Source organism: Rickettsia endosymbiont of Oedothorax gibbosus (genome assembly GCF_936269705.1).
In the GTDB taxonomy this organism is placed as follows: Bacteria; Pseudomonadota; Alphaproteobacteria; order Rickettsiales; family Rickettsiaceae; genus Tisiphia.
Map to the genome: position 1 here is coordinate 1,382,099 of NZ_OW370493.1, position 57,671 is coordinate 1,439,769.

Genomic DNA, 57,671 nt, shown 5'->3' on the forward strand with positions numbered 1-57,671 from the left:
CCTTTTATCTGGGAAAGTCTAGGAATGGTAGAATAATACCTAAGTTAAAGAGCAGTGGAAAAAGGATAAGCACCAAGTTAAAGAAAGTTAATGATTGGTGTAAAGGCATTAGAAACAAATACAAACTACCTATCATATGGACAATCTTTTGCAGTAAGCTTAGAGGACATATCCAATATTATGGAGTGTCGCACAATTGCGATGCCGTAAATGGTTTCATATGGAAGGCGGTTAAAATAATGTTCAAATGGCTAAATAGACGCAGTCAGAAGAAATCATTTAACTGGGAACAATTTAGACTTTTTATTACACGCCATCCTTTGCCAAAGGTAAAAGTATATCATGTCATGTTTCAGTGAGCATACCGTGTAAATGATGATATCTTGAGCCCATTGCCTTAATAGGGCACGATGCGGTTCTAACGAGGGGCGTAATAGGTGACTATTACGTCTACTCCCCCCATATGCAAACACACAGGCAATGAATAAATTCTTAGAAGAGCTTTCTCGCAGTATTCAAGGCAACCGACATATAGCTTTACTAACGGATAATGCAGGTTGGCACACAGCCAAAAAACTAACTGTGCCAAGCAATATCACTTTGATACCGCTTCCGCCCTATGCACCGGAACTTAATGCAATGGAACAAGTTTGGGAATGGATCAAAAATCATTTCTTGTCTAACCAATGTTATGGTGTATATGAAGATATCGTCACTATGGCTTGTTACGCTTGGAATCAATTTGCTCATAATGTAGATTTAGTAAAATCAATTATGTATAGAGACTGGATAAACACACCGTGTTAATTATTGCAATTGGTATGATATCCCTTTATGGTCGCGGTATGACAGTCAGCGAGATCCGAGGGCATTTAGAAGAAATATATCAAACTGATGTATCTGGTGACTTGATATCCACCATAACAGATGGGGTGATAGAAGAAGTAACTAGGTGGCAAAATCGTTGTTTAGATAGGGTGTATCCAATATTATACTTGGACTGTATCTATGTAAAATCTAGAGACAATCACATAGTAATAAATAAAGCAGTATATTTAGCACTTGCTGTAAATATAGAAGGGAAAAAGGAGTTACTTGGCATTTGGATAGGCAAAAATGAAGGTGCTAAATTTTGGATGCAAGTAGTTACTGAGTTAAAGAATCGAGGAATTGAACAAATTTATGTTGCTTGTGTGGGGTTTAAAGGGCTTTCCAGAAGCTATAAGCAGTGTATTCCCGAGTACTATAGTACAATTATGTATTGTACATATGGTTCGCAATTCAGTAAAGTATGTGTCATATAAAGATTTAAAAGAGGTCACATCAGATCTAAAACAAATTTATACAGCTAATAATGACGAAATGGCACGTTTAAAACTTCAGCAATTTGGTGTAAAATGGGATAAAAAATATCCGGTAATTTCTGATATTTGGCAACGTAATTGGTCTGGGATAATACCGTTTTTTGCCTTTCCTGAAGAGAACAGAAAGGTAATTTATACTACTAACACTATAGAATCTGTAAATCGTCAAATTAGAAAAATTATCAAAAATAAGGGGGTGTTTCCAGATGATAAGTCAATTCAAAAAATAATATTTTTATCCCTACAAAATGCAGCCAAAAAATGGACCATGCCTATTAAAGATTGGTCTTTAGCTTTAAATCAATTTGAAATACTTTGTGGAGATTTTAAATATGATTTATTGGAAAATAAAAAATGAACTTACACAAATTAAATGATTGACTCGCAAAAATGGTTTTCAATATTTAAAAACTTTATACAATAGGCTTGTTAATAATTTTAAACCTAAGAAAGTTGCGATAGTTGCTTGTATGCGTAAGCTACTTGAAGTTTGCCATAAACTTATTCAACAAAAACGTTGTTTTATTATTTAGATAAATATTTTTTTGAAAATTTAGATAAAAGATAATTGCTATGGACTGAGAGTCACTAATCTCCGCTGAGAATAAGCAACAGGAGGTATTAATGACTCTCAATCACTATACCAAATATTATACATATTTTTAGATTGGCACCCAGCACGAATTAAAACATTTGCAGAATTAATTTGTGCAGTAGTAAAAGCTAAAACTGTGAGAATCAAAGAATTAGCACTGTATGTCGCTTCTAAAGGCAATTTGCATGCCAAGATTGTTAAAGTTGAGCGTTTGCTTTTAGAACAAAATATGTGCTTTATAAGTTTAGGAAAAATTATTGTTAAATTGCTCTGTCTAACAGGTAAAATTAGCCTTGCCATAGATAGAACCAGCTGGCAATTTGGTATTAAAAATTTGAATTTTTTTGTTGCAACCATTGTATATGGTAATATTTCAATTCCTATAGCATGGTTGTTACTTGATAAAAAAGGCAACTCTTCTACTAATGAAAGAAAGAAATTGATTGAGCAAATTTTAACAATTATACCTAAGGAAATGATAGAGCTTATCCTTGCCGATCGGGAATTTGTTGGAGAAGAATGGTTGCAATATATGGTTGGAATCCAAAAATTACCTTTTGCTATTAGGCTAAGAAAAAGCGAGAAAGTCAAGCATTTCAACGGTGGCAAGATAAAGTTGAATAAATGTTTTGCCGATATGCAAATAGGTAACACTAAAACTATAGAAAGCAAAATTTACAATGGTATGGCAATTAAAATAACTTGTTTGCAATTAGAAAGAGAGCAACTATTTATTGCTAGTAATGTCCTTATTGGTGAATGTGCTTTGCTAGCATATAAGCAAAGGTGGAGCATTGAGCGATCTTTTCTGTCTCTCAAATCATCTGGATTTAATATTGAAGATACCCACATTACAGATCAAAAAAAGCTAGAAAAACTATTTGCAATAGTATCTTTATCCTTAGCTATTTGCGTGCTTGCTGGTGACATTAAGAACAAAATTTATCCTATAAAGATCAAAAAACATGGTCGTAAATTATACTCATTATTTACTTATGGATTTGATTGGATAAAAGATTATTTTTATAACTCGTTAAGTGATACCCCTGCTATGTTGTTTTCATTACTACGAAAACACATTATGATTGCTTTTCAACTTCAACAATAACTGTGGGGTACTATGATCACGTATATATTCTACTAATGTATAGGCAAGGCTTGACAAAATTAGTCTGAGTTGATTAGCCCACCATTTATGGCATGAAGTGCGATCGGCAAATATGAGCCTTTCTAATTAAGTGTGTAAATTTTTCATAGGGCTTAAATTCTACCTTCAAATTTTATCAAAAAGTGAGCCATAGCTGCGTTCCAGTTCGGAATCGGCATAACCCATTTCTTGGTCATATAATCAATTGCCAAATATAAGGTCTTAAAAACGGCATTATCATTTGGAAAAACCCGTTTATTCTTAGTAACCTTACGTAATTGGCTATTGACAGATTCTATACTATTAGTTGTGTATATTACTTTCCTTATCGCCTCAGGGTATTCTAGAAAAACCATTAAATTTTCCCAATGAACATACCAAGATTTAGCAATTTGTGGATACTGTTTACTCCATTTAGCTTCAAAAGATTCTAAAGCAAGATGTGCTTCTTCCTCTGTGCTAGCAGTATATATAGGCTTTAAATCAGCCGCTAATTCTTTTCGGTCTTTATATGATACATATTTTAAACTATTTCTAATCTGATGTACAATACATAATTGATGTTCGGTTTTCGGAAAAACTGCTTCTATTGCCTCAGACATACCGGTTAAATTATCACTGCAAGCAATAAGCATGTCTTGCATACCTCTGTTCTTCATCTCAGTAAAATTACCAAGCCAAAATTTAGCTCCTTCATTTTCACTGTTCCACAATCCTAAAATATCCTTCCTTCCAGATAAATCAATACCTAATGCTACATATACAGACTTATTGATAATTCGTTTATCTTGACGTACTTTTACTACTAAACAGTCAAAAAATACTATAGCATATACTCGATCCAATGGTCGGCTTTGCCATATCTTGACATCCTCAATTACATCATCAGTAATTTGACTTATCAAACTTTCGCTAACGTCAGCTCCATACAATTCTTGCATTTGAATCTTAATATCAGATAAGCTCATTCCTTTAGCGTATAACGATATTATTTTATCATCAAATCCTTCAATACGTCTTTGACGCTTCGGAATTAATGCAGGTTCAAATGTACTACTTCTATCCCTTGGAACCTCAATCTCTACAACTCCATTATTTGTTACTAGATTCTTTACTTTACTACCATTACGAACATTATTGCTATCAGTATGACAATATTTATCATATCCTAAGTGATTATTCATCTCTGACTGCAATGCCTTCTCTACAAGCCTTTTGGTTAATTGTTTTAATAAACCATCCTCTTTAAATAAAGTTGATATATCTGTATCATTATTTATTAATAAATCTATTGCTTGATTCATTGCTTCATTTTGTTTGTGACGCATTATAATTTCTCCTTTTGTTATATTATATTTTTATATAACCTTTGAAAAATTTACACACTTATTTGTACAGAGCCGCAAATAGCTCTAACTGTTGCTCTTTTATACGATTTTCCATATCTCCACGTGCACAGTAAATTTTATCATATAAATCTTCTGGCTTACCTGCTAAATTAGTTACTATATATCTTGGATTCTCACCAAGGCTAATTACTTCTGCTTTACCAACTATCTTACGATGACGACTCCAGCTATCAGCTTTATATTTAAATTCACTAAAAAAGCGTTGCTTCTCTTTGCTAATTGTGAAGGCTTCGTTAGATTGTTGCATCAATGGCTCAAGCAGCTTGTTGAGTCTAGTATTTTGGGCTATTCCGACTATATATTTTACATTATTTTCATCACACCAATCCAGCATCTGATGACGACAAAATCCACCATCACCACGAAAAATAATCTCTACTTCAGGCCACGATTGATGAAAACGCTTGACTAATAGAGATAATATTGCCCAGCTATGCTTTGCTTGTTCTAGCTTTGAGCTGCGAAGATTGCTTACTAACAGCTTTTTTCCACAAAAAACATATAAAGGTAGAAAGCAATTATGACGATAATATCCATGATAAAACTTCCCCTCTTGATTGCCATAAATTTCATCATCAGTGGCATCAAAATCAAGTATTAATTGTTTCGGCACGGTTTTATGAGATTCGACAAACTTGTCAATCATCACCTTATGAGCTTTAAGAGCAAATCCACGATCTGCTTTATTTTCTAAACGGCATAAAGTAGAGCTACTAGCCATATCGTCCAGTGTGTCTATACTTGTTTGCAAAGCTGGACATTTTCTTAAATTATCGTGATCATTTAAATCTTCATAACCAAGAGCAATACCATAAATACGCTGTTTGAGCATTGTTAAAATAGTATGAGTAATTTTATCAGAATCTCGCTTATCAGGAAAAATCTTAGCCAGTTCATTAGTTAGACCAAGTCTTTTATCTGCTTCTCTTAGCAATAATACACCTCCATCGCTACTAATATTACCTCCTGTGAAATTTATTTCTATTTGACGATTTTTTACTTTCGATTGGTAAATTAATCCTGTACAATTTGTCATGGCAAAACCCTCTATGTAATCTTCTTTTAACACTGATATTATATAGTATTACAAGGGTTTTGTCTCTATTCTTTCATGCAATATTCAGGTTAAGGTTTTCTTAAACATCGTATAAAGAATTTCATCTTGTTAATGAAGAGTGCAGAGTATTATAGTGACGATTTATTTATTGATCATAATGAAGCTGAAAAATATGGCATTTATCTTAAAAAGAATCATGTAAAAGACCTAGTGATAGCCTACTTAAAAGCATTTCCAAGGCTAATAACTAAGAATTTTATTAGTTTTATACTAATATTTGTTTATTTAGCAGCTATTTTAACAAATAAACAATCTAATAATCCTGAGAAGGTTATTTTAACTTATATTGTTGCGATAGGTCTTGTTTTTTCGGTAGTATTATTTTTTGCTACTATGGCATGTGATTACCGTTACTACTATGTCATAAGAGTGTTAACATTATTTAGCCTGCCAATTTATCTGAAATTTAGATATTGCAAAACATCACAAAAATAATGAAAACAGCTATTAGTGGAGCATAAAAATCTGTTATATTATAGATATAACTAGATTTTACACTTTTTAATAAGGTTACCCTACATGTCAATAGCACTAGAATCTAAATGTTCAGTAAATGGCAAAATTTGGCAGCAGCGATTAGTCAACGAGGATGCTGTTCTAGAGCTTTGTCGTTCTGTAGGAATTAGTGATTTTTTAGCTAGGGTTCTATTTCCTCGCCTGGAGAACTTAGCACAAGCGGCTGACTTTTTATCACCTAAACTTAAGAACCTACTGCCATATCCTTTTCATTTACTTGATATGCACAAGGCAGTAGATAGAGCTATAGAAGCCATTATAAATAAACAAAAAATCTGCATATTTGCTGATTATGATGTTGATGGGGCTACTTCTTCATCATTGCTTAAGAATCTATTTAGGGATTTGGGGCAGAATGTTGATATTTATGTTCCAGACCGAATTGCTGAAGGATATGGACCAACCCCAGCTGCTATGCAAAAAATTAAGGATAATGGAACTAAGCTGCTTATTACTGTAGATTGCGGAGCAATGGCACATGAGGCTCTGAAACATGCAGCACTAGTAGGGCTTGATGTGATAGTGATCGATCATCACATTAGTAGCGATATATTACCTGAGGCTGTTGCCGTTGTTAATCCAAATCGTATTGATGAAACCAGCGATTATAAGTATCTGGCTGCTGTAGGAGTATCATTTTTATTTGCTACTGCCTTATTATCTGATTTAAAAAAACAAAATTTCTTTGCCAATCATCATGACATTAGTGGTAGGGATGATATTACTATACCTAACTTAATGCAGTATTTAGATTTAGTTGCCCTTGGTACGGTATGCGATGTAATGAAGCTTGTTCACTTAAATCGTGCTTTTGTTACTCAAGGATTAAAAATCCTTCAGCAAAGAAAAAATTTAGGTATGACAACCTTATGCGATATTGCTGGCTTAAATGAAAAACCAAACTGTTATCATTTGGGATTTGTCTTGGGGCCTAGGATTAATGCTGGGGGAAGAGTTGGTAAATCATCATTAGGGGCTAATCTTTTATCTACCGAATGTCCAATAGAAGCAAATAGATTAGCACAGGAGTTGGAGAAACATAATAATGAGCGGAAAGTAATAGAACTGATGATGATAGAGGAAGCTACTCAAATAGCTTTAACTCAGGAAAATGATAGCTCATTATTTATAATTGGTAAAGGATGGCATCCGGGTGTGATTGGTATTGTCGCTGGAAGATTAAAAGAAAAATTTAATAAACCGGTGTCAGTTATAGCTTTAAATGATGGAATAGGTAAGGCTTCTTGTCGTTCTATCAAAAATGTTGATTTTGGTAGTAAAATTATCAACGCCAAGACTAAAGAGTTAATTGTAGTTGGCGGGGGGCATTCAATGGCTGCTGGATTTACAGTATTAGAAGAAAAATTACTAGAGTTGCAAGAATTCTTAAATCACGCCTTTAAGAGTGATATGAATAATCAGAATGACCTTACAGGCGAAGAATATGATGCTGAGCTCACTACTAGTAGTGTAAATTTGCTATTAATGGATGAGCTAATTAAACTTGAGCCATTTGGTCAGGGAAATCCTGAACCAATATTTAAATTCTCTAATCTTTTTGTTTTGAAAGCTGACATAGTTGGTGGTAAACATATAAAATGTTTGCTAGCCCCTTCTAAGGAAGCGTTTGGCTCTAAAGCCCTTGCTGCTATTGCTTTTAATGCCGTGTCTAGTCCGATAGAGAATATATTGCTTAATGTTAAGTCTTATAATATTTCCGTGATTGGATCATTAAAAGTTAATAGCTGGCAAGAACGTCATACTATACAATTACAAATAAAGGACTTGATAATATGATTTTTTCTACTAATATGAGTTTGTACATCTCCTATCTTGAAAGTCGTTGCGAGGAGCCACTTTGGTGGCGACGAAGCAATCCAAAATGATGAAAAAACATAAGAATGGATTGCTTCGTCGACCTTATGGTCTCCTCGCAATGACGTTTAGATAAGGAGCATAATTAACCATTATATATAAGTTTTCTATGGCAACTAAGCAACTAAAAACACGGACTAATTCTTCTATCGAAGCAACAAACGATCTTGCTGTAGTTCAAGAACATTATCAAGATTACCCTTATCCTTATAGAGATCCTGAGGATGAAACAAAAAGATTACTGGCTATTACTGGTGAATTTTTGGGGGAATTAAATCATTACTTATATCGAGGTAAAAAAGATTTTAACTCAGGTTTTCGGGTATTAATTGCTGGCGGTGGTACTGGTGATTCTGCTATATACATGGCAGAGCAGCTAAAAAATAAAAATGCCGAAGTGGTATATTTAGATTTTAGTAAGCCAAGTATGGAGATTGCCCAAAAACGTGCCGAGAAACGCGGTCTTACCAATATTAAATGGGTATATGATTCTATCTTAAATATCCCAAAGCTTAATTTAGGCAAGTTTGATTATATTAATTGCTCAGGAGTATTACACCATTTAAAAAGCCCTCCCGATGGTTTAAAAATTTTACAGGAGTCTTTAACTTCCAATGGAGCAGTTGGAGTAATGGTCTATGCTAAATATGGTCGTACTGGACTATATCAGGTGCAAGATATTATGAAAATGGTAAATCAGGGTGTTAATAATAGGGTAGAGGAAATAATGAATGCCAAGGCTGTTATGGCTGGCTTCCCTGCAACTAATTGGTATATACGTGGGCAAGAACTATTAAGAGACCATGTTTTTTTTGCGATGTAGGATTATATGATATGTTCTTACATAAACAAGATAGGGCTTATTCCATTCCCGAGTTATACGAATTTATCCATAATGCAGGTTTGAATTTTGTTGAATTTTCTGATGTTAGCGAAAAATTAGCTCTAAGAATTGAGAATTATATTAGCGATTTCTCTCTTTTGCAAAAAATTAAGAGGATGGATATAATAACTCAGCAAGCAATTTGTGAATTAATGGTTGGCAATATCATTAAACATAGTTTTTTTGCTTCTAATGCAAAAGATACCATTGCTACTCTTGATGATTTGGATAATGTACCATATTTTTATGGTATTGCGGGTATTGCTAAACAAATTTATGATCACATGGAAGCTAGTGCTTTGATAGCTGGCAACGTCATTAATTTTACGTTAAATAATTCATTGTTAAAAGATGTCAAGATTACTATACCAGTTTCTAACTATACCAAATATGTTTTTAAACAAATGATAGATGGTGGTAAAAGTTTATAATGGTTCCAATATTTTGGACAGAAAAATAAGAAAAATGAGATAGAATTCTTTAGCAAACAAGGAGAGCTAGAGATGAAAAAACAAGTAAGGCAATATAGTGCTGAGGAGAAAGCCAAAATTGTCATAGAAGCAATTAAGGGAGAGCTAACAATAGCCCAGATAACCAGTAAGTATGGTGTTCATGCAACACAGATAAGTAACTGGAAAAAACAAGGTCTTGAGTTGTTAGTACAAGGTTTTAAGAATAAAACACAGAGTGCTGATCCAAATCAGCAGGGGTTAATCAAGAATCTATATGAGCAAATTGGTCAGTTAAGCGTTGAGTGTGACTGGCTCAAAAAAAAATCTGCATTGTTTAGAATTAAAGGTTAGGTGTAATATGATAGAGCCTAATCATAATAAGTTAACAATTGTACAACAGTGTAAGTTATTGGATATTAGCAGGTCAACCTATTACTATCAACCTACTGGTATTAGTGAACAAGATATCAAGATTATGGCAATAATTGATGAGACCTATACTATGCATCCATATTATGGTATGCGGCGGATGGCTAAATATTTACAAGCCCAAGGTTTTTCGGTAGGTCGTAAAGCTGTTAGACGTTACTACAAGATAATGGGTCTTGAAGCTGTTTATCCTAAAATAAATTTAAGCAAGAGGAATCAAGTGCATAAAATATATCCTTATTTACTAAAAGGATTAGAAATAGTATTGCCAAACCAGGTTTGGAGTGCAGATATAACGTATATAAGACTGAGCCAAGGGTTCGTATATTTAGTAGCTATTATTGACTGGTATAGTCGTTATATTCTAAGTTGGCGAATCTCCATTAGTTTGGAAAGTGAATTTTGTGTAACAGCCCTTGAAGACGCTATAGAAAAATATGGTATGCCAAAAATATTTAATACTGATCAAGGAGTACAATTTACCTCGGAGAATTTTATTAGTATGCTAAAGCTACATAATATCTTGATTAGTATGGATGGTAAGGGACGAGCCTTAGATAATATTTTTATTGAACGTTTTTGGCGATCATTAAAACAGGAAAAAATTTATCGGATTATTTTAACAACAGTAAAGGAGGCAAAGACAGCAATTAACGAATATATGGACTTTTATAATAGACAAAGGATACATCAAGCTTTGGATTATAAAAATCCAGAATGTGTATATTTTGAAAAAAATATTGTATAAAAACAACAATTTAATTTTTGTGAATTATATCTCTATTTATCTAAATTTTTGTCTAGACAAAGGGGACCACCTTAAAATTTGGTAAATCCGATATTAATATTTTATTTTTAGTAATGGTAATTGGTAAAATATCGGTGCCAATATTCTGGAAGACTTTGTCGCATGGTGGCGGGTGTTCTGCAGAATTTATGAAGGAATTTTTACAGAAATTTATTAATAATTTTGGCGTTGAAAGAATAAAATATTTGCTTGCTGATAGAGAATTTATGAATAAAGAATGGTTAGACTTTCTGATAAATAACCATCTAAAGTTTGTTATTCCATTAAAAATGGATCATAAAATTCGTCTTACAAAAGGTTTAAGAACTTTAACCATTGAAAGAATATTTAGTGATGTTAAAGCCTTAGAGTATAGGGCTTGTAGTGGTATATTATGGAATAGAAAGGTTAATTTTACCGCATATAGAAATGATAAGAGCGAGCTGATGGTTCTGGTGTCTTCAATTGAAATAGAGCAAGATATTTTTGCTTTATATAAATTTCGTTGGAGTGTTAACGACTATTTTTGCACCTAAAAAGCGGTGGTTTTGATATTGAAAAAAGTCACATTGTAAAATTGGATAGATTTGAAAAATTATTAGTGATAACTGCTATTGCTTCAGCTTTAATAGTCAAAAATGGAATAATACAAAATGCCTTAAATCCCATCCGAATAAAACGGTACAAAACCATTGAAAGACAATTGTTTTCATTATTTACCTATGGCTTTGATCATATCAAAAATGCTTTTTATCAATCTACAACAGCCATAACGCAGCTAATATCCACATTATTAATACCTCCCAAACAAAAACTTTTTTCTATCCTAATACCATCTTTACAAAAATTGTAGGGTACTTATATCTTTAAATTATGATATAAGTAATGGTAAGAGGGTGATTTGAGGGGTACTTGATTGAGATAATCGAGCATAGAATAAGTACCCTCTTACAAAGTTTGCTTTGAACAAATTGCAGAAGGTGTTGGAAGTAGCAGCCTTGCACAATAAGACGAAGGAGATTATATCATGAGTAAAATAATAGGTCTAGATGTAAGTAAACAATGGCTTGATATATGTGTATATAATACAAGCGATAAACCTAAATATCATCGTTTTGCCAATGATGCAGCTGGTCATGAAGAGGTGATTAAATTAGCAAAAGAGCAAGAGATTAAGCTAATAATATGTGAACCCACTGGAGGATACGAAGCTGAGATTTGTCAAAAGCTGTATAATAATAAGCAACAAATACATAAGGTCAATACATATAGTTTTAATTCTTTTAGTAAATCGGTAAATTTGTGTAAAACTGATAGGAAGGATGCATTTAAATTAGCATATTATGGTGATAAGATGCAGCTTTCAGCGAATTATATATATCAAGTTGAATCAGAGAATTTGAAGAGATATAAGCAAAGACGAGAAGATTTAGTATTAATGCTTAGCAATGAAAAGAAAAGACTACATCATAGTATTGATGGTATTGATAAAGATAGTATAGAAAAACACATTAAATTCTTACAAAATGAAATAGCTGAGCTTGATAAGAAGTTAAACAAAACAATAGATGAGTCAGAAGAGTTAAAAGAGAAGGTAAAAATATTAGAGACTGTACCTGGTATTGGTAAATGTTTGGCTACAAAACTAATTAGTTTTGTACCTGAATTAGGGGATAAAAATTATAGTAGTAATGAATTGTCAGCAATTGTGGGGATAGCTCCGTACGCCCGTGATAGTGGTAATAAGCAAGGACGAAGATTTATTAGGGGAGGCAGAAAAATCATAGTACCCTACAATTTTTGTAAAGATGGTATTAGGATAGAAAAAAGTTTTTGTTTGGGAGGTATTAATAATGTGGATATTAGCTGCGTTATGGCTGTTGTAGATTGATAAAAAGCATTTTTGATATGATCAAAGCCATAGGTAAATAATGAAAACAATTGTCTTTCAATGGTTTTGTACCGTTTTATTCGGATGGGATTTAAGGCATTTTGTATTATTCCATTTTTGACTATTAAAGCTGAAGCAATAGCAGTTATCACTAATAATTTTTCAAATCTATCCAATTTTACAATGTGACTTTTTTCAATATCAAAACCACCGCTTTTTAGGTGCAAAAATAGTCGTTCAACACTCCAACGAAATTTATATAAAGCAAAAATATCTTGCTCTATTTCAATTGAAGACACCAGAACCATCAGCTCGCTCTTATCATTTCTATATGCGGTAAAATTAACCTTTCTATTCCATAATATACCACTACAAGCCCTATACTCTAAGGCTTTAACATCACTAAATATTCTTTCAATGGTTAAAGTTCTTAAACCTTTTGTAAGACGAATTTTATGATCCATTTTTAATGGAATAACAAACTTTAGATGGTTATTTATCAGAAAGTCTAACCATTCTTTATTCATAAATTCTCTATCAGCAAGCAAATATTTTATTCTTTCAACGCCAAAATTATTAATAAATTTCTGTAAAAATTCCTTCATAAATTCTGCAGAACACCCGCCACCATGCGACAAAGTCTTCCAGAATATTGGCACCGATATTTTACCAATTACCATTACTAAAAATAAAATATTAATATCGGATTTACCAAATTTCCAACTTGTCCTATCCATTGCTACGACATAATTTTTTGAAGCAAAAAAGCTTAATAGCAAATAGCCAACCTTCATATAATCAAAATTAAAATCTTTTAAAAAACGATAAATTCTATGAGTTTTTGACGTCGCTTTAGCATCACCTAAAATACCAAGTGCTAAACCTTTTTGATAAATTGAGCTGCCCGTCAGCAAACTAATTACCATACCAACCAAACATTTTAATCTTGATTTATTTCCGTCTATATATAAAATCAATTCTTGAAGTATTATATTATGCATTTTGTTATAAAAATACCTACCTTATACTACTTCACACCACTCTAAATCAACCATTCTTCTTCATCTTCTCAAAATTGTAGGGTACTATACAGAAAAATACCACGGGATGCTTTATACATGGCGGTATTAACTGGCAAAAATGGTTTTCAATATTTAAAAACTTTATACAATAGGCTTGTTAATAATTTTAAACCTAAGAAAGTTGCGATAGTTGCTTGTATGCGTAAGCTACTTGAAGTTTGCCATAAACTTATTCAACAAAAACGTTGTTTTATTATTTAGATAAATATTTTTTTGAAAATTTAGATAAAAGATAATTGCTATGACCCGACACACCCAACTCCACCCTTGTTTTTCTATTTCCTTAAACCATTCAATATGAAAGCCAGCGTCCATAATCACAATAACCCTTTTTCCATCAGGTATTATACTCTTTAATTTATTTAGAAATTCTACCGTTCTGCCCTTTAATTCACCTTCTTCAAACACATCTTGATACAAAGGTAAACTCATCCCTCTTGTACAAAATTGAGCACTTAGCATTTGTACCATGCGATCATCTTTAAGATAACATAAATCAATCACAACACTGTCATCATTAGAATGCTTGATAAACTCAAATATGAAATATGATAAAGCACTATAGAGATTATCAACCTCGTTATATAAATGTTTGTTACCTATACATCTATCAACTTTTTTTATTTTATGTTTTACTTTACTATCACCACTCAAGTTCCTGCCAATTGCACTCAAAGACAAATTCTGACTATATCGCAAGCCTTCTGCAACATCAAGTAATGCATTTAAACGATTATTATGTATAAAAGGACAATGTTCTTTTATTACTTCATTTAATACTGTTTTTACATCCATAACCTACTATCTCCATCATCATTAAATAATGAAGATATTCTATCAATTCTTGCTATTTTGCAACAATTTCATGGGGATACATCAGATTGCGAGGAGCCGCTAAAAGCGGTGCGCGGCAATCCAAGAAAAAGTGAATAGAAATGGATTGCTTCGTCGGTCTGGCGACCTCCTCGCAATGACGGGTTTGTATGGTAATTACCCTGAGTTTATATTTATACACAACCTTTAGTTATAATTCACCCCTCTTTTTAACTTTCAATAGTTATGGATGGCATCCTTATACAGAAGATTTTTCTTCTATAGTTTTCCTTACTAATAAACGTTTATTGAATATATTTTAAAAATATTTGATAAAAATCAATATTTTTTTTTCTAAAATACTTAGTGCTAGAGATTTTTAGTATATATTATCTATAGTTATTGCAATTATGGGGTAATATGTATATTGAAAACTTACAGCAAAATCAAGCGATTCAAAATTTAATCATAAAATCTGTTACAGATAATAACGTAGATAACCTCAGTTTGATGTAAGAGGAAGGTTGAGATTGTTTAATTTTCCAAAAGCTACAGAAATTTTATTAGGCTTAAAAACATAGGCAAGCAGTCCAGCTAATACGTTAGTTTGAAAATTCATAACAGATCTATGCCTTGTATGGTCTATATGACAAAGGTTTTTTAGTTGATCGTTAATGGTTTCAATAATATACCTTTTATTTAAAAACCGCTTTTTAATAGGATCTATTATTCTTTCTTTCATATTACTTTTAATTTTTGTTATTAGTTCTAAACCTTGATTAGCAAGGGATTGAGTGAGTTTTTTACTGATATACCCACGATCACCAAAAAGCCAGCCTTGTAATTTATCTACTAAATTTTCTACCACTGCTCTATCATCAACATTTCCTGGAGTTAAAGAAAAACTCATAATCTCTCCGCAACTGTTAATGACAATATGTAGCTTACAATAAGGTGGTCCCCTTTGTCTAGACAAAAATTTAGATAAATAGAGATATAATTCACAAAAATTAAATTGTTGTTTTTATACAATATTTTTTTCAAAATATACACATTCTGGAGTTTTATAATCCAAAGCTTGATGCATCCTTTGTCTATAATAACCTCAGTTTGATGTAAGAGGAAGGTTGAGATTGTTTAATTTTCCAAAAGCTACAGAAATTTTATTAGGCTTAAAAACATAGGTAAGCAGTCCAGCTAATACGTTAGTTTGAAAATTCATAACAGATCTGTGCCTTGTATGGTCTATATGACAAAGGTTTTTTAGTTGATCGTTAATGGTTTCAATAATATACCTTTTATTTAAAAACCGCTTTTTAATAGGATCTATTATTCTTTCTTTCATATTACTTTTAATTTTTGTTATTAGTTCTAAACCTTGATTAGCAAGGGATTGAGTGAGTTTTTTACTGATATACCCACGATCACCAAAAAGCCAGCCTTGTAATTTATCTACTAAATTTTCTACCACTGCTCTATCATCAACATTTCCTGGAGTTAAAGAAAAACTCATAATCTCTCCGCAACTGTTAATGACAATATGTAGCTTACAACCAAAGAACCACCCAGTGGAAGTCTTACCTCTTTTTGCTATGTCTTTGAATACTTTATGTCTATTAATTCTTAAATTATGGCAAGCAGGAAGTTTAGTAGAGTCGATATAATATTGACCAGTTTGTTTTCCTGATAGGCTTTTTAGCAGTAATACCATGGGCATGAAGCTCATTGGCATTAACTGAACAAAACGACTATAGCTCACAAGTTTTGGAAATTCCTTTCTATAACTTTGACATAGGCAGCATAAATAAAAATCTTTAAAGGTACGGTAGTGACTCAAGTGAAACATTACTATAATAGTAATAATCTCTGAGAGTCCTATACTGCAAACTACTTTACGCTTACGGTTAGGATTTGGTAATATATATTTATTTTGCTCCGTATCAAAATGCTTGCAAAAATCATCAATTAAGCAGAAAATCTCCGTAAGAGGGATCATAATATATTCTCCAATTTTGTTGTTATTATTCGAGAACTTTATAATCCCTCCCTTCTTACTTTTCAAATATTCTTTCTCCTAACACACTAGTTTGAAAGAAGGTTTTATTGTCCCAAAATTTGGTTAAAACCTCCGGCTTCAGCCGGAAAAGACTTCAGTCCTTGTTCTAAAATATTTCAATTTACTAATGTTATCATATATATTATTCTCTGAATAGAGAATAATATATATGACTGATTATAGTAAGTCTAGCCACACCGTATTTTACCACCGCTTCCATATCGTTTGGATTACTAAGTATCGATACAAAGTACTCACAGGTAACCTCAGGATTAGAATTAGAGAAATTATTGCTCAGGTAGCAGAATATCTTGGTATCAAAATCATCAATGGAATATTATCTGCCGATCATGTCCATATTATGGCTGAAATTCCACCTCATATATCCATTAGTCAGTTTGTTAAAGCAGCTAAAGGACGTTCATACGTCAGTTCGGGATAAGATATAGATGAAATAGTAATAGATAAAAGGATTGTCAAAAAGGAGTGCCTGCAGTATTTATATTTTTAAACAAAAAAACAAACTACAGGCATGAAAAAAGATATCACAGAATTATATAGTTTTATAGATGATTTTTGTAAAATTTATTTGGAGTATGAACAGAGAAAGTTATTACCATCAAATAAGCAAAGAAATCGCTGTTGTAGCATGAGTCTAAGTGAAATGTTAACAATAATAATTATGTTTCATACATCCTATGCTAAGAATTTTAAATTTTTCTATAAAAGTTATATAGAGTGCATGCATAAGGATGATTTTCCCAAAGCCTTGAGTTATAATAGATTTGTTGAATTAATGGCACGATTATTCATACCGCTAAATATGTTGATTCATTTGTTGTTTGGTGAGGAAACAGGTATTTATTTTATTGACTCTACAACGATTAAAGCTTGTCACAATAAAAGGCGTTATAGCAATAAAGTTTTTAAAGGATTAGCCAAACATAGTAAATCCTCTATGGGGTATTTTTATGGTTTTAAATTACATGTAATAATCAATAATAAAGGGGAGTTTATGGCATTAAAAGTGACCAAAGGCAATGTAGATGATAGGGTTCCAGTACCGGAGTTAACAAAAAGATTAACTGGAATTATAGCAGCTGATAAAGGTTATATTAAGCAAAATTTGTTCTTAAATTTATATGAAAGAGGCTTAAAAATGATTCATGGAATTAAGAAGAATATGGAAAATAAATTAATGGATTTGAAAGAAAAAATCTTACTTCGAAAGCGTAACTTAATTGAAACAGTTTTTGATTATCTAAAAAATAAAATGAACCTTGAACATACTAGACATAGATCACCAATAAATGCCTTTGTCCATATATTATCTACTCTTGTTGCTTACTCATTAAAGAAAAATAAACCTTCAACAAAATTTGATTTTAATCTACATGTTCACAATATCCTTATCCCGAATTGACGTATAGCGGTACATAATTTTACTTATTGTTTCCATATCACGCTACAAGACGGTTTTGAGTTGTATCTTACTGAATCTGATAAATCTTTATCAATTGATGGTATAAGATTTATGCCAAATTCTGGAATAACTTTAAAGGAAGGGGTTTTTAATGATTCCGCACAGAATTACATTATCTTATACCAATTGCAATAATTAACACGGTGTGTTTATCCAGTCTCTATACATAATTGATTTTACTAAATCTACATTATGAGCAAATTGATTCCAAGCGTAACAAGCCATAGTGACGATATCTTCATATACACCATAACATTGGTTAGACAAGAAATGATTTTTGATCCATTCCCAAACTTGTTCCATTGCATTAAGTTCCGGTGCATAGGGCGGAAGCGGTATCAAAGTGATATTGCTTGGCACAGTTAGTTTTTTGGCTGTGTGCCAACCTGCATTATCCGTTAGTAAAGCTATATGTCGGTTGCCTTGAATACTGCGAGAAAGCTCTTCTAAGAATTTATTCATTGCCTGTGTGTTTGCATATGGTAAAATTAATGCAAAAGCTTCTCCTGTATCATGGCAAGCAGCTCCATAAATATATGTTGAAATGAATTGCTGTTGCCGAACTTTACGGGGTCTAGTGCCACGCTTAGCCCATATACGAGTTAAGCTACCTTGTTGCCCAACTCGAGTTTCATCCTGAGACCATATATCAACTTTACATCTATCGATATTTTTTGGTAATAATTTTGTTAACATGTCTGGGAAGTTTTTTTATATGTATTTTGAGTCTCTTGATTTGACTTTGGATGCATTGAACGAGAAGTAATCCAGCTAAAACCAAGGCGGTGCATAGTATTGTAGACTGTTTTTAAAGCGCATTTAGCACCATATTCCTCAAGTAACATGATATGTAGCTCCTTTCCAGTTATATACCCACCAGTTTTACTTTCACTGAGCGTATTGATTTTATCAAAAAGAGCAGACTCTTGTATAGTGTTAATCTTCCTAGGGGCACCGCTTCTTTGTGATTCAAATAATCCTTCAAAACCATGATTCCTAAATCTTCTGAGCCATGATTGCACAGTTTTCCAGTGTGACTTCACTATTTCAGATATGGCTTTTAAAGATTTGCCTAATTGAAGGTGATACATCGCCAATAAACGTATACGATTTCGACCATGCGGCTCATGTTTCATCATTTTTATAAAATCATGACCATGAAAACCTTGTGGTAATATTAACCTAGCCATTTGAGTACCTTTATCAGTTAAAAACCCATTTTACACCACTGCGTTAATTATTGCAATTGGTATTAGAAGGAGTTTTTGAGAATAATGGAGTAGAGCAACATTATGATTTGACCCAGGCTATGGTCAGAATTTATATTAGTTGTGCTGATTCTTATAAGCATTTTATTACTTATTGCTGCAGCCTTTATACTAAAAGGGATTTAGATTTTACTTTACGTTTAGAGCCAAATATGGGATATAATCAGTCGTTACTGCAATCTTTTAGTAAGAAATGTCGTGCTAATTTTGGAGATTTGAAATGCAAAATAGATAAAACAGTTTATAGTCAGATATATAATATTCAGGAAATATTTGGCAGAACTATAGTCATTTCAGATATTGATAAAGAAAGTGGTTATTTTAATTATGGGGATGCTATTTTAGCTAATGGTCAATTTTATAGTAAGATAATTAGTCATTCTGGAAATGTAATTATATTGGATCAATTAATTCCTGATAGTATGAAGTGTAATAAAACGGTTGATCTTACTATAGGTTGTGATAAAAACTTTATAACTTGTTGCAATAAATTCAACAATGCAGTAAATTTTAGAGGAGAGCCATTGATTCCTGATGATAATTTTATAAAAGTGATTTAGAGGAATTAATCGTCTATTAGCGAGGAGTTATTTTAGTAGTGACGAAGCAATCTAATGAGTGTGGATTGCCACGACCACTACATGGTTTCGCAATGACGGGAATGCCGCAATAAATATGAAAATTAAATAAATAAAACCAAATGAGTAAAGATTTTGTAAGACATTTCCTAACTGGCTTTTTTAGTATATTTAAAATATCTAAAACAACAATAAGAAAGAAGCCAGAGACAGATTTGTCTGAGTATTTTGTTAAAATAGAAAAATATATTAATTCAACATTTCAAGAAATAAAAAAAGAATATGAAAGAGAGTAAAAGCTTCTTTGCTAGTAATAATAGATTGAATAAAGGATATTCAAAAATTAACAATAATCCTAGAGAAAAAGATAATAGCTTCTATCGTAAGAAGTTTGAGCATGTTATGCCGCCTATAGATTTAATGGAAGAATATGAAAATCTTCATCCAGGCACCTTGGCAAAATTAATTGCTATGGCAGAGAAAGAACAAACGCATAGACAGCAAATGGATATTAAAAGTATTGAGGTTTATGAAAATATAACAAAAAAAGGGAGAGTTAGTGCGGTTATATTTATGATAATGGTCTGTATTACTACGCTAATTTTAGCAATGTTTGGGCATTTTATGATAGCTAGTATTTTTACTGTTTTAGTATTTTTAGTTATAGGAGCCGGATTATTCCTATCTTCTACTAAATTTACCAGGCAGAAAGATTATCATAGAAGATGACATATAGCTACCCTGAAAAATATTTAACCGGATAATGTTTGTCATTTCTGGGTAAAATTTTGACACAAGGTTTAAAGTGGGCATAAATCCTAGAATTAAGGTTTAAAGTCTATTGCTATAGTCAATTCAGGGGATTAGGTATAGTCAATTGATGGGAAGTTGGTGACATCGTCACTCGCCTATAAGTAATAGGCGAGTGACGACGCATAAGCGTCAGTTTAAGAAAACAATAATTGAGAAATCGTCATTGCGAGGAGGCTTCTGCCTCTGAAGCAATCCATTTGGGTTACTTTTTTGGATTGTTTCGTTGCCCTAAGATGCTTATGCACAATGACGAGATATACATGACCTGTAAATGCCATGCGTAAGGTGGTAAAATTAAATGTTGAGTAAAATTTATGAGTAAATTACAAGAAGAAATGCAGGAAAGGCAAAAAACTCCTTTTGAGTATTTGGTATTTAGTGGGGGAGGAGCCAAGGGGGCAATATATTCCGGTGTTTATTCAGCTTTGGCAGAATCTGGAGCAGTTGGAATGGTCAAGGCTGTTGCAGGTTCATCTGCTGGGGCGATAAGTGCGGCGATGGTTGCCTGTGGTATTCCACCTGAAGAATTTGAGAAAATTTCAAAAGAGACTAATATTAAAGGTTTACTTGGTACGCAAGGATTTTCAGCTGGTCCGGTGCAGATTGGCAAGGATGGTACCCCATTATATGGTCTTTTAGATACTACAATCAGAAAAGGGGTATTTAATTTTTTGAAGGGCAAGAACTTTGGAGAGCTTTGTCAGTCAGGTCGTGATAGGATTGTACAACAGCAAGAAGAGTTAGAGCAAAAAAAGCAAGAGCTTTTAAACTCGATTGAACAATTAAAACAACAAGATGGTGATAATAGTCAACAGATTAGTGATATAAATGAGAATATTCAAGGGTTGGATTTTCAAAAACAACAGCTAAATAAGCAATTTGACAAAATTCAAACTATCATAGACTCCAATGGTAAAGAGTTCAGTGAATTAATGGAAAAATGCCAAGCTGGCGGGAAAATCCTTTTTAAGGATTTAGCTCTTTTAAGACTTGTCGATTCAGAGCAATTTAAAGATTTATTAATTACTGCAGTAAGGCGAGATAATGGTACATTGCAAATTTTTAGTGCGGAAAATAGCCCTGATGTTGAAATTGCTTTAGCTTGCCGTGCCTCTGCTTCAATTCCTATAGTTTTTCAACCGGTAACAATTGATGGGGTTGAATATGTTGATGGGGGATATAGGGACAATGTACCTATTGGATATTTTCCTGAAAATGAGAGTAAAGTGGATTCTGCCGAAGAATTAGATGGTTTTGATAATGTTGCTCTAGCAAAAAAACAGGGTAGGATACTGGCTCTTGCTTTTGGTAGTGGTATGGATGCTTCAACAAATGTGGCAATATATAGTGCCAAGCCTTTTGATATTCCAAGTGCTCTAATAAAATTTTTAATGGATGTAGTATATAAAACTCTGGCTCAAGTTGGTGGACATTTTAAATATACGGAAACTGATAAAGCTACTCTTACTAATTTACGTGAGAATGCATTAAATACGGTGACATTAGACACTCAAGGTATATCCACTCTTGATTTTGATGATGCTCAGAAATATGCAGGTTACTTGCATATTAAAGGACGTTTTCAGACGTTGGAATATTTAGATAATTACGAGTTAGGTAAGGGGGTAGATAAAAACTTTGAACAGCAAAAATTCCTTCTAAGCGTCTATGAGGTTTATGATAATGACAATTTGAATAAAACATTTTCTCATAAAATATTAGACCATATAATTCCGGCAAAGCCAACTGAGAAAAGTTGGCAAGATCGTGATGCTACTCGAAGTCATCAAGCAAAAGCTGAGGCACTTTTATCTTTTTGTACTTCAGAACGTTGGGAAGGAAAAGATAATAAGAGTCCCCTAAAAGATTATGTTATACTTGCAGCAACTAACCGAAATAAAGAAGTCAGAAATGATACCAAGGCATTAGAGTCGTTGATTAAGACTTTAAACTCTCCAACAACATCAAGTAAAATTAAAGAAGATTTTATACAATTACTATCTATTGATAAAAAACAAGATAAAAGATTGGATACAGAAAAAAGTCCAGCAAAGAATATTGCGGAATTTAAATTTACAAAAGAAGATTTTAGTGGTTTTTTAAGCAAAAATAAAAGTGAAGCTTTTCGTATTAGTAGCCAAGGGAAAGGAGTAGGGCGGACCAAAGGTGGATGACGCTAAATATAGAATTACTTTATATATAGGCGTTGCTCCATTGCTCCTGCTATCCAATTCTCCTGAATTGACTATAAATAATTATGTGGTTTAAAAATTATGTCTGTGTTACCTATTGTGACTGCTCCGGATTCAAGATTAAAACAAAAATCTTTGCCCGTAGGTACAGTCAATGATACTATAAGAAAGTTGATGGATGATATGGTTGAAACCATGTATCATGATCATGGGGTAGGACTTGCAGCAATTCAGATTGGAATAGTTAAGCGTATATTAGTGGTTGACTTACAGAATAGTGATGATACAGAAAGAGCGGAGGGTTTTTATCCGTTATTTATTGTAGACCCAGAAATAATAGATAAATCTAAAGAGTTAGTTGTAGCATTAGAAGGATGTTTATCTTTACCGGAACAGCAAATTGAGGTAGCAAGATATGAATCTATAAGTATAAGATTCTTAGATTATAATAATAGACAGCAAGAATTAAAAGCTGATGGTTGGCTTGCTAGGGTTATTCAACATGAGATGGATCATTTAGATGGTAGGTTGTTAGTTGATTATTTGAGTAATATAAAAAAGGATATAGCGTTACGTAAATTAAAAAAGCAAAAAAATAATAATTTATGAAAGTAATTTTTATGGGTACGCCAGAATTTGCCGTACCTGCTCTTAGAGAGTTAATTAACAGCAACGACCATCAGGTGGTTGGCGTATTTACTCAAGCTGCAAAATCTAAAGGGAGAGGGCTAAATGAGGTAGCATCGCCTGTACATCTCTTGGCATTAAAATATAATATTGCAACTTATACTCCTAAGACCTTGAGAACCGAAGAAATAACCAATTTAATTAATTCAATTGAGGCGGATATAATAGTGGTAGTTGCTTATGGGTTTTTAATACCAACAATTATCCTGCAAGCTAAAAAATATGGATGTCTTAATATTCATCCGTCAAGTTTGCCGCGTCATAGGGGGGCAGCTCCATTACAGCGTACTATTATAGAAGGTGATTTAGAAACTTCTGTATGTATAATGCAGATGGATGAAGGGCTGGATACTGGTGATATTATATTGCAGCATTCATTGTCACTTTCTCCTAGAATAACTTTACCAATTTTGCATGACCAATGTGCAAAAATAGGAGCAGATTTATTGATTAAAACCTTAGATAATATTGATAATTTACCAAGAATCACCCAGGATAAGAATGGGGTAACTTATGCTCATAAACTTAAGAAAGAAGAAGGGAAGATAGATTGGTGTGAGACTGCCTACAAAATAGATTGTAAAATTCGAGGTATGAATCCTTGGCCTGGTGTATATTTTGAATATAGAGGTAAAGTTATAAAGATTCTAGAAGCGTATTATAACGATTTGGATATTAATTTGCCACCTGGTACCGTAGTTAATAATAATAGTGTTTTGGAGATAGTTTGTGGTAAAGGTACTTTGATCATCCAGAAATTACAGCAAGAAGGAAGAAAAATCTTAAACGCAGAAGAATTTATGCGTGGCTTACAAAGACCTATAATTAGTTTAACTAAAGAAAAAGGGGATGGACTTATGCCTAGTATAGCTTAAGTATGGAAAGAGGAAGGCATCCAAATCGGAAGCTAAATTAATAAAAATGATAATAAACAATGGTAGCTCCCAACTTCAGTGTTGTTGTGCCAAAAAATGGCTGACAGAAGAGGAAATGATAAAATTTGCAGGCACAACAAATTATTTATTTTAGTTGTCGCTACACATATTTGTTCGAATATAAAAATTTCAAAATAATCCTATAATAATTATTAGCTTTACTACTTGATTATTTCTTCCCGACTTCCGCAGTTTTTATTAAGAGGAAGTCCTACAAGCCTTAGTTTGTAAGGGTTGTAGATTTTTAGGCACAACATTATTTGCTTATTTTAGATATATTTCTACAGCATCTGAGCGTTTAAGATTGAAGGTTTTATAAATCTTCCTCGCCTCATTTTTTATGTTGCTTGGTAGCCTATACAAATCTCCTGTTGTTGTATGCCTTAAAATTGAAGATTGTACTCCCATTAATAACTCAACTATATTAAGGCGTGTCATCAATTAAGTAATATAACAGAAGAAGCCAAATAAATTGCTCCCAGAAAATTCTGAGCTAGTTTATCATAACGTGTAGCAATGCCTATAGTACCCTACAATTTTGAGAAGATGAAGAAGAATGGTTGATTTAGAGTGGTGTGAAGTAGTATAAGGTAGGTATTTTTATAACAAAATGCATAATATAATACTTCAAGAATTGATTTTATATATAGACGGAAATAAATCAAGATTAAAATGTTTGGTTGGTATGGTAATTAGTTTGCTGACGGGCAGCTCAATTTATCAAAAAGGTTTAGCACTTGGTATTTTAGGTGATGCTAAAGCGACGTCAAAAACTCATAGAATTTATCGTTTTTTAAAAGATTTTAATTTTGATTATATGAAGGTTGGCTATTTGCTATTAAGCTTTTTTGCTTCAAAAAATTATGTCGTAGCAATGGATAGGACAAGTTGGAAATTTGGTAAATCCGATATTAATATTTTATTTTTAGTAATGGTAATTGGTAAAATATCGGTGCCAATATTCTGGAAGACTTTGTCGCATGGTGGCGGGTGTTCTGCAGAATTTATGAAGGAATTTTTACAGAAATTTATTAATAATTTTGGCGTTGAAAGAATAAAATATTTGCTTGCTGATAGAGAATTTATGAATAAAGAATGGTTAGACTTTCTGATAAATAACCATCTAAAGTTTGTTATTCCATTAAAAATGGATCATAAAATTCGTCTTACAAAAGGTTTAAGAACTTTAACCATTGAAAGAATATTTAGTGATGTTAAAGCCTTAGAGTATAGGGCTTGTAGTGGTATATTATGGAATAGAAAGGTTAATTTTACCGCATATAGAAATGATAAGAGCGAGCTGATGGTTCTGGTGTCTTCAATTGAAATAGAGCAAGATATTTTTGCTTTATATAAATTTCGTTGGAGTGTTGAACGACTATTTTTGCACCTAAAAAGCGGTGGTTTTGATATTGAAAAAAGTCACATTGTAAAATTGGATAGATTTGAAAAATTATTAGTGATAACTGCTATTGCTTCAGCTTTAATAGTCAAAAATGGAATAATACAAAATGCCTTAAATCCCATCCGAATAAAACGGTACAAAACCATTGAAAGACAATTGTTTTCATTATTTACCTATGGCTTTGATCATATCAAAAATGCTTTTTATCAATCTACAACAGCCATAACGCAGCTAATATCCACATTATTAATACCTCCCAAACAAAAACTTTTTTCTATCCTAATACCATCTTTACAAAAATTGTAGGGTACTATGGACGTCGTCACTCGTCACTCGCATATTACTTATAGGCGTCGCTCCCTCGTTCCTAGCCCCAAATTCTCCTGAATTGACTATATAGCAAAATTTCTGCCCACTAAGTAAAAAAGTAATTAATTATAGATAATGTTTTAAATATTGTCCCGTATGGCTTTCATTACAACAAGCGATATCTTTAGGAGTTCCAGTAGCTACTATGCTACCACCTTTATCCCCTCCCTCAGGACCAACATCTATAACGTAATCCGCTGTTTTTACAACATCTAGGTTATGTTCAATAACTACCACGCTATTACCCATGTCAACTAATTTATGTAGTACTTTAAGCAATTTATTAATATCATCTATGTGTAAACCTGTTGTTGGTTCATCAAGTATATATAAAGTTTTACCAGTTGAGCGTTTTGATAATTCTTTAGCTAATTTTATCCTTTGTGCTTCACCCCCAGACAAAGTAGTAGCCGATTGACCAATTTTTATATAACCAAGTCCTACCTCATTTAAAGTAACCAGTTTTTCGTAAATTAGTGGCACTTTTTCAAAAAAACTCATTGCATCTTCAACTGTCATCCTAAGAACGTCAGATATAGACTTATCCTTATATTTAATTTCAAGAGTTTCTCTGTTATATCTATCGCCATTACACACATCACATTTTACATAAATATCAGGCAAAAAATGCATTTCTATTTTAATCAGACCATCGCCTTGACATGATTCACACCTCCCACCTTTAACATTGAATGAAAACCTACCAACTTTATAACCCCGAGTTTTTGCAGTTGGTAGTTCAGCAAACCAGTCTCTAATATGGGTAAATGCCCCTGTGTAAGTTGCTGGGTTTGATCTTGGTGTGCGACCTATTGGCGACTGATTGATATCAATAACCTTATCAATATATTCAAGACCGGTAATTGATTTATATTCTCCCGGAAAGACTTTTGAAGATGGTTCTAAAAACTTTAAAGCGGCTTTATATAAAGTATGAATTATTAAGCTTGATTTTCCTCCGCCGGATACACCGGTTATTGCTGTAAAACTACCCAAAGGGATTGTAATATTAACATTTTGTAAATTATTAGACACAGCTCCAGTTAAGGCTATTACCTTACCGGAAGAGGATATTCGAGTATTTGCTGGTACTTCAATAAATTGTTTACCACTTAAATAACTGCCAGTTATGCTATTTGCACATTGTTTAATTTCCTCAATTGTTCCTTGGGCTACTATATGTCCACCATGAATACCAGCACCTGGTCCAACATCAATAATGTGATCCGATTCATACATTGTTTCTTCATCATGCTCAACAACCAGAACTGTATTACCAAGGTCTCGAAGATTTTTGAGAGTTTCTATTAAGCGAGCATTATCACGCTGATGTAAACCAATTGACGGCTCGTCAAGTACATATAACACCCCACTAAGTCCTGAACCAATTTGTGACGCTAAACGAATACGCTGGCTTTCTCCACCAGATAAAGTACCTGACCCTCTAGACAAAGCAAGATATTCAAGACCAACATTCATAAGAAATTGTAACCTTTCCTTGATTTCCTTTAAAATACGCTCGGCAATAGCTACTTGTCTTTTATTAAGCTGTTGGTCTAATTGATTAAACCATTTTTGTAGTTGTAAAATACTCAAGGCAGATACTTTTCCTATATGCATATCAGCAATTTTAATACAAAGAGACTCTGTCTTTAATCTATAACCTTCACAAGCTGTACATTTGTGTTCTGCTTTGTATTTTAATAATTCTTCTTTTACTAAAGAGGAATCAGTCTTACGCTCTTTTTCTTGTAAGCTAGGTATTATTCCGGCAAAAGGCTGCTGGATAGTCTGAGATTTAGAACCATCATGATATTGAAAATCTATAACTTCATCACCAGACCCATGGAGCAATATTTGCTGTATCGTATTTGATAATTCTGTAAAGGGCGTGTCTAATGAAAATTTGTAATGAGTCGCTAGGGCTTTTAATGTTTCTAGAAAGAACTTTGAGGATATTTTACCCCAAGGGGCTATAGCTCCATCCTTAATACTAATTCTTTTATCGGGAATAATTAAGTCTTTATCAAGAAATAATTCTTTGCCAAGACCTTCACATTTAGGACAAGCACCAAATGGGCTATTAAAGGAAAAGATTCTTGGTTCTATCTCAGCAATTTGGAAACCAGAAACTGGACAAGAATATTTTTCTGAAAAAATGATTCTCGAACCTTTAGTAAGGGTGGTCTCTACTCCGTTTGGTAAATCAACAATCTCGACATATACTATACCATCTGCCAATTTAAGAGCTATTTCCAAACTATCTGCAAGTCTATTACCTAAATCACTTTCTAGAGAAATCCTATCAACAATTACTTCAATATTATGTTTTTTATTCTTGTCAAATTTTGGTAGATTATCAATCTCATAAATTTCATTATTAATTACCAATCTGCCAAAACCCTGTTTTCTAAGATCAAGAATTTCACGTCTAAACTCACCCTTCTGTCCTCGGATAATCGGAGCTAAAATGTATAATTTACTTGCTTTAGGAAAGGCAAGAATGGCATCTATCATCTCTGATATAGTCTGATTCTTGATAGGTAGACCTGTTGCTGGAGAGTATGGGACTCCTACCCTTGCATATAGTAATCTCAAATAATCATAAATCTCAGTTATAGTACCTACTGTAGAACGTGGATTTTTAGATGTAGTTTTTTGATCAATAGCTATTGCCGGTGACAAACCAGAGACTGATTCAACATCAGGTTTATCCTGAAGATGTAGAAATTGCCTAGCATAGGAAGATAGACTTTCCACATATCTACGTTGCCCTTCTGCGTAAATAGTATCAAAAGCTAGTGAAGATTTACCAGAACCACTAAGCCCGGTAATTACCACAAACTTATTTCTTGGAATATCAACATTTACATTCTTTAAATTATGCTCCTTAGCACCGCGAACTTTAATATATTCTTGCATAATAATTTGTTATAAATTTTTAAGGAACTTTCAAAAAACTTGTAGCATTATAGGTCGTTTTGGATTACTATTGCAATAATAAATTTTTAAATAAATTAGGTAATGATTTGTGGCTGGTAGTTTAAATAAAGCAATATTAATAGGTAATTTAGGACGTGATCCAGAAATTAGGCATACGGCTGACGGTAAAGAGATAGCAAGTTTTAGTGTTGCTACTTCTGAGACATGGAAAGATCGTACTAATGGAGAGAAGAAAGAAAAAACCGAATGGCATAGAGTGGTAGTATTTAATGAAGGTTTGGTATCTGTTGTAAAGAATTATGCCAAAAAAGGAACTAGAGTTTACTTAGAAGGTATTTTACAAACTAGAAAATGGGTAGATAACCTTGGGCATGAAAAATATACGACAGAAATAGTGCTGCAGAATTTTAACTCGCAATTTATATTGTTAGATTCTAAAGGCGTTGGCATTCAAACATCAGATACTGTTGTACCCAAAAATACGGTTACTAACTTTGACCATAGCGATTTAGATGATGAAATACCTTTCTAGAGTTGCGGTAGTTTCTTTATCTCTGGCTCTTTCTTCTTGTGTTTCGTCTATAGAAACAAGGGTTGAGGAAGCAGAAAAACTAGCATCAATAAACAGGTTTGAGAAGAAACTTGTTAAGGCTGGGGGTTTTGTCATTACAACTTACCAACATATCTCGGATAAAGATAGCACTTATGTATTTTATATTGAGGGTGATGGAAGTATTGGACGTTATGCCGTCGCTAGCAATCCAACTCCTTCCAAGATTATGTTGTTTAAGCTTGCTACTCTTGATACTAGACCTAATGTAGTTTATATAGCTCGTCCATGCCAATATACACCAGTAGAGCTTAATCCTAATTGTAATCAAGTCTATTGGACAGACAAAAGAATGGCTGAAGAGGTTATAGAATCAACAAATATAGTAATAAATAGTATAAATAATGATAAGCCAGCTAGTTTAGTTGGTTTCTCTGGTGGGGGAGGTGTTGCTATCTTGGTGGCAGCAAGAAATAAACATATTAAGGATATAATAACTGTAGCCGGTAATCTTGATATTAAAAATTTTAGTGAACATCATAAAGTATATGCTTTAAAGAAGTCATTAAATCCCATAGATTATGCCATAAAAATCAATAATATCCCACAATTACATATTTCAGGAAGCAAGGATAAAATAGTACCTAGCAGTATTATGCATGGCTATATAAAAGCTAGTTCTTCAAATTGTATACAGCAAAAGATTTTTCCTAATATTACTCATACCAAAGGTTGGGATAAGGTGTGGCAGGATGTGCTGAAAATTAATCTTACCTGCAAATATAATGCTCGATAATCAAATTTTTTTGCATAGCTTATAAACGCAAAATTTGTCATATATGGACGAGTGAATTTGTCAACAAAGAAAATAAAAAAATAGAGCCACAAAGGAAGCGGTCATATATTCGGCATCGAGTGCCATAATGGTTTCTGCATTCTTATAAATATCCTTGAGTAACCTCTCATTCCCACGGCTTCTAGAGCCTCGACATACTTACGGATTTTGTTCAGAATACTTATTCATTAACTCTTTAACTTTCGTTCTCTTTATTGTTGCTAATCTTTACTCGCAATATTTATCAATTACCAATTTTTATTTAGTTGACATAGTTTTTTCTTTTTTCCAACTAAACTAATTTGCAGCATACTCGCTACCATTGTGACTACTGCATAAGAAATCCTTGCTAACTTATTTGCTAAACCAACACATATAATATTATATGATTTATTTTCAGCAAATTTCTTCACTGCCCACTGCACTAGTTTATCTTTCGATTCCTTATCACTTTTTGCTCTTATTGCTATTGTCCTTGCAGCTTGAATCAACATAGTTCTGGCATATCTATCTCCCTGTTTGGTAATCCCTCCTAAAACTATCTTATCTCCTGAGCTATGTTGCTTTGGTACCAAACCAAGCGAAGCAGCAAAATCCCTTGGGGTTGGATAACTTTCCATTGGGGCTACACTCAAACAACTAGCATTGATTGCTCCAATGCCAAAAATTGTCTGCAACCTAGTAGCTTTCTCACTTTGCTTATTATTACTGATAATCAGCTTTTCTAAAGTTTTCTTTTTGTTACACAAATCCTCAATTTCTTCACATTCTAAAAGTAAAATTGCTTGTATCCCAGAATTTATATAACCTTTACTATACGCTAACTCTACCTCCAACCTACATGATTTGCAAAATTTATTGTCCCAAAATTTGGTTAAAACCTCCGGCTTCAGCCGGAAAAGACTTCAGTCCTTGTTCTAAAATATTTCAATTTACTAATGTTATCATATATATTATTCTCTGAATAGAGAATAATATATATGACTGATTATAGTAAGTCTAGCCACACCGTATTTTACCACCGCTTCCATATCGTTTGGATTACTAAGTATCGATACAAAGTACTCACAGGTAACCTCAGGATTAGAATTAGAGAAATTATTGCTCAGGTAGCAGAATATCTTGGTATCAAAATCATCAATGGAATATTATCTGCCGATCATGTCCATATTATGGCTGAAATTCCACCTCATATATCCATTAGTCAGTTTGTTAAAGCAGCTAAAGGACGTTCATCATATAAAATTCAGCAAGAATTTCCTGAAATTAGAAAAACTTACTGGGGACGCCACTTTTGGGCTAGGGGCTTCTTTAGCTCAACCAGTGGTAATGTCACTGATGATATAATCAATAACTACATTAACAATCATTCAGATGCACATCAGCCTAATAATGTAATGAATATCTCTTTAGAGTAAATCCGTGACTTCTAGTCGCAACTTCAACCTACCAGCTTCAGCTGGTTAGTTATTGAGTTTTACCTAATTTTGTATTATAGCCATATTCACATAAACTTGATATTACATAATTAGTTTTTTGCACACGGTCTCTGATCGTATTACTTCTAGTTTTATGCAAAAATTTTATATCTTGTTCCTCTTTGCTTTTTGGCAGCACAGTTTTTAATTCTGGATCACGAGCCGCTTTGCATATTGCTAACGCATCGTTATAATCATTTTTCTGTTTCGATGTCGCATAAACTTTTACATCTTTTTTTTCATTAGTTTGACTTGTAAACCAAGCTTAGCAATTTCCTGTGACCAATAATTAGCTCCTCCACATGCTTCCATAGCTACCAATGAACTTTTATCGAGATTGCTTAAATAGGCTATCAACTCATCTCTTGTAACTTTTTGATAACCTATTTTTTTGCCATTTTGATCGACTTGCACCAAGTGCATACTATTTTTTGCTAAATCTATTCCTATTATAGTATTTTTATGCTATTATTTATCATGGTATGGACCTATTAATTAAATTATTATTTAATTAATAGGTCCATACCATGATAAATAACATTCCCGCGTAAGCGGGAATCTAGACCCCGCACCGAAGCAGGGGTGACACTAAGGTGTAATTTGTCATCCCTGCGTAAGCAGGTATCTAGATTCCGCACCGAAGCGAAAATGACAATTTATTGCTTCGTCATCCTCATGGTTTCATCGCAATAACGTTTGTCTTTACTTTCATAGAGAATTTTGTTTTTGCCGCAATCAACCAATCTTGAAATTCTTCTTTGCTTACTACTTCAATGGCAATAGGCATAAAGCCGTGATTAACACCACAAAGCTCTGAACATTGACCATAATACACACCTTTTTTACTAATTTTAGTCCATGTTTCGTTAACTCTGCCAGGAACAGCATCGATCTTTATACCTAATGCTGGTACTGCAAAACTATGTATAACATCCCCTGCAGTAATTAAAAATTTTACGGTAGTATTTTCTGGTATAATAATACGATTATCAACTTCTAATAATCTTTTTTGACCAGGTTTTAAGTTTTCATCAGTAATTAAACAACTATCAAATTCCATATTATCATGATCAGGGTAGATATAGTGCCAATACCACTGATATCCTACAACTTTAACCGTCATGTCTATTTCAGGAATATCTTCTGCAATACGTGCAACACGAAATGATGGTACAGCAATAATAATTAAAATAACTATAGGAATTATCGTCCAAATAATTTCAACCAATATATTATCAGAAAATTTTGCTGGAATAGGATTGGCTTTGGCATTAAATCTGATGCAAACATAAATTAATAAAACAATAATAAAAGCAACTATTCCTCCTGATATGAGCAGTAGGAAATTATGAAACTCCTGAAGCTCTTCCATAAGATGACTGGCTGGAGTCTGTAACAGCATTTGCCATGCCTGAGGTTCTGATGCTAGGCAGTTGTGAGCAAATAAGAGATATAAAATTAGACTTGCTACATAAGTCAATCTAGTTGATGATTTTGTCGTCGAAACTCGCCTTCGCTCCTCATGTACGTTTATGTACACTGCGGTGCTCGGCTTCGTTTCTCCTAAAAATCCTTCAACTATTTTTGACTTATGCAGCAAGTCTATTATAATTTTTTTCATAAATAGTACTTAGTGGACTCAATTCTATATGTTATAGTTAGACAATATAAGACGATATACAGTTTTATTAAAGTAAAAAATAAAGTATGGTGAAAAAACTTGAGGAATTTACTATTGACTTTAAATTGCCTTCTGATACGATTCAGCTTACTCAATAATGATTTAAGATTACAATATGGCAGGTCATTCAAAATTTAAAAATATTCAGCATCGAAAAGGTGCACAAGATAAAAAAAGGGCAAAAATTTTTACTAAGTTAGTTAGAGAAATTATTACTGCTGCTAAATTAGGGTCTGATATAAGCAATAATCCACGGTTGCGGAGTAGCATAGCTGACGCTCGGAGTCAAAATTTGCCAAAGGATCGAATAGATAAGGCAATAAGTGCGGCAAATGATTCGAATAACAACGAAAATTATACCGAGATTAGGTATGAGGGCTTTGCTCCCGGTGGAATTGCAATAATAATAGAGGCTTTAACTGATAATAAAAATCGTATGGCTGCGGAAATTAGGGCGGCTTTTAGCAAATTTGGTGGCAATTTAGGTGAAACGGGTAGTGTCAGCTATATGTTTGATCATCTCGGAGTAGTACAATATCCGGCAAATTTAGCCACAACAGAAGCTATGTTTGAAAGTAGCCTAGAGGCTGGAGCAAAAGATATGATTTCTGAAGAAGATACATATTTAATCTATACAGATATTGAGAATTTTGTGCAAGCTCTTGAATTTTTGACCAGTAAATATGGACATCCTGAAGAATCTTACATAGGTTGGGTGCCTAAAAATACCATAATTATAGAAGAGAATGATAAAGCCGAGAAGTTGTTAAAATTAGTGGATATTTTAGAAGAAAGTGATGATGTGCAAAAAGTTTTTGGTAATTATGAATTATCTGACGCAATTTATGAAACTATGAAGGACGTTTAATATGGACTGCCAAGTTATTGTTCTAGCTGCAGGTAATGGTAGAAGAATGGAATCTACCTTACCAAAAGTAATGCATAAAGTTGGTGGTAAATCGATGCTTGATAGGGTAATAACCAATGCCCAACAAGTTAGCAATGAAGTTATCTTAGTCCACTCCTGGCAATTAGAAAAACATATTGCTTGTTATAAAGATAGTTGTAAATTTGTTTTACAGCCAGAACCCCTTGGTACTGCTCATGCGGTATATAGTGCTTTGGACTTAATTGATGACAATAAAATTGTAGCCGTACTTTATGGAGATAATCCTTTAATTACGCCAGAGATTATTAATGATTTACTAAAACATCTAGTTTTAACAAATTCTGCCATAACAACCTTGTGTTTTGAGCGAGATAATCCTGGGCAATATGGGCGAATAGTTACTGATGAATTAGGAAATTTTTTGAAAATTGTTGAATTTAAACAAGCAACGAGTGAAGAACTAGCTGTAACAATTTGTAATTCTGGTATTATGGCTTTTGCCAATGGTGTATTAAAAAAATATTTACCTACTATTTTTTTAAAGAGTCCTGATAAATCAAAAGAGTTGTATTTAACGGAACTGGTAAAAATCGTTAAGGATAATGGCGAAAAAGTATCGTATTTGCTATCCGCCAACCACGACATAGTGGTCGGAGTAAATACTAAACAAGAGCTAGAAGAAGCTAATAGAACTATTTCTAAGTTAGCAGGAATTAAATTAATAACTTAATTAAGAGCTTAAAAAAATGACTAAAAATGAAATATTATCCTATCCGGAAGTAAAAAATTTAGACAGCCAATGTAAAAAACTTGTGGTATTGTTACATGGGCTTGGTTCAGATGGAAATGATTTAATAGGATTGGCTCCCTTGATGTCTAGGGAATTCCCCGATTGTCACTTTATTGCCCCACATGGCGTTGAAAAATTTGATAGTGCACCTTACGGTCGACAATGGTTTAGTTTAAATAACCGTAACCCTGATTATGTTAGGGAATTAGTTGCTAAAAATACTGGCTTAGTTACTGACATAATCCAAAAGAAACAAGCAGAATTAAATTTAACTAATAAAGATACTATCATAATTGGCTTTTCGCAAGGTACCATGATGGGGTTATATTTGAATTTTATACAAAAAGAACCTTTTGATTCTATAGTAGGGTTTTCTGGCAGATTAATTGCCCCACAAGAATGTATCAATAAAACTACACCAGTTTGCGTGATACATGGCGAATTAGACGATGTGGTTGATGTAAGTAGTATGGATGAAACAGTAGAATATCTAGAGAAATATGATATTCCTTATAGTAAATACAAAATACCAAATCTTACACATTCTATTGATGATAGGGGGATACATTTTGCCATTAAGTTTATCAAAATAGGTTATTACATAAACTGAGATCATTTGAAACATGCAAGCTAAAATGTTCTGGACTTTGTGATTAAGAATTATAAAGCGGAAAATGTCGTTTCTGTGTAGGTATATAGTTAATTCAGGAGAATTTGGGGCTAGGAGCGATGAGTGACAACGTCTATAGTACCCTACAATTTTGAGAAGATGAAGAAGAATGGTTGATTTAGAGTGGTGTGAAGTAGTATAAGGTAGGTATTTTTATAACAAAATGCATAATATAATACTTCGAGAATTGATTTTATATATAGACGGAAATAAATCAAGATTAAAATGTTTGTTTGGTATGGTAATTAGTTTGCTGACGGGCAGCTCAATTTATCAAAAAGGTTTAGCACTTGGTATTTTAGGTGACGCTAAAGCGACGTCAAAAACTCATAGAATTTATCGTTTTTTAAAAGATTTTAATTTTGATTATATGAAGGTTGGCTATTTGCTATTAAGCTTTTTTGCTTCAAAAAATTATGTCGTAGCAATGGATAGGACAAGTTGGAAATTTGGTAAATCCGATATTAATATTTTATTTTTAGTAATGATAATTGGTAAAATATCGGTGCCAATATTCTGGAAGACTTTGTCGCACGGTGGCGGGTGTTCTGCAGAATTTATGAAGGAATTTTTACAGAAATTTATTAATAATTTTGGCGTTGAAAGAATAAAATATTTGCTTGCTGATAGAGATTTATGAATAAAGAATGGTTAGACTTTCTGATAAATAACCATCTAAAGTTTGTTATTCCATTAAAAATGGATCATAAAATTCGTCTTACAAAAGGTTTAAGAACTTTAACCATTGAAAGAATATTTAGTGATGTTAAAGCCTTAGAGTATAGGGCTTGTAGTGGTATATTATGGAATAGAAAGGTTAATTTTACCGCATATAGAAATGATAAGAGCGAGCTGATGGTTCTGGTGTCTTCAATTGAAATAGAGCAAGATATTTTTGCTTTATATAAATTTCGTTGGAGTGTTGAACGACTATTTTTGCACCTAAAAAGCGGTGGTTTTGATATTGAAAAAAGTCACATTGTAAAATTGGATAGATTTGAAAAATTATTAGTGATAACTGCTATTGCTTCAGCTTTAATAGTCAAAAATGGAATAATACAAAATGCCTTAAATCCCATCCGAATAAAACGGTACAAAACCATTGAAAGACAATTGTTTTCATTATTTACCTATGGCTTTGATCATATCAAAAATGCTTTTTATCAATCTACAACAGCCATAACGCAGCTAATATCCACATTATTAATACCTCCCAAACAAAAACTTTTTTCTATCCTAATACCATCTTTACAAAAATTGTAGGGTACTATGGACAACGTCCCCAACTTCTCATCAATTGACTATAGCGGTTATTTTTTACGACTTTTAAACTGCCCATTAAATAGTAGGTTAAATTAATGAATATCTTTACTAAAAAATTATCTGAAACAGATAATGCAATATATCAAATTATCGATGGTGAAAAAAAACGTCAGCATGATTTTATTGAATTGATTGCTTCTGAGAATTTTGTAAGCCCGGCAGTATTAGAAGCCCAAGGCTCGATTCTGACCAATAAATATGCTGAAGGATACCCGGGAAAACGTTATTATAACGGTTGTAGTGAAGTTGATAAAGCTGAGCTTTTGGCTATAGAGCGGGTAAAAACACTATTTAATTGTAAATATGCTAACGTTCAGCCTCATTCCGGCTCTCAGGCTAATCAGGCAGTATTTTTGACTCTATTAAAACCACATGATACTATACTTGGTATGTCGCTAGATACAGGGGGGCATTTGACACATGGTGCTCCGCCTAATTTGTCTGGCAAATGGTTTAACTCGGTGTTCTATTCTGTAAATAAGGAGAGTTATCTAATTGATTATGCCCAAATAGAGCAATTGGCAGTTCAGCATAAGCCAAAATTGATTATAGCTGGTTATTCTGCCTATTCGCGTCAATTAGATTTTGCTAAATTTAGGGAAATTGCTGATAAAGTAGGAGCGTATTTGCTAGCAGATATTGCCCATATTGCTGGACTGGTTGCGGTAGGTGAGCATCCAAGCCCCTTGCCTTATGCTCATATTGTGACTTCCACTACTCATAAAACCCTGCGTGGTCCGCGAGGTGGTCTTATTCTGTCAAATGACGAGGAATTGGGTAAGAAGATAAATCTCGCTTTATTTCCTGGGCTGCAAGGTGGACCATTAATGCATATTATTGCGGCAAAGGCAGTGGCATTCTTGGAAAATTTACAACCAGAATATCATCTTTATATAAAACAGGTTGTCAGTAACGCTAAAGCTCTTGCTAATAGTTTAATGGCAAGAGGCTATGATATTTTAACTAATGGTACTGATAATCATATAGTATTAGTGGACTTACGAAAATATGGTATAACTGGTAAGGTGGCAGCAGATTCGCTTGAAAGAGCTGGTATAACTTGCAATAAAAATGCGATACCGTTTGATGCCACTTCACCATTTATTACTTCTGGTATTAGGCTCGGCACTCCAGCATGCACCACTAGAGGATTTAAAGAAAAGGATTTTGTAGAAGTTGGTAATATGATTAGTGATGTATTGGATGGGTTGAAAATTATGCAAGATAATAGTGATTGTGAGACAAAAACTTTCCAACAAGTTAAAAAATTAGTAGACGCTTTCCCGATTTATGTTGAGGGGCTACTTTAATGCCGACTAAGCAATTATGTTTTGTATCACCCCAAAATGTCATACCTGCTTCGGTGCATAAGCGTCAGTTTAAGAAAATAAAGTAGAAAAATCGTCATTGCGAGGAGACCGTAAGGTCACGAAGCAATCCAGAAAAGTGATTAGAAATAGATTGCCACGCCACCTACAGTGGCTTGCAATGACAATTTTTATAAAAAGTGACAAGTTGTTATAGGGAATAACAACTTGTTATAGAGAATGACAATTTACAATCCGTTACAATAGTTTTAAAACAGGTAAAGTTTATGAAGCGGAAGATATTTAAGAGTAAATCTAACTCTAATATACAAGCTCTCAATAAGAACCAACATTACATTGAGTCGCAAGACCTTCCAAGTAAAAAAGTATCTTTTAAATATCCACTTGTAACTGAAATAATTAACTAACCTGAGTTTGACGTAAGCACCAAACAAAATGCTAAGCATTATGTAATAACATAAACAAACTGTTGGTGGTGAGCTATGGTAAAAATAAAACCTTCTTTCAAACCAGTTTGTTAGAAAGAATATTTGAAAAGTAAGAAGGGAGGGATTATAAAGTTCTCGAATAATAACAACAAAATTGGAGAATATATTATGATCCCTCTTACGGAGATTTTCTGCTTAATTGATGATTTTTGCAAGCATTTTGATACGGAGCAAAATAAATATATATTACCAAATCCTAACCGTAAGCGTAAAGTAGTTTGCAGTATAGGACTCTCAGAGATTATTACTATTATAGTAATGTTTCACTTGAGTCACTACCGTACCTTTAAAGATTTTTATTTATGCTGCCTATGTCAAAGTTATAGAAAGGAATTTCCAAAACTTGTGAGCTATAGTCGTTTTGTTCAGTTAATGCCAATGAGCTTCATGCCCATGGTGTTACTGCTAAAAAGCCTATCAGGAAAACAAACTGGTCAATATTATATCGACTCTACTAAACTTCCTGCTTGCCATAATTTAAGAATTAATAGACATAAAGTATTCAAAGACATAGCAAAAAGAGGTAAGACTTCCACTGGGTGGTTCTTTGGTTGTAAGCTACATATTGTCATTAACAGTTGCGGAGAGATTATGAGTTTTTCTTTAACTCCAGGAAATGTTGATGATAGAGCAGTGGTAGAAAATTTAGTAGATAAATTACAAGGCTGGCTTTTTGGTGATCGTGGGTATATCAGTAAAAAACTCACTCAATCCCTTGCTAATCAAGCTTTAGAACTAATAACAAAAATTAAAAGTAATATGAAAGAAAGAATAATAGATCCTATTAAAAAGCGGTTTTTAAATAAAAGGTATATTATTGAAACCATTAACGATCAACTAAAAAACCTTTGTCATATAGACCATACAAGGCACAGATCTGTTATGAATTTTCAAACTAACGTATTAGCTGGACTGCTTGCCTATGTTTTTAAGCCTAATAAAATTTCTGTAGCTTTTGGAAAATTAAACAATCTCAACCTTCCTCTTACATCAAACTGAGGTTAACTATGAAGAAAAAACAGATGAAGAAGATGATGAGGTAGTAGTACAAGCAAAACCAATCGGATGGCGTACAAAAGTTTGGGACTCCTTGAAAGATATTTTTACCCGAACTAATCATAATGATGGTTATTCTTCTGTTAATCATGGTTATTTTGCTAACCATGATGAAGTTAATTCTTACCCCAATACAGTTAATCTTGATGTCAGCGACACTGTTAATTTAACAGGAGCTGAAAGTACTATGATATAGCTAACCCATTAGTTTTCATAAGCGTTAGTTTAAGAAAACAATAATTGAGAAACCGTCATTGCAAGGAGACCGTAAGGTCACGAAGCAATCCAGAAAAGTGATTATAGTCAATTGATGGGAAGTTGGTGACGTCGTCACTCGTCGTTCGCCTATTACTTATAGGCGTCGCTCCATCGTTCCTAGCACCAAATTCCCCTGAATTGACTATAGAGATAGATTGCCACGCCACCTATGGTGGCTCGCAATGACATATAACGTCATTGCAAGGAGGCGTTAGCCGACGAAGCAATCCACTTCTAATTTTTTTGGATTCTTGCCATAATCTTTTCGGAAATATTTGATGGAGTAAGACCGAAATATGAGTATAAATCATTAGAGGGAGCGGAGAGTCCAAATTGTTCCATTCCGAAGAACATTCCCTTCTCTCCAATGATTCGATGCCAGCCAAAACTACTTGCAGCTTCTATAGCAACTTTTAATTTGGCATTGGACAGGATATTTTGGATATAGCTAGGTTGCTGTTTAAAAAATAATTCAAAACATAACATTGAAATCACATTGGTACTAAAGCCATTTTTGCTTAGTATATCTTTTACCTCTAATGCTATTGACAATTCAGAGCCGGTGGCGAAGATAGCAACATCTACTGTTTCTTGATTATTCCCTGACAGTATATACCCACCTTTAGAGCATAAATTTTGCGAAATATTTCGGCTAACTATTTGAGATACTGACTGTCTGGTTAAAGCAAGAACAGAAGGACCATCTTTATTAGCTAAAGCAATTCGCCAAGATTCAACTGTTTCAAGATAGTCTGCCGGGCGTAATACCATCATATTTGGTAAGCTTCGAAAGGATGCTAGATGCTCTATTGGTTGGTGAGTGGGACCATCTTCTCCTACGCCAATCGAATCATGGGTCATGATGTAGATCACTTGCTGCTGCATAATAGAAGAAAGCCGCATAGTTGGTTTCATATAATCAGAAAATACTAGGAAAGTAGCCCCTACGGGTAAGAAGCCTGATAATGCGAGTCCGTTCATGATAGCCCCCATAACATTTTCACGAACCCCATAATGGATGTAATTGCCAGTAAAATCATCTTTATTAATTATGTTACTAGCAGTATTTTTGATATTGTTGGATAATGATAAATCAGCTGAGCCAAAAATAATTTTATCTGATAGTTTGCTTAGATATTCTATAACTCTACCAGATGAACAACGGGTTGCTTCAGCTTTTTCTGGAATAGGAATATTATCAAGAAAAGAGCAATCTATATCAGCTTTATTGCAATAGGCTTTTTGCTCTTGAGTTATATCAGCAAACTTCTCTTGCCAATTAGTATAACTCGCTTGATTTCTTAACCAAGCTGTACCCCATATCTCTTGTAATTCCTTTGGTATAGTAAACGCCTGATCATTAAAACCTAAATTTTCTTTAAGAAGTTTAACCTCATCTTTGCCTAGCGGGCAGCCATGGGCGGCATTTGAATTCACCTTGTTAATAGAGCCTTTGCCAATTAAAGTACGGCAGGCAATCAAGTATGGTTTATCAGAATTTTGTGCCTTAATTAGGCTAGCATTAATTTGCTCAAAATCATGCCCATCAATAGATTCGGTATTCCAGCCCATGGCGGCAAATTTCAGCAGATGGTTTTCAGATACAGTAAGGTTGGTAGAGCCATCGATGGAAATTTTATTATCATCAAATAAAACTATTAAGTTATTTAGGCATAAATGCCCAGCTAAAGAAGCAGCTTCATAGCTGATACCTTCCATTAGGCATCCATCTCCAATTATACAATAAATTTTGTGTGCACTAAGCTCTTTGCCCAATTTTTGTTGATATTTTTTTTGGGCAATCGCCATCCCAACTGAAGTACCAAACCCCTGACCTAAAGGTCCTGTAGTAGCCTCAATAGCTTCATACGCCCCATATTCTGGATGTCCAGGAGTTTTGGAATGTAATTTCCGAAATTGTTTCAAATCTTCTAGGTGAAAATTTTTATAATTTGTTAAATAATAAAAACTATAAAGCAACATAGAACCGTGTCCAGCTGATAGCACTAGGCGATCACGGTCAAACCAAGTTGGATCATTAGGATTAAATTTTAGAAAATTAAATACTAGCATGGTCATGACATCTGCCATACCAAGAACCATACCTGGATGCCCTGATTGAGCATATTCTATACTATCACTTGCTAAAACTCTAATACAGTTACTTAATTTAGAATATTTTTCTGAATATTTTGGTATTTTATTAAACTTCATTATAATAAATATTAATTTTGTGTTAAAAGATATTGATATAGATAACCAGATTAACATATACGCGTCATTGCGAGGAGGCGTAAGCCGACGAAGCAATCCAAGAAAATAGTTAGAAATGGACTGCTTCGACCATTACATGGTCTCGCAATGACGTTAGGGGTTAATTATAAAAATTTTTTATGAATCTACATCAAAATAGATATTATGACAACAAAACTATTACCCTTTTTTTCATGGTTTAGCACGTTATTGCATCAATTGTGGTTATCAATTAGTTCAGTAAATTTCTACCAAGATGTTTATAAATCATATAAAGGATACGGGATTAAGTATATATTTGCTGTGTCTTTTATATCATCATTGATCTATTGTATTGTTATATTTAATTACTTGTTAGTCCTCACCGATTACTTTACTGAGAATCGTTTAACAAAAGGCACAATAACTATCGAATATATATTTAAACAATTACCGGAAATCTATTATGATGGTAGTAAAATTTCAGTTGATCAGGATGAACCTATATATTTACTCGATGAGAATGGCAATAAGCTTGCGGCTATAGACTCAAAAAATCAATTATCTTATGGTGAAAAACTTAAAGTTCCCGTCCTATTTAGTAGTAACAATATAACCCTTACTACAGTAGAAATAACCGATAAAAAAAAGAGTGTGTTTAATATTGGATATGCTAAATTATTTACTCCTGATCAAAAAATCCTCACTGAAGAAGTCATTAAAAAGCACTTTGCCAAAACCCTAACACAAGCACCGAAGATATTTATTTACATTTTAATGCCTATAATAATAGCCTTTCGTTTTATAACAATTTTATTTGAAAAAAGCTTTATTATCATCTTAGTATATTTGTTAACTAACTATTTTGGTCCTAAATCCTCTTGGCAAACCTGTATTAGAATAACCTTATTTTCAAGTGGCATAGCAATTTTATTACAACCTATGATGGTTATATTTTTGCCAGAATTTAGTAGTATTATATTTTGTATACAGATGTTTACTAGTTTGTTACTGCTTTTAGCAATGTTGAGGATACGAAATAAATAGGAATAAGCCCCCTGCTTACGCAGGGGTGACATCTAACTTTTTCGTCATATATGGACGAGTGAATTTGTCAACAAAGAAAATAAAAAAATAGAGCCACAAAGGAAGCGGTCATATATTCGGCATCGAGTGCCATAATGGTTTCTGCATTCTTATAAATATCCTTGAGTGACCTCTCATTCCCACGGCTTCTAGAGCCTCGACATAATTACGGATTTTATTCAGAATACTTATTCATTAACTCTTTAACTTTCGTTCTCTTTATTGTTACTATTCTTTACTCGCAATATTTATCAATTACCAATTTTTATTTAGTTGACATAGTTTCTTCTTTTTTCTCAACTAAACTAATTTGCAACATATTCGCTACCATTGGTGACTACTGCATAAGCAATCCTTGCTAACTTATTTGCTAAACCAACACATATAATATTATATGATTTATTTTCAGCAAATTTCTTCACTGCCCACTGCACTAGTTTATCTTTCGATTCCTTACCACTTTTTGCTCTTATTGCTATTGTCCTTGCGGCTTGAATCAACATACGTCAATTCGGGATAAGGATATTGTGAACATGTAGATTAAAATCAAATTTTGTTGAAGGTTTATTTTTCTTTAATGAGTAAGCAACAAGAGTAGATAATATATGGACAAAGGCATTTATTGGTGATCTATGTCTAGTATGTTCAAGGTTCATTTTATTTTTTAGATAATCAAAAACTGTTTCAATTAAGTTACGCTTTCGAAGTAAGATTTTTTCTTTCAAATCCATTAATTTATTTTCCATATTCTTCTTAATTCCATGAATCATTTTTAAGCCTCTTTCATATAAATTTAAGAACAAATTTTGCTTAATATAACCTTTATCAGCTCCTATAATTCCAGTTAATCTTTTTGTTAACTCCGGTACTGGAACCCTATCATCTACATTGCCTTTGGTCACTTTTAATGCCATAAACTCCCCTTTATTATTGATTATTACATGTAATTTAAAACCATAAAAATACCCCATAGAGGATTTACTATGTTTGGCTAATCCTTTAAAAACTTTATTGCTATAACGCCTTTTATTGTGACAAGCTTTAATCGTTGTAGAGTCAATAAAATAAATACCTGTTTCCTCACCAAACAACAAATGAATCAACATATTTAGCGGTATGAATAATCGTGCCATTAATTCAACAAATCTATTATAACTCAAGGCTTTGGGAAAATCATCCTTATGCATGCACTCTATATAACTTTTATAGAAAAATTTAAAATTCTTAGCATAGGATGTATGAAACATAATTATTATTGTTAACATTTCACTTAGACTCATGCTACAACAGCGATTTCTTTGCTTATTTGATGGTAATAACTTTCTCTGTTCATACTCCAAATAAATTTTACAAAAATCATCTATAAAACTATATAATTCTGTGATATCTTTTTTCATGCCTGTAGTTTGTTTTTTTGTTTAAAAATATAAATACTGCAGGCACTCCTTTTTGACAATCCTTTTATCTATTACTATTTCATCTATATCTTATCCCGAACTGACGTATATTGTCATTAACAGTTGCGGAGAGATTATGAGTTTTTCTTTAACTCCAGGAAATGTTGATGATAGAGCAGTGGTAGAAAATTTAGTAGATAAATTATAAGGCTGGCTTTTTGGTGATCGTGGGTATATCAGTAAAAAACTCACTCAATCCCTTGCTAATCAAGGTTTAGAACTAATAACAAAAATTAAAAGTAATATGAAAGAAAGAATAATAGATCCTATTAAAAAGCGGTTTTTAAATAAAAGGTATATTATTGAAACCATTAACGATCAACTAAAAAACCTTTGTCATATAGACCATACAAGGCATAGATCTGTTATGAATTTTCAAACTAACGTATTAGCTGGACTGCTTACCTATGTTTTTAAGCCTAATAAAATTTCTGTAGCTTTTGGAAAATTAAACAATCTCAACCTTCCTCTTACATCAAACTGAGGTTAACTAACTTAAGTTCTGATGAATATAAGGGAGCAGAAATAGTGAGGTTATATAGCAAACGTATGCAAATAGAGGAGACGTTTCGAGTGATAAAAAGTCATCAATTTGGTCTTGCTGGAAGATATATTCGAACTTTAGATGTGAATAGATGGGGAGTTTTAATGTTACTATCTGCCATTGTTATTATAACATATTGGGTTATAGGTGTGGTAGGCTATAGCCAAGGTATGCAAAGAATTTTCTAACCTAACACAGTAAAAGATAAAAAGATTTATTCGTATTTTACCCTTGGGAAATTTATTATTGAATTTAATTATTTGCATGCCATAAAACCATTGGTAGAACCCCTGGCATCTATTATAAAGACGGAGCTTTGTCGTGCTTAATTTCGTGGGGATACATCAGATTGCGAAGAGCTATTTTACTAGCGACGCGGCAATCACACTACTTAAATTGTGTTTTTCGTGGATTGCTTCGGAGGCGAAAGCCTCCTCGCAATGACGTTTTTACCCTGTCATTCCTGCGTAGGCGGGAATCTAGACCCCGCACCGAAGCAGGGGTGACACAAAAATGGATTGTCGCGTCGCCGCTTTTAGCGGCTCCTTGCAATGACGGCTTGGGGACATAAGGTTGCAACTGTTGAAAGTTAAAAAATGGCTAAAGTCGTAGTGTTACATTGTATTTATGTTCATACAATCTTTAGTTGTAATTTTAATCGTTTTTTAACTTTCAGCAGTTATGGTCTTAGGTTGACAAAGCAATTCAGAACAATGATTAGAAATGGATTGCCACGCCACCTACGGTGGTTCGCCCGACTTCCGCAAAAAAATGTTGAAAGATGGGAAGAGAAGATATGGAGGAGCCATAGAGCTGGGAAATGATTTTTTCAGACGGTTTGTTGTGCCTAGTAAATAATTTGTTGTTGACTTTGGTTTTTCTTATGCTATAAATATATTATTACATATTAATTCTACAATTACCCAAATGTACATACGTCGTAAAAAAACACCCAACAGTTCAAGGCAATCAATACAAGTGGTTGAAGGATACCGAGATAGCAAAGGTAATGTTAAACAGCGTATTGTTCGGCATTTAGGGGTATTCTTCGATGATGCAGAAGAAGCCAAATTAGTTGCATTAGCAGAGGATTTAATTGTAAAGATTAAAGCTGAACGGGTAACAGCTTCCGGTCAGGGCAGCTTCTTTGCTGATGATGACTCAGCTAGCAAAAAAGGTCGCCCAGTCAAAAAGCAACTATCGGATATTATCCCTGTTAACCAAGTTAAATTAGACGAAATAGTTGAGACTGCTCGGCTTGTAGAAGGGGTGCATGAGGTAGGCGGATATGTTTACGATCAAATGGATTTCAACCAACTATAGTCAATTCAGGGGAATTTGGTGCTAGGAACGATGGAGCGACGCCTATAAGTAATAGGCGAGCGACAACGTAACCAACTTCTCATCAATTGACTATAATGCAACGTAAACGTGATTCTGAGATACTTCGCGATTTGGTATTAGCCCGTATGGTAAAGCTCGATAGCAAGCGTGGTCTAGCACAATATTTAAGCGAACAATTTGACAAAAACCATGACTTAGACGCCATATATCGCATGATGGATAAGTTGCAGGAGCAGATACCTAAAATTAAAGAATTATGCTTTAAAAATACCTTGCCTTTAATCCCCAACAAGCAAGTAAGTTTAGGAGGCTGCCTGCAATAACTAAAGTAATTCTATATTTGGCTCTTTTTGTCTGCGGATAAACATGATTTTTTTGAAATAGGTACACTATTCCTGCAAAAATCATATCTATTCTCGCCGAAAAATATCTCAAAATATAATTAATTAGTTATCGTAGGCAGCCTCCTAGTATTTTTTGATGTTACAACATTATATTTTGAATCAACAGAAGTCGATGAACTTCGGGCTTTTGGTTATAGTAAAGACCATCGCTTTAATACCACTCAATTAGTGCTGGCTCTTGCGACTAATGAAGATGGATTACCGCTTGGCTATGAGCTATTTAGCGGTAATACCGCTGAAGTTAAAACCCTATTGCAAGCTATTAATAGTTGGCAAAGTTTTTTAAAAGTTAAGGATGTATGCTTTATAGCTGACCAAGCAATGTTTAGTAAAGCTAATTTACAAGATCTTGATGAGTCTGGTTATCGTTATAGTCAATTGATGAGAAGTTGGTGACGTCGTCACTCGTCGCTCGCCTATTACTTATAGGCGTCGCTCCATCGTTCCTAGCCCCAAATTTTCCTGAATTAACTATATATTGTAGCAGCAAAGTTAAAGTCACTGAAGAACGAGTTAAAGGAAAAGATTTTAGCGGAAGATAATTATGTACCTACTTTATTAGGCAATGATTTTGCATGGATTGCTGAATTTGAGCATGAGGGCAAACGTTTGATCACTAGCTATAAAGCCAAAAGAGCGAGGAATGATGTAAAAGAAAGGCAAAATATTTTGGATAAAATCAAAAAAACTATAGGAGAATCTGGAAGTACTAAAAAGCTTATTTCTAATAGTGGAGTTAAAAAATATACTTCAAGTGAGAATAATAAAAGTTATCTTGATGAAGATAAAATTCAACAAGATAGTGAATGGGATGGTTTACATGGAATAATCACCAACGATAAAAGCATTAATGCCCAAGAAACGATTGGCAAATATGCCAGATTATGGGTAATTGAAGAACAATTTAGAATCAATAAGCATAATTTGCAAATGCGACCAATTTTTCATTGGACAAGTAAGAGAATTGAAGCACATATTGGTATGTGCTATATTAGTTTTGCTGTGCTTAAACAAATAGAATATAAAGTAGCACTTACCCAAAAAATCAGTGTAACTAATATAGTTGAGTTATTAATGGGAGTACAATCTTCAATTTTAAGGCATACAACAACAGGAGATTTGTATAGGCTACCAAGCAACATGAAAAATGAGGCGAGGAAGATTTATAAAACCTTCAATCTTAAACGCTCAGATGCTGTAGAAATATATCTAAAATAAGCAAATAATGTTGTGCCTAAAAATCTACAACCCTTACAAACTAATGCTTGTAGGACTTCCTCTTAATAAAAACTGCGGAAGTCGGCAAGAGATGGCAAGAAATCTCTCATCTCTTGCCTAAATTGAGTGAAATAACAATAGGCTATGACCATATAATACCAATTGCAATAATTAACGCAGTGGTGTAAAATGGGTTTTTAACTGATAAAGGTACTCAAATGGCTAGGTTAATATTACCACAAGGTTTTCATGGTCATGATTTTATAAAAATGATGAAACATGAGCCGCATGGTCGAAATCGTATACGTTTATTGGCGATGTATCACCTTCAATTAGGCAAATCTTTAAAAGCCATATCTGAAATAGTGAAGTCACACTGGAAAACTGTGCAATCATGGCTCAGAAGATTTAGGAATCATGGTTTTGAAGGATTATTTGAATCACAAAGAAGCGGCGCCCCTAGGAAGATTAACACTATACAAGAGTCTGCTCTTTTTGATAAAATCAATACGCTCAGTGAAAGTAAAACTGGTGGGTATATAACTGGAAAGGAGCTACATATCATGTTACTTGAGGAATATGGTGCTAAATGCGCTTTAAAAACAGTCTACAATACTATGCACCGCCTTGGTTTTAGCTGGATTACTTCTCGTTCAATGCATCCAAAGTCAAATCAAGAGACTCAAAATACATATAAAAAAACTTCCCAGACATGTTAACAAAATTATTACCAAAAAATATCGATAGATGTAAAGTTGATATATGGTCTCAGGATGAAACTCGAGTTGGGCAACAAGGTAGCTTAACTCGTATATGGGCTAAGCGTGGCACTAGACCCCGTAAAGTTCGGCAACAGCAATTCATTTCAACATATATTTATGGAGCTGCTTGCCATGATACAGGAGAAGCTTTTGCATTAATTTTACCATATGCAAACACACAGGCAATGAATAAATTCTTAGAAGAGCTTTCTCGCAGTATTCAAGGCAACCGACATATAGCTTTACTAACGGATAATGCAGGTTGGCACACAGCCAAAAAACTAACTGTGCCAAGCAATATCACTTTGATACCGCTTCCGCCCTATGCACCGGAACTTAATGCAATGGAACAAGTTTGGGAATGGATCAAAAATCATTTCTTGTCTAACCAATGTTATGGTGTATATGAAGATATCGTCACTATGGCTTGTTACGCTTGGAATCAATTTGCTCATAATGTAGATTTAGTAAAATCAATTATGTATAGAGACTGGATAAACACACCGTGTTAATTATTGCAATTGGTATAAGAAATCTATTACAGTATACTTTGATCTTTATTGAGCAAAATGATAAAATAGAGTTAGAAAAAATATTAAAAAATAGTTTAACTAAAGAAAAAGGAGAAGAACTTATGCCTAGTATAGCTCAAGTATTGAAAGAAGAAGGGGTTCAAATCGGACTACAAGATGGTATTAAAATCGGAGAAGCTAGAGGCGAAGCTAAATTAATAAAAATGATGATAAATAATGGTAGCTCTATTGAAGAAGTAGCGAGAATTACTGGACTATCTATTACTAAAACCAATGAACTATTGAAAATGCAGTAAATAATGGATTATTAAACTAAAAATTATGTCATTATTTCTTTCACAAAAAAATAAGACTATAGGGATAGTTGGTCTAGGTAAGACTGGTATGGCTGCTTATCAATCGCTAAATAAAGTAGCTAGGATAATTTGTTACGATCAACTAAGTAGTAGTAGGGATGCTTTCAGTAAAATCTATGGAAACGATAATTTGGTTAGCTTGTCTGATCAGCGGTGGCAGGATATTGATAAGATATTGTTGAGTCCAGGTGTTCCCTTATCGCATGACATTGTTACCATGGCGAATGTCCGTAATATATCAATAACCTCAGATATAGATTTATTATTTGAGGAAGTTAAGTTTAGAGGGGGGAAAAAAGCTAATTTTATCGGTATAACTGGTACTAATGGTAAGAGTACTACCACTGCTCTAACTGGTCATATTTTACAATTTTGTGGTTTTGATTATCCAGTTGGCGGAAATATTGGTTTTCCTGTCTTAAGTATGGGATTAGATTGTCAAGGGTATGTATTAGAGCTATCTTCCTTTCAGTTAGATTTATTAAGCAGTTTTAAAGCTAAAATTGCTGTGCTACTTAATATTACCGAAGATCATTTAGATCGGCATAATAATATGCAAGGCTATATTGTCGCTAAAAAGAAAATCTTTGATCGAATGGATAAAGATTCATTTGCCATAATTAGTGTTGATAATGAAATTACCAACAATATTTTCTTAGAGTTACAAAAGGAGAATACCACAAATTTAATACCAATCTCTGTTGGTAAAATCCTTGATAAAGGAGTATCAATTTGTAATAATGTTGTTTATGATAATATTTTTGAACTGATTACTATTAATTTGCCAAATAATAGCTATCTACAAGGCATACATAATCAAGAAAATATTGCTGCCAGTTATGCGGCTTGTCGGATTATAGGGGTAAGACCAGAGCAAATAATTGCTGCTATCGAGTTATTTAAGGGGTTACCACACAGAATGCAATATGTTGGCACAATATACTCAGATCATTCGAGTATGATAAAATTTTATAACGATAGCAAAGCTACCAATAGCATTGCTGCTTCTAAATCTCTTGCTGCACTTGATAATATATATTGGCTAGCTGGAGGAGTGGCAAAAGAAGGAGGAATAACAAATTTAGCTCCATGGTTTGATAAAATTCATAAGGCTTATCTTTTTGGTCAAGATAAAGAACTTTTTGCATTGTCACTTAAGGGTAGAGTAAATTTTCAAATTTGTCAAGATTTGCAGGAGGCTTTTAATGTTGCAGTTAGAGATGCAATGCAGGATATAGGGAGCATAAAAAATATTTTGTTAGCTCCAGCTTGTGCCTCTTACGATCAATTTAAAAATTTTGAAGAACGTGGAAATCTATTTATAGAATTATATAATATTATTGCTAACCATGATTAAAGATAATCATAATAATGAGTTATCTAACAATTACCTAAAATGGTGGTGGCGTAGTATCGACCAGCAAATGATTATTGCTTTAGTAATCCTGTTTGTTTTTAGTATGATGTTGGTTACTACAGCCGGACCAGTAATAGCAAATAGAATAGGACTCAATGAGCATTATTTTGCCTCTAGACAATTATTTTATCTTGCTAGTGCATCGCTATTGATTATTCTTTTTTCCTTTTTTTCCAAAAAATGGTTAAAGAGATTGTCAATTTTAGGATTTATTGTCAGCATATTGTTATTAATTTTAGTTAAATTCTATGGTTATGAAGTTAAGGGGGCTATTCGCTGGATTAATATTTTAGGTGTTTCGATGCAACCTTCAGAATTTATAAAACCATTTTTTGCGGTAGTTGCAGGTTGGATATTATCATTGAAATTTGAGGTAGAATTTCCAAGTTTTTCTATCTGTATAGTTCTGTATGGTATCATTGCTTTATTATTAATTATCCAGCCAGATTTTGGTATGTTAGTGATGGTTACTGCAGTTTTTGGTATTCAGCTTTTTGTTGCTGGTATGCCAATATTTTGGATTATGCTTGCTGCTTTTATGTTGTTATTTGGTGTTACAGCAGCTTATTTTTGGCTACCTCATGTAGCGAAAAGGATTAATAGTTTTTTTGATCCAGAGAGTATTAGTAATTATCAAGTTAGTAAGTCAATCAGAGCCTTTGAGCATGGTGGTTTATATGGCTGTGGTCCTGGTGAAGGAGCGGTAAAACAAGTATTGCCGGATTCTCATGCTGATTTTATTTTTGCTGTTGCTGGTGAGGAATTTGGAGCGATTATCTGCTTGATAATTATAGGAATATTTGCTTTTATAGTGATTCGTAGTTTACTGAAACTCATTAACGAAGAAGATAAATTTGCTCAATTGGCAGCAAGTGGTATTGTTGCACAGATAGGTTTACAAGCCTTAATTAATATAGGTGTTACCTTGAATTTATTACCAACCAAAGGGATGACATTACCATTTATTAGCTATGGTGGTTCTTCAACTTTTGCCATAGCTATTGCTACAGGGATGGTGCTTGGTTTTACCAAACATAAAACTTCCCTTACTAACTATAAAATTCAAGATATTGACATATGAAGAGTATAATTGTTGTTGGGGGGGGGACGGCAGGTCATCTATTTCCCGCTATTGCTTTGGCTGAAGAATTGGTGAAACGTGGGTATAAATTACATCTTATTACTGACGTTAGATGTCAAAAATATTTAGCTGAATATTTACCGCTCATTCCACATATAATAAATTTTAGATTGCCACCGAAAGGGTTGTTTAATAAGTTTAAATTATTGATTTGTTTATTATTTGTGACTTTTAAGATGTTATTGCTATTAGTGCAGGTCAAACCTTATGTTATAATTGGGTTTGGTGGCTATCCAACAGCCCCTCCTTTGATAGCAGCTGTATTGTTACGTATTCCTATCGTAATTTATGAACAAAACTGCTTTATTGGTAAGGTCAATAGATTATTCTTAAAATGGGCCAGAAGAGTTGCTCTTACCTATGAGGAAACTAAAAATTATAATATTGTTGACTATAATAAGAAATTAGTTATAGGAAATATAGTACGGGATAATGTTAAAAAGCTGAAAGTTAAGGATAATTTTAGCAATGATATTTTTCGAATATTGATTTTTGGTGGAAGTCAGGGAGCAAAGGTTTTTTCTACTTTAATACCGGAAGCGATTAAGATATTAGTGCGATCAAATCCTGATATTAAACTACATATTACCCAACAAGCTCCTCCAGAAGATTTAGACAATATTGCTAAAATTTATAGTGAGTTAAACATCCCACATAAAGTAGCCGATTTTTTTTATGATATGGATCAGCAATATGCCAATCAAGAACTAGTAATATCAAGGGCTGGGGCATCAACTATTTCTGAGCTTAGCTATATTGGCTTGCCGGCAATTTTTATTCCGCTACCTACGGCAGCTGAAAATCATCAATTCTATAATGCCAAGGCTCTGGCAGATAGTGGAGCCGGGTGGTGTTTTGAACAAAATAACATCACCGCAGAAAAATTAGCTAATAAACTCTTAGTGCTAGTAAAAAATCGTGATATATTAGAGTGTACGTCTCGTGAATTATTAAAGCGAAAAAATGACGGTAGTATGGTTTTAGCTGATACAGTAGAACAAATAGTAAACTGATTCTTGCAACTTTGGTGATTTTATGTCATTAATTATGTTACTATAAAATTATCGGACTAATTTATGTTAAAAAAAATTATTATTATAGTTTTGGGATTATCCCTACTTTCAGGTTGTACTGATGGGTTTAGAGGATATTTCAAAAAATCTGCTAATAATAAAATTATAGATAACAAAGGTTTTGTCGGTGGCAAACGTCCACCGCTTTATAATAAGAAATATATAGCGATGGCAAAAAGAAATGTTATGGAAGAAAATTTTGATGATGATGAGGGGGATTTGTTTAGTGAATATCATACTGAAACAATCAATCCAACTTTAAGAAATCGTCAAATGTATATTAAGATGGTAAAACAAGATGCGGAAAGTAATGAAAAACGTAAGAAAAATCAAGAAAAAGAATATCCTTCATTGAATTCGGCAAATGATAAGCTGAAGAAACAAAATAATGATAAGAATGATCAAGCAAATAATAATTTGCACAAAGAGCTAGAGCAAATTAAAGCTATTTTGCGTGAAACTAAGAAAGATTTAGAAAAATATAGATGTCCTGCTCGACAAACTACTAACCAACAAACTGTTGATAAAGTTTTACCAAATAAAGCTAAAACAGGTAGTAGTAAAAAAATTAAGGAAGTCGAAGCCAGCAAGAATAATAAAACTAACAAGCCACTTGGCAAGTCAGAGATGCAAAAGAAATTTCTCAGTGAAGATGATGATATAAAGACAACTGGTGCTATAGTCAAATGATGAGAAGTTGGGGACGTTGTAACTCGTTGCTCCTCATAAGCGTTAGTTTAAGAAAACAATAATTGAAAAACCGTCATTGCGAGGAGACCTTAAGGTCAACGAAGCAATCCAGAAAAGTGATTAGAAATGGATTGCTTCGTCGACCTAAGGTCTCCTCGCAATCTGATGTATCCCCACGAAATTGTTGCAAAATAGCAAGAATTGATAGAATATCTTCATTATTTAATGATGATGGAGATAGTAGGTTATGGATGTAAAAACAGTATTAAATGAAGTAATAAAAGAACATTGTCCTTTTATACATAATAATCGTTTAAATGCGTTACTTGATGTTGCAGAAGGCTTGCGATATAGTCAGAATTTGTCTTTGAGTGCAATTGGCAGGAACTTGAGTGGTGATAGTAAAGTAAAACATAAAATAAAAAAAGTTGATAGATGTATAGGTAACAAACATTTATATAACGAGGTTGATAATCTCTATAGTGCTTTATCATATTTCATATTTGAGTTTATCAAGCATTCTAATGATGACAGTGTTGTGATTGATTTATGTTATCTTAAAGATGATCGCATGGCACAAATGCTAAGTGCTCAATTTTGTACAAGAGGGATGAGTTTACCTTTGTATCAAGATGTGTTTGAAGAAGGTGAATTAAAGGGCAGAACGGTAGAATTTTTAAATAAATTAAAGAGTATAATACCTGATGGAAAAAGGGTTATTGTGATTATGGACGCTGGCTTTCATATTGAATGGTTTAAGGAAATAGAAAAACAAGGGTGGAGTTGGGTGTGTCGGGTACGACAAGGAAAAGATTTAAAATTAGCTAAGAATGAGGATTGGATATCAGTTGAAAATTTCATGCCATCAATTGGTTCAAAAACGATGGAATGTGGTACGATTCTGCTAACCAAAGCTCATAAATATTCCTGCAGAATGGTTACAACTTGCAAAGTCCCTAAGGGTCGAGTGCAGAAGGTTAGCAGGAATCGTACTAGCAGTAAAACAGCAAATGGTTCATATAACAAAGCTGCAAAAGAACCTTGGATATTGGTAACTAACTTAAGTTCTGATGAATATAAGGGAGCGGAAATAGTGAGGTTATATAGCAAACGTATGCAAATAGAGGAGACGTTTCGAGTGATAAAAAGTCATCAATTTGGTCTTGCTGGAAGATATATTCGAACTTTAGATGTGAATAGATGGGGAGTTTTAATGTTACTATCTGCCATTGTTATTATAACCTCAGTTTGATGTAAGAGGAAGGTTGAGATTGTTTAATTTTCCAAAAGCTACAGAAATTTTATTAGGCTTAAAAACATAGGCAAGCAGTCCAGCTAATACGTTAGTTTGAAAATTCATAACAGATCTGTGGAGTCAATCATTTAATTTGTGTGTGCGTCAAGATAAGGTGCATTAATCTTACGGGTGAAAGTCCTGTTATGGAAGGAGTAGCTAGCTCCACCATATAGCGAGTCTTGTGCTGCTGAAGGTAACGACAGTAGTAAAGCGTAGACAGCGAAACATCCGAGCCGAAACCAAATGGTGAACGTGATAGCCCTGAAATGATATTGGTAGTGGAAGTCGATGTGCTACACAACGCAGTAGACAAGAGAAAACTAGAGGTCAAACTAGCGAAAATCCGAAAGTTTTCAACCATCGGGGTCTCAGGCGTCAGCGAGTTTGTAGAGATTAATGACACAACTTGAGAAGTCCTTATAACTCTTACTGAGTTAAGTAAGTATTCAAAGTACAAGTGCCGAAACATAAGGCTTTGGAGATGGTGTTAAGGATGGCTGAGTCAGTTGTAGTAGTGATGAAGCTTCGTAATGGGAGTGGAGCGAAGGGCTGACAGAAAGGTAAGAACGTAAGAGGGAAACAATGACCGTACACAGCATAGACGGAAATACATGGTCAACGAAACTTGAGCGTATAAAGTTGCTATCATCACAAAATCAAGACATAAAGTTTAATAATCTTGGACATATTATTGATTTAAAGATGTTAGAAGAACAATATAAGGAACTTGATAGCAAGAAAGCTGTAGGAATAGATGGTATAACCAAAGCGGTTTATGGTAAGAAGTTGGAAGCAAATTTGCTCTCGCTCCTTACTAAAATTCGCAAGGGGCAATATCAAGCTAAACCTGCACGAATTACATTGATTCCAAAAGAAGATGGAGGCAAAAGACCTTTGGTAATATCATGCTTTGAAGACAAGATAATCGAGTCGGCAGTAAGCAAGATATTAAACTCAGTGTTCGAGCCAATATTCTTAAAATGTTCTTACGGGTTTCGACCTAAATTAAACGCCCATGATGCACTTAAGGAGTTGAATAGACTTACGTATAACTTCAATAAAGGAGCTGTAGTTGAAATTGATATAACTAAGTGCTTCAATTCAATCAAACATTCTGAGTTGATGGGATTCCTAAGAAAGAGAATATCTGACAAAAGATTCCTAAGACTAGTTATGAAACTGATGGAAACACCAATTATAGAAAACGGCATTACAGTTACTAACAAGGAAGGATGCCGCCAAGGGTCTAAAACATCACCAATTTTGGCAAATGTCTTCCTACATTATGTTATTGACTGTTGGTTTGCTAAAATCAGCAAGGAAAACATAAGAGGGCAAACTGGAATGGTGAGGTATTGTGACGATATGGTGTTCGTCTTTGAGAATGAAGAAGACGCGAGGAAGTTTTATGAGGTTTTGCCCAAAAGATTAAACAAGTATGGCTTGAACATCAATGAAGCTAAATCGCAGATGATTCAGTCCGGTAGATACCATGCTGAGGACTTAGCTAAGCAAGGTAAGAAGATCAAGAGTTATAATTTTCTTGGCTTTACTTGCTATTGGGGTAAATCAAGGTTTGGTAACATATGGAGATTAAAATATACCACAAGGAAAGATCGATTTACCGAGAAGCTTAAAGGGCTAAGAGAATATCTACGAAGTCACCTTAATGAGAGGGGCAAA

Annotated in this window: 58 protein-coding genes and 12 pseudogenes (2 of these 70 running past the window's edge); 50 read left to right on the forward strand and 20 right to left on the reverse strand. The window is 33.5% G+C overall.

Annotated elements, in window-relative coordinates:
• From NBW66_RS07500 to NBW66_RS07525, 5 genes and pseudogenes are all read left to right on the forward strand, one after another.
• Positions 1-359, forward strand: the 3' portion of a protein-coding gene (locus NBW66_RS07500; protein ID WP_250310563.1) for a reverse transcriptase domain-containing protein. The gene continues 436 nt to the left of window position 1, outside the view; only the last 359 of its 795 coding nucleotides appear in the window; its start codon lies beyond the left edge, outside the window; it ends in the stop codon at positions 357-359.
• 115 nt (positions 360-474) lie between these two features.
• Positions 475-807: pseudogene (locus NBW66_RS07505) on the forward strand (transposase); the annotation flags it as partial.
• Positions 808-821: 14 nt separating this feature from the next.
• Positions 822-1,722: pseudogene (locus NBW66_RS15000) on the forward strand (IS256 family transposase); the annotation flags it as partial.
• A 19-nt stretch (positions 1,723-1,741) separates the two neighbouring features.
• Positions 1,742-1,897 (forward strand): hypothetical protein, encoded by a 156-nt coding sequence (locus NBW66_RS07520; protein WP_250310566.1) that lies wholly within the window; start codon positions 1,742-1,744, stop codon positions 1,895-1,897.
• 198 nt (positions 1,898-2,095) lie between these two features.
• Positions 2,096-3,067, forward strand: coding sequence for an IS4 family transposase (locus NBW66_RS07525; protein WP_250310567.1), 972 nt, complete (start codon positions 2,096-2,098; stop codon positions 3,065-3,067).
• On the opposite strand, the gene NBW66_RS07530 is transcribed toward NBW66_RS07525, so the two are convergent.
• The 3 genes from NBW66_RS07530 to NBW66_RS07540 are packed head-to-tail and all read right to left on the reverse strand — an operon-like array spanning position 3,026 to position 5,584.
• Positions 3,026-3,181: a transposase gene (locus NBW66_RS07530; RefSeq protein WP_410525828.1), complete on the reverse strand. Its 156-nt coding sequence runs from the start codon at positions 3,179-3,181 to the stop codon at positions 3,026-3,028. The genes NBW66_RS07525 and NBW66_RS07530 overlap by 42 nt on opposite strands.
• Positions 3,182-3,219: 38 nt before the next feature.
• Positions 3,220-4,434, reverse strand: coding sequence for an IS256 family transposase (locus NBW66_RS07535; RefSeq protein ID WP_250310568.1), 1,215 nt, complete (start codon positions 4,432-4,434; stop codon positions 3,220-3,222).
• A 58-nt stretch (positions 4,435-4,492) separates the two neighbouring features.
• Positions 4,493-5,584: an IS1380 family transposase gene (locus tag NBW66_RS07540; protein WP_250310569.1), complete on the reverse strand. Its 1,092-nt coding sequence runs from the start codon at positions 5,582-5,584 to the stop codon at positions 4,493-4,495.
• A gap of 99 nt (positions 5,585-5,683) precedes the next feature.
• Between NBW66_RS07540 and NBW66_RS07545 the strand changes: the two genes are divergently transcribed.
• The 8 genes and pseudogenes from NBW66_RS07545 to NBW66_RS07580 all read left to right on the forward strand — a co-directional run bounded on the left by NBW66_RS07545 (position 5,684) and on the right by NBW66_RS07580 (position 12,465).
• Positions 5,684-6,067 carry a hypothetical protein gene (locus NBW66_RS07545; RefSeq protein ID WP_250310570.1) on the forward strand — a complete coding sequence of 128 codons (384 nt, stop codon included), beginning with the start codon at positions 5,684-5,686 and terminating at the stop codon, positions 6,065-6,067.
• A gap of 84 nt (positions 6,068-6,151) precedes the next feature.
• Positions 6,152-7,945: a single-stranded-DNA-specific exonuclease RecJ gene (gene recJ, locus NBW66_RS07550; protein ID WP_250310571.1), complete on the forward strand. Its 1,794-nt coding sequence runs from the start codon at positions 6,152-6,154 to the stop codon at positions 7,943-7,945.
• Between the two features lie 187 nt (positions 7,946-8,132).
• Positions 8,133-9,319, forward strand: a pseudogene (locus NBW66_RS07555) (class I SAM-dependent methyltransferase); the annotation flags it as partial.
• Between the two features lie 90 nt (positions 9,320-9,409).
• Positions 9,410-9,709: a transposase gene (locus NBW66_RS07560; RefSeq protein WP_250310572.1), complete on the forward strand. Its 300-nt coding sequence runs from the start codon at positions 9,410-9,412 to the stop codon at positions 9,707-9,709.
• A 7-nt stretch (positions 9,710-9,716) separates the two neighbouring features.
• Positions 9,717-10,535 carry an IS3 family transposase gene (locus NBW66_RS07565; RefSeq protein WP_250310573.1) on the forward strand — a complete coding sequence of 273 codons (819 nt, stop codon included), beginning with the start codon at positions 9,717-9,719 and terminating at the stop codon, positions 10,533-10,535.
• A 113-nt stretch (positions 10,536-10,648) separates the two neighbouring features.
• Positions 10,649-11,110 carry a transposase gene (locus NBW66_RS07570; RefSeq protein WP_250310574.1) on the forward strand — a complete coding sequence of 154 codons (462 nt, stop codon included), beginning with the start codon at positions 10,649-10,651 and terminating at the stop codon, positions 11,108-11,110.
• Positions 11,101-11,427 carry a hypothetical protein gene (locus NBW66_RS07575; protein ID WP_250310575.1) on the forward strand — a complete coding sequence of 109 codons (327 nt, stop codon included), beginning with the start codon at positions 11,101-11,103 and terminating at the stop codon, positions 11,425-11,427. The genes NBW66_RS07570 and NBW66_RS07575 overlap by 10 nt, the downstream gene beginning before the upstream one ends.
• Positions 11,428-11,601: 174 nt before the next feature.
• The gene (locus NBW66_RS07580) at positions 11,602-12,465 is read left to right on the forward strand and encodes an IS110 family transposase (protein ID WP_250310576.1); all 864 of its coding nucleotides are present in this window, start codon (positions 11,602-11,604) and stop codon (positions 12,463-12,465) included.
• Here the strand turns inward: NBW66_RS07580 and NBW66_RS07585 are convergent.
• The gene (locus NBW66_RS07585) at positions 12,366-13,466 is read right to left on the reverse strand and encodes a transposase (protein ID WP_250310546.1); all 1,101 of its coding nucleotides are present in this window, start codon (positions 13,464-13,466) and stop codon (positions 12,366-12,368) included. The genes NBW66_RS07580 and NBW66_RS07585 overlap by 100 nt on opposite strands.
• Before the next feature lie 117 nt (positions 13,467-13,583).
• On the opposite strand from NBW66_RS07585, the gene NBW66_RS07590 reads away from it, so the two are divergent.
• Positions 13,584-13,748 carry a hypothetical protein gene (locus NBW66_RS07590; RefSeq protein ID WP_250310577.1) on the forward strand — a complete coding sequence of 55 codons (165 nt, stop codon included), beginning with the start codon at positions 13,584-13,586 and terminating at the stop codon, positions 13,746-13,748.
• Here the strand turns inward: NBW66_RS07590 and NBW66_RS07595 are convergent.
• From NBW66_RS07595 to NBW66_RS07605, 3 genes and pseudogenes are all read right to left on the reverse strand, one after another.
• Positions 13,695-14,342, reverse strand: a complete 648-nt coding sequence (locus NBW66_RS07595; protein ID WP_250310578.1) for a hypothetical protein — start codon at positions 14,340-14,342, stop codon at positions 13,695-13,697. The genes NBW66_RS07590 and NBW66_RS07595 overlap by 54 nt on opposite strands.
• 520 nt (positions 14,343-14,862) lie before the next feature.
• Positions 14,863-15,309, reverse strand: a pseudogene (locus NBW66_RS07600) (IS982 family transposase); the annotation flags it as partial.
• Positions 15,310-15,465: 156 nt separating this feature from the next.
• Entirely contained in the window at positions 15,466-16,356 is an 891-nt protein-coding gene (locus NBW66_RS07605) for an IS982 family transposase (RefSeq protein WP_250310580.1), read from the reverse strand.
• Positions 16,357-16,585: 229 nt separating this feature from the next.
• Here NBW66_RS07605 and tnpA (NBW66_RS07610) point away from each other — a divergent pair.
• The 3 genes and pseudogenes from tnpA (NBW66_RS07610) to NBW66_RS15005 form a co-directional block, all read left to right on the forward strand.
• Positions 16,586-16,840, forward strand: a pseudogene (gene tnpA / locus NBW66_RS07610) (IS200/IS605 family transposase); the annotation flags it as partial.
• Between the two features lie 108 nt (positions 16,841-16,948).
• The gene (locus tag NBW66_RS07615; protein WP_250310582.1) at positions 16,949-17,839 is read left to right on the forward strand and encodes an IS982 family transposase; all 891 of its coding nucleotides are present in this window, start codon (positions 16,949-16,951) and stop codon (positions 17,837-17,839) included.
• A 3-nt stretch (positions 17,840-17,842) separates the two neighbouring features.
• The gene (locus NBW66_RS15005) at positions 17,843-18,034 is read left to right on the forward strand and encodes a baseplate hub domain-containing protein (RefSeq protein ID WP_410525829.1); all 192 of its coding nucleotides are present in this window, start codon (positions 17,843-17,845) and stop codon (positions 18,032-18,034) included.
• Here the strand turns inward: NBW66_RS15005 and NBW66_RS07620 are convergent, their stop codons facing one another.
• The gene (locus NBW66_RS07620; RefSeq protein ID WP_250310543.1) at positions 18,035-18,595 is read right to left on the reverse strand and encodes an IS630 family transposase; all 561 of its coding nucleotides are present in this window, start codon (positions 18,593-18,595) and stop codon (positions 18,035-18,037) included.
• Entirely contained in the window at positions 18,589-19,089 is a 501-nt protein-coding gene (locus tag NBW66_RS07625) for a helix-turn-helix domain-containing protein (RefSeq protein WP_250310542.1), read from the reverse strand. The genes NBW66_RS07620 and NBW66_RS07625 overlap by 7 nt, the downstream gene beginning before the upstream one ends.
• A 50-nt stretch (positions 19,090-19,139) precedes the next feature.
• Between NBW66_RS07625 and NBW66_RS07630 the strand changes: the two genes are divergently transcribed.
• From NBW66_RS07630 to fmt, 6 genes are all read left to right on the forward strand, one after another.
• Positions 19,140-19,727: a phage BR0599 family protein gene (locus tag NBW66_RS07630; protein WP_250310583.1), complete on the forward strand. Its 588-nt coding sequence runs from the start codon at positions 19,140-19,142 to the stop codon at positions 19,725-19,727.
• A gap of 140 nt (positions 19,728-19,867) precedes the next feature.
• Positions 19,868-20,041: a hypothetical protein gene (locus NBW66_RS07635; protein ID WP_250310584.1), complete on the forward strand. Its 174-nt coding sequence runs from the start codon at positions 19,868-19,870 to the stop codon at positions 20,039-20,041.
• Positions 20,028-20,474 carry a DUF2335 domain-containing protein gene (locus NBW66_RS07640; protein WP_410525785.1) on the forward strand — a complete coding sequence of 149 codons (447 nt, stop codon included), beginning with the start codon at positions 20,028-20,030 and terminating at the stop codon, positions 20,472-20,474. Before NBW66_RS07635 ends, NBW66_RS07640 begins: the two co-directional genes overlap by 14 nt.
• 398 nt (positions 20,475-20,872) lie before the next feature.
• Positions 20,873-22,732 (forward strand): patatin-like phospholipase family protein, encoded by a 1,860-nt coding sequence (locus NBW66_RS07645; protein ID WP_250310585.1) that lies wholly within the window; start codon positions 20,873-20,875, stop codon positions 22,730-22,732.
• A 99-nt stretch (positions 22,733-22,831) separates the two neighbouring features.
• Complete coding sequence (def, locus tag NBW66_RS07650; RefSeq protein WP_250310586.1) at positions 22,832-23,359, forward strand: peptide deformylase; 528 nt, start codon at positions 22,832-22,834, stop codon at positions 23,357-23,359.
• On the forward strand, positions 23,356-24,312 hold the full coding sequence (gene fmt, locus NBW66_RS07655; RefSeq protein ID WP_250310587.1) for a methionyl-tRNA formyltransferase: 957 nt from the start codon (positions 23,356-23,358) through the stop codon (positions 24,310-24,312). The genes def and fmt overlap by 4 nt, the downstream gene beginning before the upstream one ends.
• 324 nt (positions 24,313-24,636) lie before the next feature.
• Here the strand turns inward: fmt and NBW66_RS07660 are convergent, their stop codons facing one another.
• Positions 24,637-24,810, reverse strand: a complete 174-nt coding sequence (locus tag NBW66_RS07660; RefSeq protein WP_250310588.1) for a hypothetical protein — start codon at positions 24,808-24,810, stop codon at positions 24,637-24,639.
• A 172-nt stretch (positions 24,811-24,982) separates the two neighbouring features.
• On the opposite strand from NBW66_RS07660, the gene NBW66_RS07670 reads away from it, so the two are divergent.
• Positions 24,983-26,083 (forward strand): transposase, encoded by a 1,101-nt coding sequence (locus tag NBW66_RS07670; protein ID WP_250310546.1) that lies wholly within the window; start codon positions 24,983-24,985, stop codon positions 26,081-26,083.
• A gap of 129 nt (positions 26,084-26,212) precedes the next feature.
• Here NBW66_RS07670 and uvrA read toward each other — a convergent pair whose 3' ends face one another.
• The gene (gene uvrA / locus NBW66_RS07675) at positions 26,213-29,071 is read right to left on the reverse strand and encodes an excinuclease ABC subunit UvrA (protein ID WP_250312159.1); all 2,859 of its coding nucleotides are present in this window, start codon (positions 29,069-29,071) and stop codon (positions 26,213-26,215) included.
• 106 nt (positions 29,072-29,177) lie between these two features.
• Here uvrA and ssb point away from each other — a divergent pair, with 106 nt between their 5' ends.
• Both ssb and NBW66_RS07685 read left to right on the forward strand, forming a co-directional pair.
• Entirely contained in the window at positions 29,178-29,621 is a 444-nt protein-coding gene (gene ssb, locus NBW66_RS07680; protein ID WP_250310589.1) for a single-stranded DNA-binding protein, read from the forward strand.
• The gene (locus NBW66_RS07685) at positions 29,605-30,435 is read left to right on the forward strand and encodes an alpha/beta hydrolase family protein (protein ID WP_410525786.1); all 831 of its coding nucleotides are present in this window, start codon (positions 29,605-29,607) and stop codon (positions 30,433-30,435) included. Before ssb ends, NBW66_RS07685 begins: the two co-directional genes overlap by 17 nt.
• Positions 30,436-30,722: 287 nt before the next feature.
• Here NBW66_RS07685 and NBW66_RS07690 read toward each other — a convergent pair whose 3' ends face one another.
• Positions 30,723-31,310 carry a transposase gene (locus tag NBW66_RS07690; protein ID WP_250310591.1) on the reverse strand — a complete coding sequence of 196 codons (588 nt, stop codon included), beginning with the start codon at positions 31,308-31,310 and terminating at the stop codon, positions 30,723-30,725.
• 144 nt (positions 31,311-31,454) lie between these two features.
• On the opposite strand from NBW66_RS07690, the gene tnpA (NBW66_RS07695) reads away from it, so the two are divergent.
• Positions 31,455-31,892, forward strand: a complete 438-nt coding sequence (tnpA, locus tag NBW66_RS07695; protein ID WP_250310592.1) for an IS200/IS605 family transposase — start codon at positions 31,455-31,457, stop codon at positions 31,890-31,892.
• Between the two features lie 49 nt (positions 31,893-31,941).
• On the opposite strand, the pseudogene NBW66_RS07700 reads toward tnpA (NBW66_RS07695), so the two are convergent.
• The 3 genes and pseudogenes from NBW66_RS07700 to coxB form a co-directional block, all read right to left on the reverse strand.
• A pseudogene (locus NBW66_RS07700) lies at positions 31,942-32,166 on the reverse strand (IS110 family transposase); the annotation flags it as partial.
• An 11-nt stretch (positions 32,167-32,177) separates the two neighbouring features.
• Positions 32,178-32,375 carry a hypothetical protein gene (locus NBW66_RS07705; RefSeq protein WP_250310593.1) on the reverse strand — a complete coding sequence of 66 codons (198 nt, stop codon included), beginning with the start codon at positions 32,373-32,375 and terminating at the stop codon, positions 32,178-32,180.
• A 250-nt stretch (positions 32,376-32,625) separates the two neighbouring features.
• Entirely contained in the window at positions 32,626-33,573 is a 948-nt protein-coding gene (gene coxB / locus NBW66_RS07710; RefSeq protein WP_250310594.1) for a cytochrome c oxidase subunit II, read from the reverse strand.
• A 175-nt stretch (positions 33,574-33,748) separates the two neighbouring features.
• Between coxB and NBW66_RS07715 the strand changes: the two genes are divergently transcribed.
• From NBW66_RS07715 to NBW66_RS07745, 7 genes are all read left to right on the forward strand, one after another.
• The gene (locus tag NBW66_RS07715; RefSeq protein WP_250310595.1) at positions 33,749-34,501 is read left to right on the forward strand and encodes a YebC/PmpR family DNA-binding transcriptional regulator; all 753 of its coding nucleotides are present in this window, start codon (positions 33,749-33,751) and stop codon (positions 34,499-34,501) included.
• Between the two features lies 1 nt (position 34,502).
• Positions 34,503-35,252 carry a sugar phosphate nucleotidyltransferase gene (locus NBW66_RS07720; protein WP_250310596.1) on the forward strand — a complete coding sequence of 250 codons (750 nt, stop codon included), beginning with the start codon at positions 34,503-34,505 and terminating at the stop codon, positions 35,250-35,252.
• Positions 35,253-35,268: 16 nt separating this feature from the next.
• On the forward strand, positions 35,269-35,922 hold the full coding sequence (locus tag NBW66_RS07725; RefSeq protein ID WP_250310597.1) for an alpha/beta hydrolase: 654 nt from the start codon (positions 35,269-35,271) through the stop codon (positions 35,920-35,922).
• A gap of 223 nt (positions 35,923-36,145) precedes the next feature.
• Complete coding sequence (locus NBW66_RS07730; protein ID WP_250310598.1) at positions 36,146-36,622, forward strand: hypothetical protein; 477 nt, start codon at positions 36,146-36,148, stop codon at positions 36,620-36,622.
• On the forward strand, positions 36,619-37,245 hold the full coding sequence (locus tag NBW66_RS07735) for a transposase (protein WP_250310599.1): 627 nt from the start codon (positions 36,619-36,621) through the stop codon (positions 37,243-37,245). Before NBW66_RS07730 ends, NBW66_RS07735 begins: the two co-directional genes overlap by 4 nt.
• 95 nt (positions 37,246-37,340) lie before the next feature.
• Positions 37,341-38,615 carry a serine hydroxymethyltransferase gene (glyA, locus tag NBW66_RS07740; protein ID WP_250310600.1) on the forward strand — a complete coding sequence of 425 codons (1,275 nt, stop codon included), beginning with the start codon at positions 37,341-37,343 and terminating at the stop codon, positions 38,613-38,615.
• A gap of 614 nt (positions 38,616-39,229) precedes the next feature.
• Positions 39,230-40,120, forward strand: a complete 891-nt coding sequence (locus tag NBW66_RS07745) for an IS982 family transposase (RefSeq protein ID WP_250310601.1) — start codon at positions 39,230-39,232, stop codon at positions 40,118-40,120.
• A gap of 549 nt (positions 40,121-40,669) precedes the next feature.
• On the opposite strand, the gene tkt is transcribed toward NBW66_RS07745, so the two are convergent.
• Positions 40,670-42,706, reverse strand: coding sequence for a transketolase (gene tkt / locus NBW66_RS07750; RefSeq protein WP_250310602.1), 2,037 nt, complete (start codon positions 42,704-42,706; stop codon positions 40,670-40,672).
• A 147-nt stretch (positions 42,707-42,853) separates the two neighbouring features.
• Here tkt and NBW66_RS07755 point away from each other — a divergent pair, with 147 nt between their 5' ends.
• Positions 42,854-43,714: a DUF1189 family protein gene (locus NBW66_RS07755; protein ID WP_250310603.1), complete on the forward strand. Its 861-nt coding sequence runs from the start codon at positions 42,854-42,856 to the stop codon at positions 43,712-43,714.
• Positions 43,715-44,058: 344 nt separating this feature from the next.
• Here the strand turns inward: NBW66_RS07755 and NBW66_RS07760 are convergent, their stop codons facing one another.
• Both NBW66_RS07760 and NBW66_RS07765 read right to left on the reverse strand, forming a co-directional pair.
• Positions 44,059-44,256 (reverse strand): hypothetical protein, encoded by a 198-nt coding sequence (locus tag NBW66_RS07760; RefSeq protein ID WP_250310604.1) that lies wholly within the window; start codon positions 44,254-44,256, stop codon positions 44,059-44,061.
• Positions 44,257-44,259: 3 nt separating this feature from the next.
• On the reverse strand, positions 44,260-45,150 hold the full coding sequence (locus NBW66_RS07765) for an IS982 family transposase (protein ID WP_250310605.1): 891 nt from the start codon (positions 45,148-45,150) through the stop codon (positions 44,260-44,262).
• 106 nt (positions 45,151-45,256) lie between these two features.
• On the opposite strand from NBW66_RS07765, the pseudogene NBW66_RS07775 reads away from it, so the two are divergent.
• From NBW66_RS07775 to NBW66_RS15010, 5 genes and pseudogenes are all read left to right on the forward strand, one after another.
• Positions 45,257-45,694: pseudogene (locus NBW66_RS07775) on the forward strand (IS982 family transposase); the annotation flags it as partial.
• A 44-nt stretch (positions 45,695-45,738) separates the two neighbouring features.
• Positions 45,739-45,942 (forward strand): transposase, encoded by a 204-nt coding sequence (locus tag NBW66_RS07780; RefSeq protein ID WP_250310607.1) that lies wholly within the window; start codon positions 45,739-45,741, stop codon positions 45,940-45,942.
• Between the two features lie 739 nt (positions 45,943-46,681).
• Positions 46,682-47,074 (forward strand): annotated as a pseudogene (locus NBW66_RS07785) (IS1634 family transposase); the annotation flags it as partial.
• A gap of 101 nt (positions 47,075-47,175) precedes the next feature.
• Positions 47,176-47,400: pseudogene (locus NBW66_RS07790) on the forward strand (IS1634 family transposase); the annotation flags it as partial.
• 165 nt (positions 47,401-47,565) lie between these two features.
• Positions 47,566-47,874 (forward strand): annotated as a pseudogene (locus NBW66_RS15010) (IS1634 family transposase); the annotation flags it as partial.
• Here NBW66_RS15010 and NBW66_RS07795 read toward each other — a convergent pair.
• Entirely contained in the window at positions 47,837-47,992 is a 156-nt protein-coding gene (locus tag NBW66_RS07795) for a palindromic element RPE2 domain-containing protein (protein ID WP_250310610.1), read from the reverse strand. The pseudogene NBW66_RS15010 and the gene NBW66_RS07795 overlap by 38 nt on opposite strands.
• On the opposite strand from NBW66_RS07795, the pseudogene NBW66_RS07800 reads away from it, so the two are divergent.
• The 9 genes and pseudogenes from NBW66_RS07800 to NBW66_RS07840 form a co-directional block, all read left to right on the forward strand.
• Positions 47,980-48,720, forward strand: a pseudogene (locus tag NBW66_RS07800) (IS1634 family transposase); the annotation flags it as partial. The gene NBW66_RS07795 and the pseudogene NBW66_RS07800 overlap by 13 nt on opposite strands.
• A gap of 218 nt (positions 48,721-48,938) precedes the next feature.
• Complete coding sequence (locus NBW66_RS07805) at positions 48,939-49,439, forward strand: helix-turn-helix domain-containing protein (protein ID WP_250310542.1); 501 nt, start codon at positions 48,939-48,941, stop codon at positions 49,437-49,439.
• Entirely contained in the window at positions 49,433-49,993 is a 561-nt protein-coding gene (locus NBW66_RS07810; protein ID WP_250310543.1) for an IS630 family transposase, read from the forward strand. The genes NBW66_RS07805 and NBW66_RS07810 overlap by 7 nt, the downstream gene beginning before the upstream one ends.
• Positions 49,987-50,310: an RpnC/YadD family protein gene (locus tag NBW66_RS07815; protein WP_250310612.1), complete on the forward strand. Its 324-nt coding sequence runs from the start codon at positions 49,987-49,989 to the stop codon at positions 50,308-50,310. Before NBW66_RS07810 ends, NBW66_RS07815 begins: the two co-directional genes overlap by 7 nt.
• Positions 50,311-50,335: 25 nt before the next feature.
• Complete coding sequence (gene murD / locus NBW66_RS07820; protein ID WP_250310613.1) at positions 50,336-51,727, forward strand: UDP-N-acetylmuramoyl-L-alanine--D-glutamate ligase; 1,392 nt, start codon at positions 50,336-50,338, stop codon at positions 51,725-51,727.
• The gene (gene ftsW / locus NBW66_RS07825; RefSeq protein WP_250310614.1) at positions 51,720-52,868 is read left to right on the forward strand and encodes a putative lipid II flippase FtsW; all 1,149 of its coding nucleotides are present in this window, start codon (positions 51,720-51,722) and stop codon (positions 52,866-52,868) included. Before murD ends, ftsW begins: the two co-directional genes overlap by 8 nt.
• Positions 52,865-53,941 carry an undecaprenyldiphospho-muramoylpentapeptide beta-N-acetylglucosaminyltransferase gene (gene murG, locus NBW66_RS07830; RefSeq protein ID WP_250310615.1) on the forward strand — a complete coding sequence of 359 codons (1,077 nt, stop codon included), beginning with the start codon at positions 52,865-52,867 and terminating at the stop codon, positions 53,939-53,941. Before ftsW ends, murG begins: the two co-directional genes overlap by 4 nt.
• 63 nt (positions 53,942-54,004) lie before the next feature.
• Positions 54,005-54,691, forward strand: coding sequence for a hypothetical protein (locus NBW66_RS07835; protein WP_250310616.1), 687 nt, complete (start codon positions 54,005-54,007; stop codon positions 54,689-54,691).
• A 247-nt stretch (positions 54,692-54,938) separates the two neighbouring features.
• Positions 54,939-55,943 (forward strand): IS4 family transposase, encoded by a 1,005-nt coding sequence (locus tag NBW66_RS07840; RefSeq protein WP_250310617.1) that lies wholly within the window; start codon positions 54,939-54,941, stop codon positions 55,941-55,943.
• Here NBW66_RS07840 and NBW66_RS15280 read toward each other — a convergent pair.
• A pseudogene (locus NBW66_RS15280) lies at positions 55,935-56,063 on the reverse strand (IS982 family transposase); the annotation flags it as partial. The gene NBW66_RS07840 and the pseudogene NBW66_RS15280 overlap by 9 nt on opposite strands.
• Before the next feature lie 507 nt (positions 56,064-56,570).
• Between NBW66_RS15280 and NBW66_RS07845 the strand changes: the two are divergent.
• On the forward strand, positions 56,571-57,671 hold the 5' portion of the coding sequence (locus tag NBW66_RS07845; protein WP_250310618.1) for a reverse transcriptase domain-containing protein. 228 nt of this gene lie beyond the right edge of the window; 1,101 of the gene's 1,329 nt are visible here — the first part of the coding sequence; it begins with the start codon at positions 56,571-56,573; its stop codon lies off the right edge, out of view.

Coding starts and splice junctions, on each gene's coding strand:
- NBW66_RS07535 (WP_250310568.1), bottom strand. CDS start 4,434: ATGCGTCACAAACAAAATGAAGCAATGAATCAAGCAATAGATTTATTA.
- NBW66_RS07545 (WP_250310570.1), top strand. CDS start 5,684: ATGAAGAGTGCAGAGTATTATAGTGACGATTTATTTATTGATCATAAT.
- recJ (WP_250310571.1), top strand. CDS start 6,152: ATGTCAATAGCACTAGAATCTAAATGTTCAGTAAATGGCAAAATTTGG.
- NBW66_RS07560 (WP_250310572.1), top strand. CDS start 9,410: ATGAAAAAACAAGTAAGGCAATATAGTGCTGAGGAGAAAGCCAAAATT.
- NBW66_RS07565 (WP_250310573.1), top strand. CDS start 9,717: ATGATAGAGCCTAATCATAATAAGTTAACAATTGTACAACAGTGTAAG.
- NBW66_RS07570 (WP_250310574.1), top strand. CDS start 10,649: ATGGTAATTGGTAAAATATCGGTGCCAATATTCTGGAAGACTTTGTCG.
- NBW66_RS07580 (WP_250310576.1), top strand. CDS start 11,602: ATGAGTAAAATAATAGGTCTAGATGTAAGTAAACAATGGCTTGATATA.
- NBW66_RS07585 (WP_250310546.1), bottom strand. CDS start 13,466: ATGCATAATATAATACTTCAAGAATTGATTTTATATATAGACGGAAAT.
- NBW66_RS07590 (WP_250310577.1), top strand. CDS start 13,584: ATGGCGGTATTAACTGGCAAAAATGGTTTTCAATATTTAAAAACTTTA.
- NBW66_RS07595 (WP_250310578.1), bottom strand. CDS start 14,342: ATGGATGTAAAAACAGTATTAAATGAAGTAATAAAAGAACATTGTCCT.
- NBW66_RS07605 (WP_250310580.1), bottom strand. CDS start 16,356: ATGATCCCTCTTACGGAGATTTTCTGCTTAATTGATGATTTTTGCAAG.
- NBW66_RS07615 (WP_250310582.1), top strand. CDS start 16,949: ATGAAAAAAGATATCACAGAATTATATAGTTTTATAGATGATTTTTGT.
- NBW66_RS07620 (WP_250310543.1), bottom strand. CDS start 18,595: ATGTTAACAAAATTATTACCAAAAAATATCGATAGATGTAAAGTTGAT.
- NBW66_RS07625 (WP_250310542.1), bottom strand. CDS start 19,089: ATGGCTAGGTTAATATTACCACAAGGTTTTCATGGTCATGATTTTATA.
- NBW66_RS07635 (WP_250310584.1), top strand. CDS start 19,868: ATGAGTAAAGATTTTGTAAGACATTTCCTAACTGGCTTTTTTAGTATA.
- NBW66_RS07640 (WP_410525785.1), top strand. CDS start 20,028: ATGAAAGAGAGTAAAAGCTTCTTTGCTAGTAATAATAGATTGAATAAA.
- NBW66_RS07645 (WP_250310585.1), top strand. CDS start 20,873: ATGAGTAAATTACAAGAAGAAATGCAGGAAAGGCAAAAAACTCCTTTT.
- def (WP_250310586.1), top strand. CDS start 22,832: ATGTCTGTGTTACCTATTGTGACTGCTCCGGATTCAAGATTAAAACAA.
- fmt (WP_250310587.1), top strand. CDS start 23,356: ATGAAAGTAATTTTTATGGGTACGCCAGAATTTGCCGTACCTGCTCTT.
- NBW66_RS07660 (WP_250310588.1), bottom strand. CDS start 24,810: ATGACACGCCTTAATATAGTTGAGTTATTAATGGGAGTACAATCTTCA.
- NBW66_RS07670 (WP_250310546.1), top strand. CDS start 24,983: ATGCATAATATAATACTTCAAGAATTGATTTTATATATAGACGGAAAT.
- NBW66_RS07685 (WP_410525786.1), top strand. CDS start 29,605: ATGAAATACCTTTCTAGAGTTGCGGTAGTTTCTTTATCTCTGGCTCTT.
- tnpA (WP_250310592.1), top strand. CDS start 31,455: ATGACTGATTATAGTAAGTCTAGCCACACCGTATTTTACCACCGCTTC.
- NBW66_RS07705 (WP_250310593.1), bottom strand. CDS start 32,375: ATGCACTTGGTGCAAGTCGATCAAAATGGCAAAAAAATAGGTTATCAA.
- coxB (WP_250310594.1), bottom strand. CDS start 33,573: ATGAAAAAAATTATAATAGACTTGCTGCATAAGTCAAAAATAGTTGAA.
- NBW66_RS07715 (WP_250310595.1), top strand. CDS start 33,749: ATGGCAGGTCATTCAAAATTTAAAAATATTCAGCATCGAAAAGGTGCA.
- NBW66_RS07720 (WP_250310596.1), top strand. CDS start 34,503: ATGGACTGCCAAGTTATTGTTCTAGCTGCAGGTAATGGTAGAAGAATG.
- NBW66_RS07725 (WP_250310597.1), top strand. CDS start 35,269: ATGACTAAAAATGAAATATTATCCTATCCGGAAGTAAAAAATTTAGAC.
- NBW66_RS07730 (WP_250310598.1), top strand. CDS start 36,146: ATGCATAATATAATACTTCGAGAATTGATTTTATATATAGACGGAAAT.
- NBW66_RS07735 (WP_250310599.1), top strand. CDS start 36,619: ATGAATAAAGAATGGTTAGACTTTCTGATAAATAACCATCTAAAGTTT.
- glyA (WP_250310600.1), top strand. CDS start 37,341: ATGAATATCTTTACTAAAAAATTATCTGAAACAGATAATGCAATATAT.
- NBW66_RS07745 (WP_250310601.1), top strand. CDS start 39,230: ATGATCCCTCTTACGGAGATTTTCTGCTTAATTGATGATTTTTGCAAG.
- tkt (WP_250310602.1), bottom strand. CDS start 42,706: ATGTTAATCTGGTTATCTATATCAATATCTTTTAACACAAAATTAATA.
- NBW66_RS07755 (WP_250310603.1), top strand. CDS start 42,854: ATGACAACAAAACTATTACCCTTTTTTTCATGGTTTAGCACGTTATTG.
- NBW66_RS07760 (WP_250310604.1), bottom strand. CDS start 44,256: ATGTTGATTCAAGCCGCAAGGACAATAGCAATAAGAGCAAAAAGTGGT.
- NBW66_RS07765 (WP_250310605.1), bottom strand. CDS start 45,150: ATGAAAAAAGATATCACAGAATTATATAGTTTTATAGATGATTTTTGT.
- NBW66_RS07805 (WP_250310542.1), top strand. CDS start 48,939: ATGGCTAGGTTAATATTACCACAAGGTTTTCATGGTCATGATTTTATA.
- NBW66_RS07810 (WP_250310543.1), top strand. CDS start 49,433: ATGTTAACAAAATTATTACCAAAAAATATCGATAGATGTAAAGTTGAT.
- murD (WP_250310613.1), top strand. CDS start 50,336: ATGTCATTATTTCTTTCACAAAAAAATAAGACTATAGGGATAGTTGGT.
- ftsW (WP_250310614.1), top strand. CDS start 51,720: ATGATTAAAGATAATCATAATAATGAGTTATCTAACAATTACCTAAAA.
- murG (WP_250310615.1), top strand. CDS start 52,865: ATGAAGAGTATAATTGTTGTTGGGGGGGGGACGGCAGGTCATCTATTT.
- NBW66_RS07835 (WP_250310616.1), top strand. CDS start 54,005: ATGTTAAAAAAAATTATTATTATAGTTTTGGGATTATCCCTACTTTCA.
- NBW66_RS07840 (WP_250310617.1), top strand. CDS start 54,939: ATGGATGTAAAAACAGTATTAAATGAAGTAATAAAAGAACATTGTCCT.